The organism is Aquimarina latercula DSM 2041 (assembly GCF_000430645.1).
Classification (GTDB): domain Bacteria; phylum Bacteroidota; class Bacteroidia; order Flavobacteriales; family Flavobacteriaceae; genus Aquimarina; species Aquimarina latercula.
This window is the reverse complement of sequence record NZ_AUMK01000011.1, coordinates 230,685-288,355: the sequence shown is the minus strand read 5'-3', so window position 1 is coordinate 288,355 and position 57,671 is coordinate 230,685. Positions and strand designations below refer to the sequence as shown.

Sequence of the window (57,671 nt, the reverse complement as noted above, 5' to 3'; positions counted from 1 at the left end):
CGGAGCAGAAAGTATTACAATTACTGATAAAAATAGTAATGTAATTAATATTGATACTGCAAATAATAATATAACTGTGACGGCATTAGAAGAAATGACCCTCAATGCTAAAAATTTAAAAATTAACGTTCAGGAGAACTTTGATGTTTCTGTTGGTGAAAATAAAAATGAAAGTATAGGGAATAAGCAGACACTAACAGCTAAACAAAGCACCATATTGATCGATGAAAAAGCGCAATTTCAATCTAAGGAGTTAGAGAAAAATGCTGAAAAAATAACTATAAATAGCACCAAAGATAATTTGGATTTATCAAGTGCTAAACAAGTTGTAAGTAATAGTTCTGAAAAAAATATTCTAATCTAAAATGAGAGATTTTGGATTAGACATATTAGACGAAGAAAAGAATACATCTCTTTCAAGTCAGAATAATATATTAACTCTTAACCCTAAAAAAGAGATAAATCAATATAATGTTTGCCTTAAACACTTTAGCGGTACTGATTTATCGGAGACTAAAAGGTTAGATTTTACCGTTTCTGTGGAGTTTACAGGTGAAAGTGAAAATTCTTATGAGTGGAGAATAAATAAGAGTAATTTTTTCTTCAATCAAAAAGAAGCTACGTTGCTAGTTGAAGAAGTTTCTATTTTTTTCGTCAATACCTTGTACCCATTAGATATAGCAACAAATGTTAGTGGAGAAATAATAGGTATTAGAAATCACTCAGAAATTATTGAGCGATGGTCAGTAATAAAGGAAAAATTAATTCAAGAATATCGCGGTGAATTGATTTTAAAACTGATTAAAAAATTCGAAAAACTAATTAAAAATCCACTTAAATTAGAAATATCACTTTCGAAGGAAATTTTTTGGAGTGTATTTTTTACCAAAAGATACCAGAACTACGGAGAGACTTTTAAAAAATCAAGTTTGATAAACTTACCTTTAGAAGCTTATCAACCCCCATTGAGCTATAATGGATTTTTGAAATTAATTCCTGATAATTCTGCTAAGAATCCTCTGAAGTTGATTTTTCAAGGAAGTACCTCCATTCCTTCGTCAAGTAAATGGCACCTTAATATGAAAACTGATAAACTTACCTCAGGGCTTGATATAGAATATATTCTGGATAAGAATTCAAAAATTCCTGTAAACATAAAGGTGTTTTGTGATGTTTTTAATGAAACCAAGAAAGAAGATATTATTCAAATGGAAACATTAATTATTAGAGATGAATCCGCAAAGTTAACACCTAAAACCAAAGTTATTATAGAAAAAGAAGAAGTTACAAATGAGAATAAAAGCCCTAAAAAAAAGAAAAAATGGTTTTCTTTTGGAACTAAATAGATAAAAGAATGAGTCAAAAAAAAGTTGTTTGCCATGGAGCTTTGTGTAAATGTCAATTCGGAGATGTTCCAGATACTCTTACCGTTTTAAGTCAGCAAAAAAACTATATAAATGATAATGCAGGGAGTCAGAAACTAATCGCAACAGATAAAGAATTGGGCATGCCATTTCAGGCAAAAACCTTCGGGCAGTGTAAATTACAACCTACTGGGAGTAGTTTTAAGCCTTGCATGCCAAATATTACCAAATGGGATGGGGGTTTTCAAAAAACACAGTTAAAGGCTAATCAAGGATTCCCGTTATTAGAAGATAGTAAAGCTACCTGTGCCATTGCGGGTTCTCCTTGTATTGAAATAACATTTCACGGTCAAACCGCTGGTGCTTCTTCTCAAAATGCAGAAAATGCTGATGAAGACTTAATGAGTCAAGTATTGCCAATAAATGTCAAGGAAATAGATAAAATTTCTCCTTACGATATTATAACCGTGTCTAATGAAGATTCAGATACTGAAGAAGGTGAATGTAATGCCGGAGAGCCAGTTGCTGCTTCAAAGAAAATTATAGGCTCTTGTTATTATTATAAGTGGAGATTTGAAAATTTCATGGAACGTCATAGTAATGAATACTGCGAACATGACCCTCCTGATTATTATTATGGAATCATGAGAGAAATAGTCGGGGGATATGGTATTATTGATGGCTTTAAAGAGTGGTGGACACCATCACTGGAAGAAGAAATGGGAAAGGAAAAATTAACTGAATATAAGCGTAAGAATGGAACATTTAGACCCGTACCTTCTAAAAGTTATGGATACAAATACTGTATGCGGTTTACCAATATACTAATGCCCAAATTAAGCCCAGAAGGGAAAAAATGGCTCAAAAAAGCTAAAATATTGCTGCAAAACTATTTGGAGCAAGGTGTTATAGACAAGAATTACACATCTGTTTATAATATATCATTTAACAAAAGGTACGGATTAAAAAAGGAAGAAAAAATGGTTTCATTTTATACAGATGTTGAGCTTCGCAATGAAGAGTTCAGGGATTTTGCCTTTGCTACACATCCAGATGCGTACCTTAAAGCTGGTCTTGCTTCTATTCCTATTAAAGATAAGATAAAAGTTAGTATGACTCCTGATTTCAAAGAATGGGGATCTGGAGCTACATGGGAGCAAGCAATGATCGTATTAGAAGAGCAAATAGATCATTGGTACGAACAAGCCAAAGAGGGGGGTAAAGAAGCACAGGAAGTGATTGAGAATGCGATTGAAGAAGCAGAAGAATACCTAAAAGTCTTTAACGATGCTCGTAATCTTTGGAATAGAGCCAATCAATTCTTAGATAAATATAGAGGAATGCCATGGTTAGAATAACGTATATACGTACAATTGCGATAAGTCTACTATTCTTATCTCTAACAAGCTGTAATTCACAGCCCAAAAATATAACTTTAAAGAGTGACCCTATGAGTTGGCATACAACGACCCTAGAAAGTGAAACAGGAGAACCTAGTTTTGACTATGATTTTGAGCAATACCTAATAATCGATAATCTTACAGGGTTTATGATAGGAAACAATATGGGAGCGGAAGTAAGTAATTCTGTTAATCAAAATCGCTCTTCAGAAAAAAGTAACTATGAAACTGTTTTATTTAAAACCTTAGATGGGGGGTTGTCGTTTCAAAAATCAACGCTCGGTAAAGGTAGTTTGGAGCAAATTGGAAAGGATTCTCAACAAAACCTTTATGTCATTAAGGTTAGTTATATGAATGATGATGTTAATACAAAAAAATACAGCATCCAAAAATCAACTGACTTGGGGATATCCTGGAAAATGATTAGTGACTTCAAAACTAGCCTAATTAAGAATATTCAGTTTTTCGATAATAATAATGGGATCGTTTGTGTGAAAAAAAATAAGAATAAATATGAATTACTAAAAACTGCAGATGGAGGAAAATCTTGGAATATTTTTCCAATTCATAAAAAAGAAATAAATATTCTTAATTTGAGGTTTATCAACCAAAATGAGTTGTACTCTACAGCGATTTCTGAAGACAAAATACAGACGGGAACTGTCAAATTTAATACAGGTGAAGTGCAACTTCACGATTGTGATTTACCTAAAGGATATGAACTCAGTTCCTTTTTTAATGATGGAGAAATCTTATATTCAGAAGTAAGCAAATATGCACCCGATGAATCCCATCAACTAATGCTTTACAACCATAATACCCATAAACTAATTGAATATGATTTTATAAGTAGTGGTAAGGAACTTATTTTAGGTGTTACTGTATCTGGAAATTATATTGGAGTATTAAGACAAGACAACGGAAAAACCTATTATTTTTATAGCAATGACACAGGAGAAAACTGGCTAAAGGAAGAACTCCCTGATTCTTTGACTTCCGGACACCCAGTTGCGGTGTATGGAAAAGGATTAGTATGGGTTCGTAATGCAGTACGAAACCTGTATGATATTCAAGTTAGACAACCAGAACAGTAATACTATAGAAAGTAGAATTTTACACTTAATTATTTTACAAGCATCATGGCCGATAAAACAGAAAACCCACCAATAATAGTAGATACCGATGGAGTCAATGAAATAAAAGTAGGGGCTGACTCTAAAGTGGCCGTAGTAAAAGTTGGTGACAAAAAAGAACTACACATTGATAAAACAGTCAAGCACCATAAGCCTGTAAAATGGGTTTGGATTGCCGCGGAGTATTTAGAAGAGGCCAAAAAGATGGCGTTGGGTCAGGTCTTTGACAAATGGGGAGAGTGGAAATCCAAAAATGCTACGGAATCTATTGATAAATTTGGTATCGGGAAGCAATATGTACTTGCCAATGCGGTAAACACTAAAACTTCTAAAAAGGATCTGACAGAAGGGACTATCTATTATTTCGAACCTTTTGTTGGTGAACCAACACTGGATAGAGGTACATATATAGCGACCGTTGATAAGCCTAAGATTTTATCTGCCTATTTTGCAAGATATAAAGACGAATTTAAGTATCCGGGAGAATCTGGTAGTAGTAATGTACATACCTATAAGAATACTATTAAACTCTATGTTTTAGGGCATATGTTACCTGATTATACTGTAGGGTATCATAATTTTGCATTGTTTGAAGTTATGATATTTGATAATGAGGGTAACAAAGTAACTATTGATAAAGAAAAAAATGAAGATAAGCCTTTACGATACTTCCAGAAATATCATCCTAATACATTTTCGGTGAATACCATGACCGAATTGGATTTTGTGATCGATGAAGAATGGCGAGAAGAAAGTAAACACGAAAAAGACACTATAAAAACATATCACGCAGTTATCAAAACGACAATCTACAGTAACGAAGATGCGTTTACAGGAGAAGAAGTTGATAAGATAAATGATCAATATATTGTTAATGCCAACGAAAACCCAAGAAACAACAATCCCCTTCTTAGGTCTACCAATAAATTTAAAAGCGTTGCCCCTAATCTAGATACCATTGGTGTAAAATATACAGATGAAGACGAAAAAGCAAGTAATTCTGTATATTTTAAAGTGCTTGGGATGAAGTTCAATTCTGGAAGAGATGTGGCATACGGAAAGAGACATGCAGCAAAATATAACACAAAAGATTTGGGAACGTATGACACCAGAAAAGGAACAGTTCTAGAGAATCAACAAGTATCTTTTGATGTAAAGTACGATACCATGGACGTTATACTGGATAAGTATGAAGCCAAGAAAAATAATATGTTTGTGGTGGTAGGAGATGTGGAATATAGTAATAAAAATATTGAACCTTGTAAGTTTTCTAGTATCGAGATTAGCCATAAAAGCAGAAAAGATCCTTTTGTCTTATTCGATGAAGACAAGAAGACTTCCAAAGTTATAGACCAAACCAATCTGGCATTTGGTATAGTAGCTGGCGATAAAAAAGAAAAAATTACTATTACAGCTAAAGGGTTAGCCATACAGAACTATCAAGATGAAGGACTTGAAAAACCAGAGTGTTATGGGATCACTACCTCTAATCGTAGCAGAAAAGGAAGATTAGAACGTAAAAAAGTAAAGCATAAAAAAGAAGTTGAGTTTAAGCACAATTCTTCTAAAGATGTTTTTTCTATGGAAAAAGCTTACGTTCTGTATCCAGAAGGAACACCAAGTGAAACCACAGGTGCAGAAACCTTGGATATTAGTGGACAACAAATCAACTATGAACATAAAGACAATAGTGTAGAACTAGAAGTTGGATATTTGTATAATAAAAATTATGATAACAGGGTACTTAACTTTTTAGGTCATAATAATAAATACCTTAAACAGCATGATATCGTAAAATCGCTTCAAAATTTGTGGGCATTTAGATATCTTTTACAAGTAATCAAAAAAGAGAAATTATACCAATCCTACTTTGTACCTGTAAGTACCTGTCGCTATCCCAATCAGGTTGTTCAATTAAGAATATATCCTGATATTAAATGGTCTATAAACCTTAATTATAATATAAAAACTCCTTTGTATTATGATAATTCTAAAGGGATGTTGAAGCATTATGATAAAGCACAGGCTAAAGGAGAAGAATTCCCTTTATTAAGTGATGATCCATCTAAAAGAATTCAGAAACAAAAAGAAGCCTCTTTAAAGAAAAAAGCTACTACGGATAAGGCAATAGAAGATAGAAAACATAAATCGAAGTTTTCATTGCATTTTGAATGTGAGGCAGCTGGGGGAAATCAAATAAAACTAGGATCTGATTTTGCTGAAAAAATACGCGTAATGCTAGGCCCAATCATTGAGATGTATGAGTTGGTAGACAAGGTTACTGGAGCTAGAAAAGCTAGGAAAGCGGAGAATGAATTAAAAACTAAACCTGCAAGGTCTTCTAAACTAAAAGGGATATTAAGTCGTCTTAATCGTGCTCCTATGACACTTACCTTACATCCTCCTGGAATCGGCACTGGATTAGCTATTGGTTACATGCCGGGAGAAGATAGTCACATTGTAGGGCATCAGTTAGATGGTTTTGTAAAGTTAGACCCTATCATTGGAGGTGATATACGAATTGATTTACTAGCTCTTGCCGGAAAAATACCAGTATATGGTAAACTAGTAGATGCATTAGATTTAGCTAGTTGGTTACTGGATTGGCTTAGTAATGGCGCCGTAGAACTATCCTATAAGATAGATTTAACTTTTTATGCGAATCTAAAGTTGCCTAAAGCCGCAATTTCTTATAATTTTGGAACAAATGAGTTTGACTGGAGTGGTAGCGTAGAAGGTACATTTGGGGGTAAATTAGAAATGAATGTTGAATTGAGTGTAAAAATTGAGAAATATAAAAAAATACCTCAAGTAAATTTTGAAGCAGGTGTTGAAGCCGATTGCTATTTTAAAATCACTGTAGACCCAACTAAAAAAGAGACTTTGGAGGTCAAATTTTCTGGTTTGCTTGTTAAAGTATATTACAAATTGAGTATCAGTAGTAACAGAGATAAAAAGAAGCCTAAAAAGAAAATTGATCCAATAAAACTTATACCGAGCATAACTAGAAGTATGCCTATTAAGTTTGATTAAATTTTAATCTATAAGGAATACTCTTAATTATATATGAAAAATGTTTTAATAATCTTGTTTTCTGTTTTGTCCTTAACATCTTGTAAAAATAGAAATGTGGATGATGCAAAAAAAACGAAAAGTGAAACTCCGATGAATTTTAACCAAGAACAAACCTATTATAAAATAAAACTTTCTAGTTCTTTACCTTATAAACTTTTATTAAATGATTTAATAATTGACGAAGATAACGGTGAAGAAGGTGGTGCTGTAGAGACAAATTTATTTGCAAATAATCTTATTTTGAATTCTGGTATTCAGCATTTGAAAATTGTTCTATTTCCTAAAAAAGATGAAGACAGTATTACCCAGAGAAGTCTCGACTATATAAAAATTGCATTGGTCAAATTGAATTTAATAGATTCTAAAGATTCGGAATTGATTAAAGAATTTAATATAAAAAATGCTAACTCTGGGTCAGGAAATAGCTACCAATGGGAGTTCATTTCTGTTATTCCATACAAAATAAATGGTTGGTCTAATTCTGTTAATTTAATTAAACAAGATCAAAAAGAATTATTAAAGGAGGTAATAGAATTCTATAAAAAAACTTATGATGTACTGAATTCGGGAGATTCATCTAAGTTTCTGGATATGGTGTCTAAACGAAATGAAGAAACTGCTATTGCATTTTATAATAACCCAGGAGTATTACAAGAGAAAGAAGAACTTGCTCAAAGGGTTAAAGAAGCTAAAGGAAAAATGAATCCATTACAAGATTTTACAATAAAATTCTATGGTAATGGTCGGATAGTAACTCTTGAGAATAAAAATGGAGATTCACCTCTATATTATTCTACAGAAGACTATGATGATTTCTTTAGTATTCAATTACACCGACCAAAAGATGGAGAACCTTTAGAAATAATTAGATAGCTAGTTTCTTGAAAAAATGTGATTTTTGAATTCAATTTCCAAAAATAATAACGGTGCTTGTCTATTTCTAATAATTATCATGGCTACTTTTTTATTTGGTGGCTATATGAGTTATGTCGGCGGGAAAAGATTAATTAAAGGTATTTATTACAAAGTTAATGGAGTAAAGACCAAAGGCGAAATTATTCGCTACAATGAAAGATGGGATAATGATGATGAGCAAACATATTATACACCAGTGATTGAATATTATGATCATCTAAAAAATAGATATACTATTATCTCATCAAGCTCTAGTAATTCCAAATCTTTTTTTGATAAAAGGACAATATTATACCTAAAAAACAGCCCTAAAAAAGCAATAGAAGGAGGGTTTTTAATTTTGTGGTTTTATCCGATTTTAATTTCTTTTATGGGCTTTATCGTATTAAGTAGTGGCATCATTATGGTTAAGAATAATAATGATCAGATAGAATGGTAAATTATAAAGAAAAAAATGGAATCAAATATTGACATACAAGAATTAGTCAATGAAATAACACAGCCTAATGTGGTATGCGCAATTGACAATAAAGTCCCTAAAAATCCAGAAGAACGTTCTTTACACATTTTGTTTAGCTTAATGAACATTGTAAAGGGCTGTATTCAAAAAGATATGTACCATCCATATATTCATATTAAAGATGTAGATGGTAATTTATTATTTAATAATCGTATAGAAATAAATAAGGAAAGTATTAATCAAACGGCAATTAATAATCCCGGATATTGTGATATCAATCTAATAAAAGAAAAAGACTCCATGAACATTTATTATTGTGCTACAACTCCAGATACTTTGGTAGATAACAATCGTTTTTATATGAGCTATATTAATTTTACCAACGGGAAGTTAGACAAAGTTGCTTATGAAAAAGCAGCCACAACAATATTAAATATGGTTAAAGAGGGTGAAGGAATTGATAAAAACACTCCTATAGATACTAGTGTTACAGTTCATAATTATCACCCGAACTCTAATTTCTGGACCATAGAATATTTTGCCAGAGACGTATCCGGTTCGAAGTTTTAGAAAAAAGGATATAGTCTCAAATAGATCATTAGTAATTCTTTCTCACTATGGATAACATTGATTTTTAAAAGTTAAATGGATAATCAATAATCATCAAAAAAGCATATAAAAACACTTATGTAGGATTAACATTTCCATCATACTTTCACATCTAAATATAGCAGATTATGAATCTTTATCTAATTTCAAAACGTGATTAATATACATGGGTAATCGTGATTATAAACTCAACATAGCTAAAAATAGAATAGCAAGCATTAAAGAATCGATAAAAAGTAATCGCCCAATTGATAGTTCTGATAAAAAATGGTTACGAAGTCAAAAAAAATTATATCAAAATAACCCCAAAGGTTTCGATAAAGAAAGAATAATCATGTTGAATTCATTGATCCCTCTATTAGGTTATGACTGGAGGAAAGGCAGAAATTATTTTCACAATCTTAGAAAAGAAAATATAAAGGAAATTCAAGAATTACTAAACCACGAAAAACCTTTGACTCCTCATCTTCTATCTTGGTTGCGACGAAATCGAAAACAATATGAAGAAAAACCAGAAAGGTTTAGTAACGAGTATATTGCTTTGCTAGATAGTTTTATACCTATGGGCTATAACTGGCGAGAAAATAAAAACGATATAAAGAATAAAAAAATACAAGAAAGAAATGTAGAGGAAATTCAAAAATTATTAAAACAAGGAAAACCTTTACCAGCTCAACTTCTGTCGTGGTTGAACCGTCAGCAAATACAATATAAAGAAAACCTGGAGAATTATGGTAGTGAACGTATTGCGCTGTTGGATAGTCTGACCCCTCTTTTAGGATATTCCTGGAAACAACGCTACCGCAAACGGGAAGAGAAAAGTGCGAAGATGATTAATAAAATATCTTCTGCCTTAAAAAGCAAGCGGAAACTACCTAAAGATGCCAGAGAATGGCTTAATAGACAACGGCAATTATATAATGCCCACCCTGAAACCTATTCTCAATCTAACAAAAACAAACTAGATGCATTGAATTCCCTATTAGGGTACGATTGGAAAATTTTTCAAAAACCAAGTGTCTTTTTACCGTTCTCTGAACGTATTGCCCTTATAAAAAAAGAGCTAGAGTCTGGTAATGAGCTACAATCAGCGGACAAAAGTTGGATTGCTTCACGCAAGAAGATGTACCTAAAAAAACCTTCAGACATTACAATAGAACAATTGGCTTTACTCAATGAACTCAACCCTTTTTTAGAAAAACCGTGGAATACACCCCCCGAACGCCCAAAACCAAAATCAAAAACATTTCTTGACTATATCAAAGATATCAAAGAGCAAAACATTCCATACGAAACACTTACTACAAGACAAAAAGGATGGCTTCAGAAACAGCGCAAAGAATACCATAGCAATAGAGAAGGGTTTAGTAAAGAAAAAGTAAAAATATTGAACACATTGATACCTATACTTGGACGAGACTGGAAAAAATATGTGTTAAAGAATAGAGCATTAAGAAGAACCTTTGATCAGATTATCAAGGAAATCATAAACAAAACGGAGGTGAAAATGCCGTTACATCAAAAAGAAAAAAGTTGGTTGATAGAAAAACGAAACGCTTATAAAAAAAATATGATTTCACAGGAACACATTGAAAAGTTAGATGAACTCATCCCTTTGTTAGGATATGACTGGAAGGTAAAACAGCGACACGATGCACCTCACAAAACATTTGAGCAATACATAATCGACATTAAAAAAGAACTTACTACCAGCGGAAAAATATCAAAGAAACAAAGAAATTTCCTAACAAAGCAACGAAAATACTATCAACGTAACCCAGAGCAATATCCTCTTTATAAAATCAAAGAGTTAGACAATTTATCAATATTACTACAAAAGGACTGGAAAATAAGTAAGATTTCATATCCGAAAACACTTAGTTTTGAAGAATCTCTTGCTAAAATAAGGAATCAGCTTATTGTAGGGAAAGCACTCAATAGGAAGCAACATGCGTGGCTTAGTAGACAAAGACTCCATTTCAAGAACCACGACCCGCAACTTAGTCAAGAAAGAATAGTTTCTTTAGATTCTTTAATTGTATTATTGGGATATGATTGGAAAACATACTTTAAAGAGCGGTAAATTTAATTAATTTGTAATAGTTAATTGTAATAGTTAATACTCAATCTTAAAGGCGGTAAGAAATAAATTCTCATTACTCCCTACCGTCCAGTATGGAAGTAATACTTCACTATCACTAGGCGAATCTAAAAACCATTGACGTAGAAAAAGTACATTCCTATCAAAATTTAAAGGATCTACTTCTGATATTGTCATTAATGTCCTAGTTGCGCTGAAATCATAATTCAGTTTATAAAATTTAGACACTTCAAACGAAGCTGTACCACCAATATCCTGACTCCATCGTCGATATCTTGATCCTCCGCCGTACATCTGATTTGCCGTACCGTTAATTAAAAACAGATGGGATTCTGCTTCAAATAAAGGATCAGTACCCAAATTGCTCACATTAATATCAAACCCACTTATTCCAAAAAGACTTATTCCTTCTGGTTCACTTAAAGTAAATACGATACTAAAAGAAAGATCATCACATCTTTTCCAAGGGAAAGCTCGGAATTTTACGACACCTTCAAATTCACTACCTCTGTTAATACCCCATAACCCTTTTTCCAAGTTACAGTTGACAATTACTCCTGGACTAATTTGTAATCCTAGATCAATAACAGAAGTGGTTCTCAAATCAACCCACACTGGATTGACTACTACAATAGCTTCATTTCCCGTATCACCTGAGTTTAGTTCACCGTTACGTACTACAAGATTAAATCTACCTTCAGTATCTCCTGCAAATACTACAGCTTCTAATAAGGTAGGGTTGATAAATTTTACTTGACTAACAACAACCTTTAAACCGTTATTCTTAAATTCTGTACTAGTATTATCTCCAGTATCTACAGTTGCATTTGGAGTAAAGTAATATCCTTTGATTTGTACCCTTCGTATTCCTTTTACTCGCATTCTAGCACCACATACTTCTGAGATAAAAGGAGCTAAACCATTTGTAGCATTCTCTTCAATATTTTTAGTCGACTGACTTCCTCTTACAAATCTTTGTGTTCTAATCGTTCTCATAGCATTTATTCAAATTGTGCTGTTTTGTAAAATTGAATACGAATCACTGGAGTCGCATTTTGTTGCACTCCAATCGCTCTAAAATTCTTAAGATTTGTAGCACCCACTAGCTCAAATATATCCCCGTTTCCTAGTCCAAAACCTGAATTAATACTCGGTTGTGATCCATTTTCTTTGAATCGTATGACTGCTGAGGAATTTGTGCATGATAGTTCATTTAAATTTAAAGCTAAGGAACGTTTACTTTTATCAACTTCCACCGTAGCTACTATTGACTCTGTTTCATCCGGATCAGGATCTGTTATGATGGTAACTATACCTTCTTCCACCATTAGTGTTGCAGAAACAGCTTCTTCTGGCACTTCTAAGGAAATAAGCTCTCCAAATGAAAGAAATAGATCCTGATAGCCGTTATTATTTTGATCTATTGGAACAAGTCCTACTTCTTTGGCATTAATAAGAACTAATTCCTCCAGATAATTTAAAATGGTCGCAGTATTCCTTCTTTGCGGGTATGTCTGTTTCTGTATTCGATCTCTAAGCATATTATTTCTGTTTTTAGACAAAAGGATTGATCGGTGGCTTTGTTCCTGAAGGATATCCCCACGCTACATACTGCTTTTTGGTTGTATCATTATCCAAATGCACAAAGGTTTTACCAACTCCGATACGTTTAAATCCAACTAATTTTGCAGCTACTACAATTTTATTTCTTATAGTGGTGGTAGGTGCTTTGATATCTGCTGCCTGACATTTGGGTATCTTATGTGATGAGTTCGAAACACCTCCAACTTTTGCATTCCAGTAAGATGATCTTGCGCCAGAGTTAATCATATCAAAAATGGGTAGTTTGGTAACTTTAGCCAACTTTTGTAGCATCTCAATAAATTCCTTATCCATACATCTGCCAGATCCTTTAATATCAGGGCTGTCAAATTTGGTAAGATCAACTTTTTGTTTTGGTTTTGATTTTAATCTAGTAATAGCAATAGCTCCTATAATGACTACGGAAGCTGTTCCTATCCCAAACCATATATACTTATTCTTTATCCCCACAATTACATCTTTCCTCGCGTTTACCTTCTTCTTTTATCCTTCGATTACGATCTTGAATATTCCCATATATTCTAATGATATTTACGACCAAAAAAACACCAAAAAGAACGTTCATTGTTATATTTCCTTTATCTGCTTTCATTTTTTTCTTCGTGCTTTTTTAATTTATGTTCTAGTTTTTCGGTGTATACTTCGAGGTCACTTATCCGTTTACGTTGTTTAACGATAATGGCCTTCATCTCCTTATTATTCTTCTCTAATTCGTCAATTCTAACTTCCATTTTTTCAGACCACTTTAGTAAATTGGAAATTACCACATCATTTGCCTGTACATTTAGGTTGTTAATTTCAGCTTTTTTAAACTTTTTTTGTGTTCTGTGCTGCAATAGGGTTTCTGCGAGCTTCCACAAACCATGCGCTCCTAAAACGACACTTGCTAATTTTAAATACTCCATACTATTATTGTTTCGAATTACTTTTAAACACAGCAATAATGATCACAATGACACTCATCCCCATAATTGCCATTGGAAGCACAATGCTTACTTCTTTTTTATCTAATTTCTTCAGAACAACAATCTGCTCGATCTCTTTCATAATTCTTTTGACCTTACTGGCATAGTTCGGATCTGTAGCGTATCCAGCTTTGGCTACTTCATCTGCAAATCGATACGGGTCTTTCCTATATTGCATCGCAAGGCTATATCTTCTGTTCTTAAATAACAACCCTGCCCAATCGATAAATGAGAAAAATGGATTGGGGTAGGCTCTAAAAACATCTTTTATTCTATACTTCCATTTTCCATTGGATTGCTGAATAGGATACCCAGGATAAATAAAAGGAAAGTGCCGTGTCGGCACGGACGAATACTCCGTGGTTGTAATTAATTGGCTGTGACCCTGCCACCCTCCGTAATTTCTTCCTGATCCTTTTTTTATTCCAAACATCATATTTCCCTTCGCCGATTTCCCCCAACCAGATTCTAAGGCACTTTGCGCTAATGCAAAGATCACTGGGATTCCCGTTTTTTCTGAAGCCTTTTTAGCATACGGATAATATCGAAGTACAAAAGTTTCTTTAGCAGATGACATAGCGATATGTTTTATGGTACTGGTGGAACGTTAAACACTGGAGTAGCAGGAAATTCCAAAGGGGTTTTGGCAACATAGACCGGAAAGTTAATTGCTACTTCATCCAAATCTGAAGTAAACTCTCCAGTAATACTTAGCGCTCCAAATCCACTTAACTGACAAAAAAAGAAATTACCTTCACTTGAATGTGTAGTCCAAGCTATTGTTCCCGCAACATCTAAAGCTACTGGCATTTTTAAAACAATCCCTCCACTTGCAGTACCACCTAATTGTCCAGCTCCGCCAACCCTTCTTAATCGAAGGTTTTGAGGTACAATCAAATTCCCATTAACTACTGCATATTTGTTCTTATTGTTTACATAAAAAACATCATCAGAATTAATATTCTGATCAATCACTTCTAATACTTCCAAGCTGTTTTCACTAATTCCAGTTGATAAAAAAATCCCCGTTAATACCTGAAAACAATCCCCATCAAAAACTAACTTATAAATCAAGTCTGTTTTTAAATCCCCATTTACAATAGGAATCAATGATTCCCCATCAAACTTTTTTAATGGTACGGCTCCTTGCTTGTCAATATTTAGTGTAGCTTCATCGGTATTTGCTTCGTGAAATTTTAGTTCCAATGGTAATCCTACTGCATATTCTTTAGTTAATGGTGGATCTAGTACCAATTCATATACATTATCATCCGTTCCTGTCGTAACTCCATATCCACCCAGACTATTTTCTAGAGGTACATTGTCTTCTCCTCTTATAGCTGATATTCTGAAATCTGATTGATATCCTTCCATTTCCTCACTTATTTGCTAATTAATAATGTTCCAAGTGTCACTATGCTTATTCCGAGTAGAATCTTGTGTAGCTTACTTCTTTTAATCTTTTTCTCTTTTCGTTTGATACTTTGTTCCAAAAGCATAATAGTTCGATCATTATTATCTACCATTACTGCATAATTCTCCAATTGGTCGGACTGGAAAGAGATAACACTATCCTTATTTTGGGTTACAAGTTCAAATCTTTTAATATTCTTTGATAGACTGTTTACAAGAGAATCATTGTATTTTCCAAGTTCCAGTAGCTTCGCTATCTCACGAGATTGAGCAATGGTAAAGCAATAGTGTTTTTCATTTTCTATCAGTTGTACCTTTGGTACTAAATCTTGAGAAATACTGATAAAGCTCATCATCAGTAAAGTCATTAATAACACTAACTTTTTCATCTTTTCTTTGCTTTAATTTTTCTATTACTTGGCTATCTACGTTAATCAAAACCGTTAGGCTATCTGCCATAGATTCTAATAGCTCAACCTTACTATCTAATAATTCATTAGTTTGTATAAGGGTCATATTTTCACGCTTCAATTCTTCAATCTCAATCTTTTGTATCTGATTAGTTACATCATCCTCTGCAGGAATGATAAAGAAGAGCGCTACAACGATCCCTATAATTGCTACTAGGGGTAGTATCCATTTATAATGTTTCATATATATCATTTAAAAAAGTTTTCAAATGCCTATTATGGGCTTTCTGTTTTCTTCTTTGGAAGAAACCTTTCAACTACAACTTGAAGCAGAAACTTGTAAAATGCCGTAGCAAAAAGGAAAGAGATAAAAAGGCAGAGTACGTTTGATAGTTCATATCCTCTAATACAAAAGACTACCACAGCATATATACATCCTATGATGAGTACCTGGTATCTGTTTCTCAATTTAATCCCTAATCCTCTACCTACAAACTCAGGTATTTTATAATAGTTTATGACATAGGTAAGAAGCATAAAAGAGAAGATGTACGCCCAATCAAGGGTATTTAAAAAATTTGTAAACTGATCCAATACGATTTCCATAATTCTAAGATTTAAGGGTTTGTTTAATTTTTAATACTTCATTTTCTATTGCTGCCAATTGCGAGCTTGGAAATAGGTTTTTAACCATATTAGCCACCACAACAATGGCTACACCAGCTAACAGCATTCCTAATATGATTTTTAGTAAGGTCTGATTGGTCAGCGTAATTGTTACCTCCGTTTTCAGTCCATCCTTGTCTACTAGTGCATCTAATAGGCTATTTAGGTTTCTCTTTCTTCCTTCCATGACTCTTAAGCTTTAATCAATTCGTGAATCGGAATCCCCATTTGATGTTTATCATAGGTGGCTCTGTCAACACCTTCGGTTTTAAAGCGCTTCTTAACCAGTCTATCGGTCTGCTCATCATAAATGCCTGTTACAGGCCCTTTCCAACCGTGATGTCTTAAGAGCCAAATCTGCAACCTTTCAACTTCTTTTCCTTTACTTCCTTTTGACAACATCCAAGTTTTCTTTGCTTCCTGTTTTGGAGTAACATAATTGGTTTCTGGCGTTACCTTTTTAATAGGTTCAGGTACTATCGTTTCTTCCACAATTTGTCTTTTCTGCAATACAGGTGCTACCTTTTCAGATTTCTTTTTTTGATCTTTTATCAGATACACCGCCAAAATGCTAACACCAATGCCAACTCCTGCAATAATCAAATCATTTGTACGTATCATCTCTTTATCATTTTAATTGCCGTTCTCATTCCATCGATATCTTGTTTATTAAAAGATGTTTTTTGTAAATGTTTTTTAGCTGCCTTATTAGTTTTATTTCCAAACATCCCATCTACTCCATCTTTATTGCTGCCGGAACTCCCTAAATCTGCTTTATGGATTTTACTTAAGTAGGATTGTAAAATCTTTACATCTTTGTAACAAGTACCATACGCTAAAGGATATCCGCTACTATTACACCTAAACCGTGTTGGTCTTCTTGTTATAGTGGATCTTCTTGTTGTATTATTTGCAATGGTACTTGCTATCTCACGATCAAGATCTTCCGCTCCACCAGGGAACATCGCTGATTTTTTTTTGCGTTTTCTGTAATACCAATAACCGACTCCACCCAAAACGAGTGTAGTAACACCGATAATGATCCATAGACTTTTGTCATCATTCTTGGGCTTCTTAACTACTGGTTTTTTATGCTGTATCTTCATATTATTTTTTATTAAAACTCTATTGATTACTATCTTGTCAGACGAGTCTGTAATTTGGCAGCCTTTGAACAGGATCTTTAACTAACTTTTTCATCTCACTATCACTTAAAAAACTTCGAAGATGCTGCCACATATCTTTTTTACCGTGATTAAAATAAAATGCTTTGGATAAACTGGCTACTTGGGTTTTGTCTTGTAAACTCCTAAATACACGTTCAACTGCTTTTTCATCATCATCAAATACACCTTTGGCATTCTTCAATTCCAGCGCATACTTTTGAGCAGTAGATGCAGACAATTCCTTGATGCGTTTTGTTCCCAACCATTTTTTAACATCTTCTATATAATTCATATTAAAAGGTGCATTCCAATTTGGTTCTGCCACAGCGGTGGCACTGCCACCTTGTATTACTTTCACAGGCTTTCCTTTATTTCCAATGCTTGAGAATGAAATCTTGGTATTACTTTTACCTTTCTTTACAAAAAAGTAGATACCAACACCCAACCCAGCTACTCCTGCACCTCCAATTACCCACCACATTGTTTTTGTCATTTTCATTATTTTACTTTTATACTGTTCTGTATTCTGGTAATCTCCCGATAATTCCTAATACCTTTTTGATTTCATCTTTGTCAAAGCGATCCTTTAATTGGTCTCTTAGGGATACCTGATAATCTCTTTGATATGCTTTAGCCACCTGAGATACTTGTACTTTATCCTTTAAGTTTCTAAAAACACTATATATCAATTCTTCATCATCTCCTCCTATATACCATGGTTTAAAACCTTGGTGAATCTCATTCGCATATCGTGTTGCTGTAGACTTCTTTAATACTACTATTTTTCCAGACTGAGAATTAAAAACCCTATCCACATATTTAACATCTAAAGCCACTGCACGCTCTAATCCTTCCCCATCAGGGTGTAAACTTTTATTTAATTCGCCCAATAGACTACTGGCAAGTTTATTTCGCTTTTTAGTACGCCAAGCGATATACGTAGTACCAACTAATATGAGTCCTACCGCGGATGCGGTGATCTGTAATCCAACTACCTTTCTCATTTGTTCAAAAATTTGATTCCAGCTCCGACCGATCTACCCATTGGTGTAATTGCTGCAAGGTCAGTTACATCTGCTTTCTTTGCTGTATTCCAAAGAATCAAGGCAATGATTGCCAGTAAAAAAGTTAATGTTACAGGTACCGCAACGGATGCTATTTTCGATAGGTTCTTTCCTAAACCCATAAAATTGCTTCCTATCTCTGATGCATCCGCAATAGCTCTTGTTGCTGCACTCGACACATCTATTTTGTTTTTCTTTAGCCACCGATTAAAATCTCCATTTGTGGTACAACTAGACGATCCGTTGGTCTTCCAAGTCACTAGCCAGATTGTCCTTGCGTTATTTGTGCCCAAGGCAGCCTTTAGGCTGTTAAAATAACCTACCCACAATTCACAAGGATCACTTGGCTCTGGCACTAATAGTGCTTTGTTTTGTATGTTGATTTCGATTGGCATAGTATTTATTATCTTCTTAAAATGTGATTGGATTGTGATTTGACTTCTCGCTTTGAGAGCCCAAGCTCCTCTAAAGTATCCATCAATCTTTTCCTAACTTGTGCTTCTTTGAGGCTGGCTTCTTTCTTATCATACTTTTTATAAATATGCCTACCAATAAGAAAACCTACACCCAATGCTAAAATGGTGTTCTTCATCACTACTGCTTTTTGATTTTCTTAAAAATGTTGATTTCTGGAATGCCAATTTCTTCTAACCAAATGGACACATCAAAGGCAGGGTTTTCCTCTCCTTTTTTTGCAGGAGCTTCGCTTAACCCGAGCACTTGAATTTTTGGGAATTTAAGGACGTAAAACTTGACAATAGCCTCTAAGCTTTGTTGCTGCGCCTTAGTACGGCTATCTTTTGACTTCACCTCTTTTTCTGTTCGCCCACCTGCATATGCAATATGTTTACAGATCCCTATTATCCCTTGCTTTCCTTCAGAAATCCCCCATAGGTCAACAGTGGTTGGATTGTCTTCTGAAACTAAGGTTTCCATTGTTCCATCTGGCTGGATCAGGTAATCAATACCTGGACGATTAAATCCATATCCTCCTTGTCTTTCAGCCGTAGTATGCAAATCAATAATATCCGCTTTACTTACTGGAATCCCTTCGCCTGATTCTGTACTTTGAATAATTAAATAATCTACGTTTTTCATCTCCTATCTTTTTAAATGTTCATTTTTATTTTGTGCCACTATGCAGCATCCAGTATGGGTTTGAATGTATTTTTAATACATCTGAATCCCAGTAGTCTATAAGTAGGATATGGCTTAATACAAACCTTATTATTTTGGTTTCCACCTAATACGTAGATGTACTTTTTATCTTCACTATAACCGATAAAAAAACCAACGTGACCTTTCCAACTAGATTTACTTTCTCTCCAAAAGACCACTACACAGCCAAGGGCAGGGCTAGCTATTTTTTTCCCAACCGTTAACCAAGATCGTGCGGTAAGCTTACCACTACGGGCGCAGCCCGCTTTTAAAGCTACCCAATTGACGTACGCGCTGCACCAAGCTGTTTCGTCCGTTGTAACCCACCTGTGACCGATCTCTTTGAAATATGTTAGAATACGAGAGTTATGATGGTCACCGACCACTTCTGTAACTCCGTATTCTGCCAAGGCTATATTTAATACATTATTCATCTTTCTTAGTTTTAGATTATTTGGTTTAAGATGCCTCTATCTCGCTGTTTGTAATAGGTGAGTATAGTGATGGTTTGCTTTCCAGCTATTTTAAATACCCATCCGTTTTTACCGTCAATGATAGCTCCGTTCATCTCAAATACTTCTGCTACATTTCCGAAGTTTTGAGGGCTATTATAGCTTGAAAAAGAGAGAGGTTTTATACTTGTTTTTCCCGTAACTGTTTCTTCTTCGAGTTTTAATACCCTAAAGCGCTCAGTACCCGATAACACAAACTTGACGTGCTTTACAATGGCGGGGCTAAACGTAAAATCCTCTCGTTTTCCATAGTACCCATCATTAATAAGTACCTTATTACTTTCCCTGCTATAGCTAATAAGGTTTATAGCACCGTTAGTGCTATCACTACTATAGATCCTATCACTAGTAGGATCTATGGCTAAACCTGTACCTACAGCCCCTAAAAAAAGCGTATCAATGACTGTATCGTTGATATCTATTATAGAATAGGAATCATCCGCTCTGTTCCCTACATAGAGTAGTTCATTAGTAGGATTGTATACAATACGATACGGATCAGCTCCAACTGCTATTTTATCTCTAAGGGTCTCTGACCCCAGATCGATGGGGATTACTGTATTGTCTCCAGAGGAAACCACATATAGGCTATTGTTTACTGGATGGTATGCTGCTGTTGTAAGTTCACTTCCCATAGTATCAATGGTACTGCTTACCTGATTATTAGTGTCAATTACTGATATACTATCATCACCAGAATTGACCACATAGACCGATCCGGTACTTGCCACAATAGCTATATTCCTTGGCGCTTTTCCAACTCCTATCGTTTCTATTACCGTTTCTGTAACAGTATCAATGACACTAACCGTATCATCAGCAATATTAGCTACATATACATTTGAATTAAAAGGATTGAAACTTATACCAATAGGTCTTTTACCGACTTGTATCGTATTTTCTACCTCCAATTGTGTATTAATCACCGTTATGGTATCTCCAACTACGTTTGCCACGTAGACCTTACCAAAGTTTGGGGAACTAAGCTGGCTATTCACGGTAAGGTCTACAGGCCCCCAGCCATAGGCTGGATTTGGCAAACTACTGCCATTAGCAGTGATGGGTACAAGGGAAATTAAAACCCCTTCAGTATTGAGTACACTAATATTTTGGGATAACTGATTTGCTATATAAGTAAATCCATTAAACGGGTTGACAATAATTCCTTGCGGATAGATACCTGTTCCTAAACTTGAACTGACGTTTACCGTCCTAAAAATATGATCTGCTACATCTCCTGGTAATGTTGGACTTAAGGGAGGCTTTTTATTACCTGCCCATAACCGAACTTCACGTTCTACATCAGAGGTGTTTGTAATAGTTAATTGTGTAGTTTCATAGCTATCTTGAAGCGTTTTATAAAAAGCTTCATTGTTTAATTTTATAGTACTTCTATCTAAACCTTTAAATATTCTTTTTGATGTTTTTTTAGCAAACGGACGATTTACTTTCACAAAAGAATCGTTCTGATTTGAATGTATCACTTCTGCAACCATAACATCTTCTTTTTCTTCAGAGGATACATCATCATTCTTCTTCGTAGTATCATTCCCATCCTTATCATCACGATCAAATAAAACCCACCAAAGCGCTGCAAGGGTAATCCCTGTTGTTATTAATACTATTTCGGTGTTTCTTTTCATTGCGCTAGTGTGTATGTATCTATAAACTGAACAATTTCTTTGGTTCTATTAACTTGTGTTGCACCCACCAATTCAGGATACTGACTAAAAATTTTTGTAGCTGCATACACCGCTTCTATCTTAGGGAAACCATAGTCTAAATAATGCCGAATCCCGCATAAATCTGCTGTTGTCTCACTACGGGTATTTAAAAACCAATGGCATCCCTCGTGAGCTAATATGGCTACCCTAACAGGGATCGTATAGGTTTTAAATAAGCGTTGTGATATCTGAACTCTTGGCATTTTACGATGTATCCGTGCCGGAGTAATCAGTTCCTTTCCAAAAGCATCAACAATGCTAGGTAAATATTGAAACAAAAACTCACCTTGTGAGCTATCATAAAAACCTGTTGGAACATACCCCGCCTTCTGGGCAAACTGAATAGCAAACTCCATAAACCGCTGTTGTTCCGGAGTCGTCCAAATCTTAGGTTCGTCCATCATCACTACTTTAAAATCGAGTATATCAATACCCTTATCATCGCCTGTCTTTTTATCATATACCTCCAATTCCAATTCATCCGGAGAAACAGGTAAAGGAATTTTAATACTTCTTTTTTGCCCTTTCTCCAAATAGGCTTTCCGACGGAAATAGTGCGTGTTTGGGGATAAAGGATCATATACTTTAAATCCAACGTGCATTGCTCTTTTTACCTTTATAGTAATAGCAATAGTAAATCGTTTTCTAAGCGAAGGAATGGGAATGATCATGATCGTTAACTTTGATTTCTGTGCTGGCCTCTATTTCTTCTGAGTTTTGTAGGCTAATACTCCAATTCCTCCTACCACAACGACTCCTATAGCAACATACAGTATTATTGTAGTGGTATCTTTTTTAGGAGTCTGGTTAGTGGCTTCATTTCTTAACCCTACTCTGAAATCAGAAGAAGTATCTCCTTTCTGATCTGCATATAATTCTGGCAGTGGTATCGGTGTAGGTTTACTGACAATAGTATCTATTGCCCCACCAATAGCTGCACCACCTCCTAAGTCCCTATAAGCCTGTCCTAATTGCGAGAAGAAGTTTTTTCTCTTTTGTCTTCTAGCAATTCGTTTAGGATTAGATCGTCTTTTGGCTCTCCTTGCTTTTCTGGCAGCACGTCTTTTAGCCCTTTTCTCTTTACTTCCAAATATGAACTCATCATAGGCTTCATCGTCTAAGTGATCTGCCATTAACATTTCTGTTTCTCCTGCTATCATAATAGTATTCGTTTAGTAATTCTTATTAAATAATATACATCACCTGTAAGGTGGAATCCAATGGATCGAACGATTTGGCATTATGTGGCTTTCCAACAAAGGGATATGATTTTGCATCTCCCGGTGCCAATGGCACATTATTTATGATTACTTCGGAATTCCCAATGTTTTTCACCGATGCAAATAGAAACCCTAATGGGATTTCTCCTGCTTCTGTAAAAGCCTGTTCTATAGTATCAGCTAGTACGTCCATTTGTTGCTGTTTTCATTTTCATTTTATATAGTACAAATCCGGTTACTACAAGTCCTAAAGCAACAACTCCGATGATGTTTTGCATCTTTCTTTTGTTATTAGGCTTCTCTGGTTTTTGTTCTTTTTCATCTATTACTTCCATATTTGATGCTATCATATCTTGTGCTACTATCGGCAATTCTTCCTCTAGCGTTGATATCGCTTCTTTCGAACTTCTTCTGGGTGTAACAGGTGCTACGCTACCCTTACGACTACCATATCTTCTTTTGTATGGAATGACGATATCTTTTGATACTTTTGGTCTTCCCTTCTTGTTGGGGACAGATATAGGTGGTTTTCTTCGGTTCGAAGGATCGCCAGGCATTATAGGCGTTCCCTTATAAAGTGGCTTTCTTATCCCTATTTTTGAAATCCTTCTATTTTGTTCTAAATCCCGATGTATCGGGTTTCCAAACTTGATAGGTGGCATTCGAAATGGTTTTTTAATAGTACCCTGTCTTGATAGCTGTCTATTTCTATCGGGGCGACCAATTGGTCTGCGATATCGCTTGTCTAGTGTTCTTATGGGGCGTCCCACTGGACGGGTTCTACGCCTTTTTCTACCAATCCCTATGGAACGTAATATTCTTGTTTTAGGATGTTTACGAAAAAGCTTTTTTAACCGTCTTCGATTCTTCTTTTTACGAAGCTTATGACGAATCACATGATGTAAAAACGGATCATACTCGCTAGTGTCATTTTCGTCTATAGCTATTGGGTATTCAATCATATCTTCTTTGATTTACATCATTAAATTATCTATTGGAAATAGGCTGCGGGGCTACATAAGGAGCTGTCTGTCTGGGGGAATTCGATTTAGCCATTACAAAACCTACAATCGCTAAAAGTACAATTCCACCTCCTGCCATCAGCATCGTATTAGTTTGCCTTTTCTTTGCTGCTGCTTCTCTTTCTCTTTTGGCTTCTTCCTCTCTTCGTCTCCGTGCTTCTTCTTCTCGGCGTCTGCGTTCAGCTTCTTCTCTCCGTCTACGCGCTTCTTCTTCTCGGCGTCTACGTGATTCTCGCATTCTTTGCGCCTGTAATTGCATATCACGTTTTGCTTGTGCTGCTTGTGCAGCAGCAGCATTTCCTCCACCACGGCTTCTTCTCCTTCTTTTCTTTTTTCCTAATAAACCTCCAACAATACCTATTGCACCTTTTGCGAGCGCCCCCCAAAACTCATCTTCGTCTTGGTCTCCATCATCGTAGGAACTGAAATCACTTTGCTCTAAAGAGAGCATTTCCTTACCTTGATACTGAATATGAACCGTTAACAGATTTCCTAAATCATCTTCAAATTTTCCATTATCTGATTTTAGTAGTTCCACCACTTCATCGATAATTTGATTTCTACTGGGTGTTCCTTTAAAAACTATTCCATGTGTAGCCAACAAACCAATAACAGGCTTGGGTTTGGTTAGTATCAAGTGACTGATTAGATTGATCGAATCATTATATTTTTTTTGAAAACTCTGTTTCATCTCTTTCTTTTTTTAATTATGAAGTACCCATACGGGTAGCACCAACTAAATATCCTGCGATAAAAACCACACTTAAAAGCACTAGTTCATCTTTTCCTAATACAGATGCTTTTTGAGTTTCTGAAACAACAGGAGTAGCATCTTTATCTTTTTCAGTCAATTTTCTCTGGCGCAATTCATTCCAGACCATTTGTACTTCCGATGCCAACTTCTGATCTTCTGGATTGGCATTAGATTTCTTTACAATACGGTCATAATAGCTTTTAACCTCTTTGTCACTTGCATCTGAAAATTGATCTAAGAAGCTATCTTCATCTCCTGATCCATTGTAGTTGGAATGCCCACACTCACCACAAAAATTATTTTCACCATTGTAATTATGATTGTTGCAAGAATTACAGGGTTTTTTCTTTTCCTTCTTGTTAAGAGCTAGTATCGCTTTCTTATCTGGATGATGCTGTAGTACTTCTGAAATTACCGTAGTGCCATTTTTTTGTATCAGCTCTTTAGTTGCTTTTACAAGAGTGTGCAAATCTTTTGGAACTTCATATCCGCATTCAAAAATGATCTTACGTATGGGTTCAGGATTACTCAGAACGATATAGTCAATGCTATTTTGCGCTAAGCCTTTGTGTCTATGTCTCTTCGATATTTTCATAAGCTTCTTTAATTAAGGTCTCAATGAGACCAGCCAAAGCCTTGGAATATTCCTAATCGCTTTGGCTGGATCTTGGTTATTAAAAACAGGTGTTACCTGTGCTTATAGGGAACTATCGAAGTCTACGTCTACGTAAACTGGATATCGGATATCTGTTTACGCGTCTTGGTCTACCATATCTGCGTACAGGTCTTCTTCGAACGCGTCTTCGTCTACGTGGACGGATTCCAAAGGCTGTAGATCGTTTTCTTCTACGGATCAAATCAATCTGTGGTAACCCTGTAGTTCTTGGAACTCTGGACAACTCTGCTACATTATTACCTTTTAACAGGTTACCCATGTTTGCTCTTGCCTTGATGGTAAAAGTGAATACTGCCGTAGTATCTGGATTTACAGTTACACGTAAAGAATCCTGACCCGTAACATTAAGTTCGAAGTTATCATCATCAATAAGTTGTTGTGTAAAGTTCTGTGGTGATGTGGCGTTACGTGGTTGATAGACACGAATGGTATTCGATCCAGTAGCTGTTCGTTTGGTAAGCTTAAGTACATTATCGAATTGTAAAGGATTAGATACGGAGTATTTCATCCCCGATATCTTGAAAGGATTCGCTTTACTTTCTTCCTTTACCTCATTGTGGCTGGATTCCTCAACATTAACAGTAACTCCAGCAGGTTGTGCTGCATTTTCGTTCCCACCAAAAACAATGGCTTCAGCAGCCTCCGCAGATGTATTTCTAACAACTACGGTTAGCGTTCTATCATTGGGATCAATTTTACCTATAGAAGTACGGGTGTAATCGTCATAATCGTCCTCTTCGTAGTCATCTACATATTCATCTTCGTATTCTTCATCATAGTCATCGTACCCATCTTCATTTCCTTCAAAACCTGAATCGAAGTCATCTTCCTCATCCTCATAGTCGTCATACCCGTCATGCATTTCCATATCTCCGTCATAGTCATCATAACGATCTTCCGCATCGTCCTGATATCTCATTAATTCATCATTGTAACTCATTTTCTTTAATTTTTGCTGTCATAGACAGCGTTTGACTTTTCCTCCCTCAAATCCTATCCAAATTCTAATAACTAATGGCATCCGTGATGCCCCTCTCTAAAGGGTTACACTTTCTTGTTTGGGACTTGTGGGGCTTTAGCAGCTGCTGCTGCAAGTTTTTTAGCTTTTCTTTTTTCTAGTTTCGGAGCTACATAGAATGCGCCGACTGCCATTCCAACTAATAAACCAAAGACCGCTGTGGCATATGCTGCTTTGTAGTCTAAATCTTTTGTATGTGCCATTTTTCTTACTGTTTTTACGTGAATATTTGGCTTGGTATCTAAACCTTTGACAGCTAAATTCTGAAGGAAATATGGAATATCCTCGTACGAAATTCGTACCCCTAGACATAGAAAAAATGAGTTGTAGTGATATCAAAAGCTATCGAAAGAGGAAGGGGTACGAAATTTTTTAAGCCATGTTTTTAAATATTCTATGCATTAGCTGTTTTGTTAGATCACCAGTACTTTTCTAAGTTCAAAAACTTATCATATAAAACAGAACTTTTTAAAATCTTAACTTATTTTATTTTTATTCAAAGATTAAATGAGGAAGGTTGAAAAAGGGTGTTTTATCTTATTCAATTCTTACATACACCATTGTTTCTTTTTATCGATAAAAAAATAGTACTATTTTTATCCCTAAAGAATACTATATGCCAACACTTAACTGGATAGGAAAAGAAAAAGTAATTAACCACCATCAAGATGTACCCTATAAAATTTTAGAACCTCAATATACCTTTACTAATGGTAAAGAAAGTAAAGATGCTGCTTCTGAAAACAAAATTATACATGGAGATAATCTAGAAGCTTTAAAAAGCCTATTACCAGAATATGAAGGAAAAATAAAATGCATCTATATTGACCCTCCTTATAATACAGGTAATGAAGCTTGGGTATATAATGATAATGTAAGTCATCCTAAGCTAAAAAAATGGTTAGGGCAAGCAGTAGGTAAAGAGAGTGAAGATTTATCTCGACATGATAAGTGGTTATGCATGATGTATCCTAGATTAAAACTTCTTCATAAGCTATTAACTGATGATGGTGTAATTTTTATTTCTATAGATGATAATGAATATCAACATTTGAAATTAATTAGCGATGAGATTTTTGGTAGGAAAAACTTTATTACAACATTCACATGGAGAACAGATGGAAATTTTGATAATCAAGCCAAAATCAAAATTAATCATGAATACATCTTATGCTTTAGTAAAAAAATAGAAGCTTTTGAATTTCCAGAGCTTATTGATTTAAATGTTGAAGAAACAAGTAAACTTTTTAAAGATAAAATAGTTAATACTATTGTTAAAAATGGATCAAAAAATCCAGTAAGTAAAATTGAGCTACCTATTGGTTTTAAAGCCTCTTTTAAAGAAGGAGTTATACCAAAAAGAAGTAATTCATTTCCACATTTTCTTAGTGATGCCATTATAAAGAATTATGAACTTCAAAATAATGTTATTGTTGAGAGTGGCTGGAGTTCAAAAAGAATTTTTGAACTGTTCTTAGAAAATAATTTAACTCCTGTTATTGATACCAAAGAGCAATTAACAAGTTTTTATTTAACAGAAAATGGAGCTATTGAAAGTGAGAAAATAAGAGGAAAACAGAGTCACGTTATAAGCTCTTTAATGAATATGGGGAGTACTCAGAATATGAGTAATGAACTAAAAAATATGGGATTTTCATTTTCATTCCCAAAACCAACCACATTAATTAAATATTTAATTTCTATCTTCAATACTAAGGATTTTTATGTGCTTGATTCCTTTGCAGGATCGGGTACTTCTGCTCACGCAGTATTAAATCTAAATAAACAAGATGGAGGTAACAGAAAATTCATTTTGATTGAAATGGAAGATTATGCAAAAGATGTAACAGCAGAAAGAGTAAAAAGAGTTATTAGTGGCTATGGAGAAGACTCTAAAGCAGTTGAAGGTACTGGTGGAGATTTCACCTACTATGAACTAGGGGATCCATTGTTTTTAGACAATGAACTATTAAATGAGGTAGTTGGTAAAGATAAAATAGAAGAATATGTCTGGTATTCTGAAACCAGAAGTCCTTACCAAGCACAAAATGAAACCTATTTACTAGGTACAAAAAATGATACGGCCTATTATTTTTATTATGAAAAAGACAGTCTAACCACATTAGATGAAAGTTATTTAAGAAGTCTAAAAACAAAAGCACAACAATATATTGTATATGCAGATTTGTGTTTGTTAAATAAAGCTATTATGGATAAATACCACATAGTTTTTAAAAAAATACCTAGAGATATTACCAGATTTTAAGCAATAAAAAAGAAAATGGAGTTAAAACCATATCAACATAAAGTAATACAAGATTTAGAACAGTTTCTTGCCTATACTCAAAAAGAGGAAACACCTAAAAAAGCATTTGACCAATATTGGGAGGATAAATTAGGTATGCCCTACACACCGCAGTTAGATGGTTCATTTTCTGGTATGACACCTTATAAAGATAATATCCCTAATGCAGTACACATAGCTATAAAAGTACCAACTGCTGGAGGTAAAACATTTATAGCTTGTAATGCTTTGCATACTATAAACAAACATTTTAATCAAGGTAATGTAAAAGCAGTGGTTTGGTTAGTACCTTGGTCTAACTTGCTACAGCAAACCGTGAAAAATCTATCTAATCCTAATCACCCGTACAGAGAGAAATTAAATAGCCTATTTGGTAATAGGGTTGAAGTGTATGAAAAAGACCAACTATTACAAGGGGCTAATTTTAACCCTACTTCTGTAACTGAACAACTCAACATTTTTGTATTTAACTTTAGTAGTTTAAGAATAAATAGCAGAAAAAAGGATGACAGAAAAGTGTTTCAAGAAAATGGTGCATTAGAATCTTTTAGAAACACTATTGTTGATCAAGATTTGGTATTACCAGACACAGATGAAACTGCATTAATCAATGTAATAAGAAGTTTAAATCCTATTGTAGTAGTAGATGAAAGCCATAATGCAGAAAGTGATTTAAGTGTAGAAATGTTGAATAATTTAAACCCTTCTTTGGTTTTAGATTTAACGGCTACTCCAAAAGCAAATAGTAATATTATTTCCTATGTAAATGCTTTAGCACTTAAAAAGGAAAATATGGTAAAGCTACCTGTGGTAGTATATAATCATCATAAAAAAGAAGAAGTTATTACTTCTGCTCTGCATTTACAAAGACAGTTAGAACTTATAGCTAAGGAAGAAGAAAAGGAAACAGGTAAATATATAAGACCTATTATTTTATTTCAAGCGCAGTCTAATATTAAAGGAAAAGACAATACCACATTCCAAAAAATAAAAGAACAGTTGGTAAAATTACAAATACCTGAAGAACAAATAAAAATAAAAACCAGTGGTATCGATGAATTAAAGGGGATTGATCTAATGTCTAAAAATTGCCCTGTAAGGTACATTATTACCGTTAATGCTTTAAAGGAGGGTTGGGATTGTCCTAATGCGTACATTTTAGCTTCTTTGGCAGATAAATCTTCAGCTGTAGAAGTAGAACAAATTTTAGGGAGAGTATTAAGACAACCATATGTAGTTAAGCACGAAAATGCCTTACTAAATATGTCTTTTGTACTTACAGCATCTTCAAAATTTAATGATACTTTAGATAATATAGTTAAAGGTTTACAGGAATCTGGTTTTAGTAAAGATGACTATTACGCAGAAGAACAACCAGAAGAAGAATTAACACCTAATGAAATACTTCAAGGAAATATTTTTGAGGATGATAAATCCACAGAAAATGAAGTACAGTCTGATGAAGATTTTAATGTAGAAGCTATTACCTTTAATCCTAATGAGGAAGTAACCCTTGAAACCATCAAACAAAGTAATCCGTTACTAACGCAAATCACAGAAAAAGCGGAACAACAAGGTACAGAATTTGAGCAAAAAGTAAATGAGTTAGAAATTGATGATAACACTTCCATATTTACAGAAGTTATGAAAACACAACCGCCTATCTATAAAATGGACACCCAATTTACTGCCATTGCAAGCCAACTAAAATTACCTCAATTTCATATAGAAAAGAAAGATGATTTACAAAGTGATTTATTTCCAGAACTCAATGCGGAATGGGAACTATTGCACAAAAATAGTTTATTAGATGGGTTTAAATTATCAAATTATAATACAGAGGTAACTTTTGATGAGATTTCAAAAGATATCATTGCTGTAGATTTTGATGAAAGCAAGGGTACTGCAACTGCCAGAAAAGTAAATGCAAGGACAAAAACAGTATTGGTAGACACTATACTTTCAAAACCTAAAGAATCTCAAATAAACCAAGTAAGTAGTATTGTTGTTAGTAAATTAGGAGATATGACACCTATCTCGCACCAAGAACTTAAAAAGTATATAGGTAGAGTTTTTGAAAACCTAAACCCTGAACAAATTAGAGATATCGTAGAAAATGATTTTATCTATGTAAAGAAAATCAAGGATAAGATTAAAAAATTATCAGATACTTATGCCAAAGAAAGGTTTAAGGTTTTGATAGACAGCAATAAAATAATAGTACGAAACAGTTTTGAATTTCTAGAAAAGATTACTCCATTAAGTTTAAGTACTAACATCAATAAATCCTTATATGAACGAGAGGGTAAAATGAATAACTATGAACAATCTATGATTTTAGAGGTTGCTTCATTAGAGAATATTGTATTTTGGCATAGAAATTTTGAAACCAATAAAGGTTTTCCGTTAAATGGCTTTAGTTCTAACCATTACCCTGACTTTATCCTTTATACCGAAAAAGGGAATACTATTTTATTAGAAACTAAAGGAGATCATCTTGTAAATGAAGATAGTCGAAACAAAAATATATTAGGTAAAACATGGGAAAAGTTAGCAGGAGAAAAATTTAAGTATTTTATGGTTTTTCAAAGTGAAAAAGTAGAAAATACGTATACAGCACATAGCGTAATTGAGGTTTTAAAGGGATTATAAAAAAACACTGCTAGTGGTGAATTAGTGATTTATATCAAGCATCCAATAAATTGTACTACTTGATTTTTCTATAAGCATCTGCTCATAGAATTTAATATGCGTACCACGAATACTTACAGATCTGATATCAGATACTCCTACAGGAATGTCACTAGTCGATTTTATAGTATACTTCCAAGTAGGATCCAAGGCAAAAGCATTTAACTTTTGAAAAGTTCTAGGATTCGTTTAAATTAGCAGTATGCATACGGCATTTTTCTCCAATAGGGGAATTAAAAAAAATGTCAACTACGTCAAATTCAAAATTTAACAGGAATTTTCTTCATTTTTATTTTTCCACTTTGCAAGACCCTCGTCGTACTAATAAAGGAAATTTGAGACATTGTATGTCTGATATTCTATTACTTACCGTTAGTGCTGTGTTGTGTGGCTGCCAAGAATGGGATCGTATATTGATGTTTGGGGAACACGAAATAGATTGGTTAAAAAAATATGGTTCCTTTTCTAATGGACTTCCATCAAAAGATACTATGCGTAGGTTCTTTATGGCCTTAGACCCATCAAGCTTTCAAAATTGTTTTAGGAACTGGATTGATTCACTTCGTAACCCAAATAGTTTAGAGGTTATAGCCTTGGATGGAAAAACTGTTCGGGGCGCAAAAAACTTATCAGCCCCACAAAGTATAACTCCACATATTGTAAGTGCTATGGCTACAGATCAAGGTTTATGCCTAGGTCAATTTAAAGTCACTGATAAGAGTAACGAAATTAGTGCCATTACAGAGTTACTAGATGTATTATTCATTGAAAACAGTATTGTTACCATTGATGCGATGGGTTGTCAAAAAACAATTGTAGAGCAGATAAGATCCAAAAATGCCAATTATATTATAGCGGCTAAAGCAAACCAAGGAACACTTCATTTAGCTATAAAAGACACATTGCAATTAGAAAAACCTATCGAAATAACTCAACAAGATGATTGTGGTCATGGAAGAGTGGAAAAGCGAATTTGTAAAATTTACACGAATTTAAGTCATCTAGAAAATTCTGAGAAGTGGAAGGATTTGAGGTCCTTTATAGTGGTCGAAAAAGAAGTCTATCATAAATCATCACAAAAAACAACTAATGAAACTCGTTTCTATATTTCAAATCTATCGAACGATGCTACAGCTATAAACAATGCTATTAGAAAGCATTGGTCAATAGAAAATCAATTACATTGGGTCCTTGACGTGGTATTTAGTGAAGACTCTGCTAGAAAAAGATGCAAAAACTCCGCAGAAAACTTCAATATCATCTTAAAAACAGCATTAACTCTTATCAATAAAGAAAATACACTTAAAAAAAGTAAAAACAACAAGAGATTCAAAGCGCTGATTAATAAAGACTATCGAGAAAAAGTTCTAGGGTTTTAAATGCTTTTGCCCTGAAGTAGGATCTGTAGTCTTAAAATATTCCAATAATATTTTTTCGAGTCCGATGATATCCATAATTTTTCCAGCAAAGAAATAAGAATTCGTAAAATATGCCAAAATTTTGGCATATTAATTGATTGCTTTGAAAACATAATTTTAGGGAATATTCAAACCATCAATTATATTTCCAAAACTCATTAAAATAATAAACCGATCCTCACACGATCATTGAACTAACTAATTATGATTAAAACCACAGCACTATTGTGTATTTTCTTGGTACTAATCTCCTGTGATAAAGGAGAGTTGAGCAAAAACAAAGCAAAAAAACTTATTGAAAAGTGTGAATCCAATCCTTATCTGAATGATTACAGTCTTTTGGATCTAGGCAGGGTGAACTTTAGATATGACAAAAAAAAGAAAGAAAAATATGATAAGCTCGTAGCAGAAGGTTTACTTTCTATGACCGGAACAGGTAAAAAATTAGAAGTATCTCTCTCCGAAAAAGGCAAAACATACGTTACAACTAAAGATGTTGCCAATGATTCTGATAAATTTATGGGTGCTTTATTTGGGAAGTCTAAAGGGGCTTATGTACGACTAGCAACGTATACCATAGATGAAATATTAGAAATTCAGGAAATCCCACAATTCAACGCTGCCAATGTGCGTGTAAAATTTAAAGTGGAAGAGAAAACACCTTTTTTTATACTGGGGCCAGATAAAGATCGAAATACTTTTATTAAAAATCTAGAATTTAGGAAAACTACTGATGGCTGGAAATATTGCAAAAACGACCAGTAGCTTTTGATATATTAATTTCACACAATTTTAAACTTATTAATACTTATTCCCTATGAAAAAAATTATAGTAACATTAGCAATAAGCCTTATTTTGATACCGATACAAGCACAAGAGGAGTGTAAAGAAATCATAGCACAGAGCGAGCTATTAAAAAAAGAGATTATAGCGTTAAAGAACATTTTACTGCTTACTAAACCCAAAGCTGAAATTAAGTCAAAAGACATTCAAGTTAAATTACTGAGTGTTACTGGAGAGACTCGTGAGCAAAGCGTAAAAATTGAAGTTTTATTTACCAATTCAGGGGTCAATATAGATAGAATGTCAACAAGTGTAAAGTCTATTATTGAAGCTGGAGGTAATGAAGTGTTACTTCATAAAGCATTTTTGGGAGCAACTGAAGTAAAAGGATTTTTTGGCGCAAGTACCGCCCTTTATCGTGATACCCCACTGAAATGCACCTACATTTTTAAAGGAGTTGTTCCTGAGACAACAATTATTAAAGGATTTCCATTACCTTTTAAATACCATAAAGAAGGAACACGTAGCTCCGATATGATAGAAGACAGGGTGATTTTCAACGATATAAAAATTGAGTGGAGTAAGTAAAACACTTTTTTATACTGTAATGATGAATAGTGTTTTAAGATACTATTCATCATTTTTAGCAGTATCAAAAATTCCATCTCCAATAGCAATTTTGCCTTTAGTCTTGTACTTCAATTCATATTTTCTAACAGATTTTTCTAGTACATTTCCTTTTTTAGTAGCTAATACCACCTGAAAACTGGCATTCTGATCTTCTAGCAATGAAATTGATATTTCTTGGTAACCTGTAAATGATACAACCAGTGTTTTAGGATGAAGCTTTTTACGGGCTAATATTTCTGCTTTTCCGTCTTTCCCAGTAGTTACCATATTTGTTGTCAATCCAAGGCTATCACGAATTCCAATGTTTACAAAAGGCATTACTTTGTGATCTTCAGAACGAACAGTTATTTTATAAACTGCTGCATCTGTTTTAGTTTTAGATGTATTTGAACTACTAATTTTTGAACTAGTGGTATCCAGAGATACTCCATCAAAATAAAAATAAATGCTGTCTTTTATCTTTTTATAAATTCCTTTACCATATGCATTTGAGGATGCCATATCACTAGAAAAATGATAGATAAATCGATTGTTTTCTAAAAATGTGTACTGTTCACTCTCAAAACTAGCAATATCCGGTGGGAACTCCTCAGAATATGTTCCTACTAGTGGTTTAGTAGATACACAACCCAAGCATATTACGGATATTAGCAACAAACCTATTTGACTACCCCTCAGTATTACTTTTAATTTCATTGCTATTGGTTATTCTATCCATCATTTGATGTATTCTTGTTTCAGCTTCTTCTTTGGAGATTCCATTATAGTAATCTCGTATAAAGGGATGATGAAAATCATCGTGAGGAATTATTTCCGGTCTAGTATTTCCTTTTTTTGTATGCACAGTCATAGGGATACTTTCAAAAAAATCATACTGAGGGATATCATTAGATAACCATCCGAAATATTCAGTTTGATGTTCTTCATTATTGAAATTCTCCTTGTAATCATTAAAACTTTTTTCACTTAAAGACACCCATACTCCATATTCTAAATCCTGTGAATAATCAATCACTTTTTGCGACAATACTACTCTGATAAATCGATCAGTCTGTTCTTGGTTTTCTATAACACAAAAATCAGTATTTAGTTTTCCAATGGTCTTTTTTTCGTGATCTGTTAACTGGTGATAAGGCGTTGGAGATTCATAGGTCAATGCAGGCCACATATCGTGAATTACCCCACATTGGGAACATTCGAATACATTATTTTTTTTCTTTTTCTTCCAAAACATCTATTTGACATTAAAAAAATTGTATCTTAGGTTGAGTTCAATACTACTGAATTAAATTGAATTTCACATTTTAATTAATTTTTTTTTTTGTCCCTAATTAGCTAAAGAAATGAGCATCTATTCTTATTGGAATTATGTTCATTTTTTGTACAACAACATCTATTTCATTAATCCGTAGCTACTTCTAATTCGAAATTATGCTGACCGAGACTTAGTTTTGCTATGTTTTTATTCTCTCCAAGGGTAATTCTTCCTTCTCCGTGAGCGATGACTTCATCGAATTCTTCTCGGCTGACATACCATTTAAACGCAAAATTATCTGATACTTCATATACCCAGAATTGTCTTTCGCTAAATTCTCTTGTCCCATCTTCGTTTTCTGTATCCTTATTATCCCAGAAATCAAAAAACTCAAAAAGTCTATCCATTATTTTTTTCTCTTCCATAATGTAAAATGTTATATATAGTAGTGTCGTATTCTTTTAAAATGTTACCTCTATAATTGTCATAATTTTGATAATATAGACCAAATCCTACTATTTTTATGGTCTAAATACCACAAACTCCGCTGCATTCTTCCAATAATTCAGGGAACATATTGAGTTGTTGTGATGCTAATTCCTTTCCTTTCAAGAGATCAATAATTACTTCTTTAAGCGGTCTGCAAGAGCGGTGCAAAAAACAAGCATCCCCAATTCCTGGATAGTGTCTTATTTTTTCATCCAATGCTATTGCTGCCTCAAAACTCTCTTTGTCATTTTCGTAAATCCATATCCAATACCGATCTGAATGATAGGGGCATACCACACAACTAGAGCGGACAGGTACAGGAATCCTATGCGCTTTAAAATTTCGGATGCAGTCAATACGCTTAATCTTGTGTTCTATTAACGGAAATCGGTGGGTGAGCCATTTCACATTAGCGGGTTTCATTCGTTCCATTTCTTCATAACTGATCCCAAGCCAAAGGGAGACTTTATCTCCTTTCGAGGTGATCTCTCTTATCCGTCTTCGAACGGGTCTAATTTTATAGTATCCCGTGCATTGTCTTTTGAGGATTGCTTTTTTACCAGTCTTTAAGTTTTTGGTGTAATAAGGGATGCCTTCTGAACTGTTTCGATCTCCTTGTAAGTAGGTTAGTGCATCATCGTATATATTTCCTGCAGATGTCACTTCAATAGTAAAGTTATATGCTCTATCTACGTATTTAATAAGCCACTCCAAGTAAGTATACACTCCTTTGGGTTCATTTCCAGTATCAGAAAAAATTGCATGAGAAGGTACTTCACTAAATTCGCCCCTGAGTCCTCTAAGAAGTAAATCAGTGGATTGCATTCCTGCTCCTAATGATAGTATCTGCTGTTTCACAAACTAAGTTTGATTAAAAATTATATATACAATTACTTTGGTCCTTGAGTTCTCGGGTCGTGGTACAGCGTATAATCACAGATCATCTTAATAATGGCAGCATTACGATCTTTATATTTGTGTTTTCCTTTAAAATCGCGCTCCTGCAATAACATCCGCACTTTTTTGCCTTCTTCTTGATCAATATATCGCTTACAAGCCCTTATAAAAGCAGAACGACTACATCCCATAATCTTACGTTGTCGCATATTGACATACACAAAAAAGCTTTTTAATACTTTGTATTTGTCTTCAGATATTCGTCCTTCCGCGAACGCGCGTGAAGCTAGATCGTACTGTTCATCTACGATGTGCTGTGCTATACGTACCATTTGATATTTAGGGATACGATCCCGATATCGGGTCACATCATCAACCTGATGATGCAACCGAAGCCATGTGCAGTTTTGCCATTCTGAAGTGGTAATTTTAGCGACTGATTGATGCGTAAGCAGCACATCAATCCCTTTATGACGTACTGTACACAAAGCACCAATCATGGATTGTCCTTTAGCTCCCGCCATATAATGATCGATATCATCCAGTACAATCATGCCGTTTTTAAAATGCTTCAAAATCTTGTCCACTACACCTTTTTTATCAGTATCATCCATAGCCGATCCATCGGGATTAAAGGGACGTATTCTTCTACTGGATACTGCGGTCAATGCATGTAAATAATTTGGGTTTACCGTTCTAAATTCCTGATAATCGTCATCATTAGTATCGAAGGCAAGTACTTTACGACCTTTCTTTCCTGTTGCAGGATTATCAGTCATATATTTTTGAATCTCCATCTTATTGCGATAGGTTTTTCCAACGCCTGTTTCTCCGCATACCAGCATTATCATAGGTTGACGTTCCAAGTCTTCCTGTTTATAGACAATTGGTTTTCTTCCTTTGGAAGGTTTATTTTTTTTCGTTCCCATAGCTATTTTTTTATGATTCCTCTTCTGCTATCTCTACAATGCTATCCATAACAGTTGGAGTTTCATCGTAAGTCTCTTCGTGTTCTAAAGTAGATTCCGTTGACTTGCCTGATGGCTTTTCTATAGGATCTGGTTTTCCATTGATCTCTTCATAATAAGTATCTAGCGTATCCTTGTCATCTTCCAAATCTTGTTCAGAGTAGCCTTTTTCTTCTCTAACGATATCCAAAATGCGATCAATCAGCATGTCATTTTCTGCTCGCACCTCCATCACTAGCTGTGCTTTTTTCATCAGTATAGAAATAATAGCACCTGTTAATTGTTGCTCCGGAGTTAGTTTTTTAGCTTTCTTTTTTAAAATGGCAACAATAAGAGGTTTGAGTAGCACCTTATCTTCCTTGTCGAGTTTAATACGCTCGATATTCTTGGAATTCTGCTGATCAATCAGCTCCACAATCTCATCAAATTCGTAGAATTCCTTATGCTTTCGAATTTTAACGAAATATCCACCACCGATTCCTAGAAAATTATTGGTCATCCCCAGAATAGTATCCGCAGCTTGCTTTGCAGTAGCCGTTGGCAATTCAAAGGTGTTATCATTATCATTAGCAGCAGTATCACTACTGCCCGAAGCATCTCCCGTTTCAAAATTAGTCCCTTCGGTAGTATCGCTACCGATATCCTGTTCTGGGGCATCATCTTTTTGTATTGCTTCATTTTCACCTTCAATAGCTGCGCCTAAAGACTTTTTTTGTGCTTCCAACTGCTTTTCTAAAGAAGGACTTGTATTTGGATTGCCACCTTTCCAGACATTCCAGTCTTTTTCGGAGGTACTGGTGTCATCCTTTTCAACAACTGCTTGGTTTAAAGGGCTAAATTCCTCGGATTGCGGAGTCTCAAAATCAATCGCTTCCGAGTCTTGTGTTAATACGTCTACCACTTGTTTTTCTATATCTTTCATCTCGTACTAGTTTATTGGGTAATGAATTCGATCACATTTTCTTCCACGCTTTTATAAATTGCTATAAAAACTTTATGGAACTGGGGAACCGATAGCATCTCTTCACAATTTTTATAATGATAAATCACTGCTCTTTTTGACTGTCCAAAGGGTTTTCCCATTTGCCGATAACTAAGTCCTGTATATTTTTTAGTTAGGTGATAGGCAGTCATTCGTGCATCGCTAAATTCTTTGCTAACCAGGGCAGAAGGAGTCTGCATTTCACTATCAAAAAGGCGATGACTCTCGGAAATAATAAAAGCCATCACTACTTCTGCTCTTTGCCCTTGTTGTTGTTCACTGGTTTTTTGCCCTGTCAATTGCCTTATAATCCCTAAGGTTTTAGACATCCCGAATTTGCTGATCAACCTATCGATACCCGTTTGTAAATCAGCATAGCTGATCGTTTCTTTTTTTTGATCCATAGGTGTTTATTTTTCAAATGCTACCACTGGTTTTTTAGATAGGCGAATGGAATTTAGAAGCTCTTTTATCTTTAACCGCCTTGCAATTGGTACGATGTAATAGCGAGTACCTAAATCGTGAATCCTAACCAATTTGAGTTTTCCAAAAATGGTCGTATTCCAAAACAGCGGTGACTCCAAGCCCATAGCTCTTAGCTCACTTTCTTTGATATCTGTAGTCCATTTTATCTTTTTTAATACCTTTAAAATCTCCAGATCATTGTTAGCACTTTTAACTACTCTTTTTATTAAATGCTCTTTTATAGACCTAAGGATCTCTATATCCTCTTGTATTAATTTTTGCTCATAGCCCTGATACACACTTTTGATATTTTTTTTGGATACCTGTGGATGCATTTGATTTTCGTAAGTAGTGATCTTATTTTTTATGGATCGGTGTAAAAAGTATGTACTGATGCCATTGTTGATTAAAAAATCCCTAAACTTTGACTTTTTGTATTTCATATGTAACTGTTCGATTAATGATTGATGATGATTTAATAAAAAAGACCTGATCAGTCTACGACCTCAATATTATAGCGGTAGTACCAAATAGAATTTCGCTTTAGAAGAAACTTCCCAATCTTGGTTTTCCATCCCAATACTGTCTTGATCCCCAATTCGTGTAATTCTGATTTCCCTATATTGGAGGTTCTTCCTATAGCTACCAGTTCTTGTAAAATGGTTTGATCAGTTCGTAATTTTTCTACTACTTTCTTCTTTATCGATTTTTTAACTGTAGGAGATTTTAGTAATTCTTCCAATCGGTCATTATTCTCCAATTGATCTTCATACTCTTCTTCTATGTCTCCTAAAATTTCATAATCGAGCTGTTCCAATTGTTCTAGTAATTCCGATCTATCGGTATCCTGAATGTTTTCCAGAATAGCATGTAGCTTCCAGAACAATCCAATTTTTTCCGTCAGTGGTTCAGGTAATTCCGTTTTCTTGATCTGATTGACCTGTAAAAACACCTTAAATTTTACTTCTTTCATTAGTTGTATGTTTTAAAATGAATATTCCCTTTTTTTTAGGCTACTACTAAGTTTTCAGCAGCTTTGGCTTCTAATGATTTTTCTATTTTATAGGACAGTAGTGCTGTTAATGCCGAGGTGGCGAGTACGACTGCCATGTTCTTGGCAAGTTCTTTTCCCTTGGGAACACCAAATTTGAATTTTTTGCTTTTGGCATTTGTACCAAGATTGTAGTATACTAGTGCCTCTGCAAAGCCAATGGCTAATCCTACACCTGTTACAATGACTACGGTTTTGTCTACTTTCATATCTTTTCTTTTTTTACAATTGTTATGCTTCTAATTTCTCTTCTATTTTCTCAAATTTCTCCTTGATTTCTTTTTGATCCCTGTCGATGTTCCGAAGCGAGGTCATATTAAAAGTGTTCAGGAGTTCTCTGTGCGCTTTGATAAGCACTCGTTTGGTTTTCTTTTGAGTGTCCAAATCATCTTTAAGCCCGGGAGGAATGAGTCTTCCAAGAGCAAGGATGTGATTCCTAATCTTGATATATCGGGAGACAGGTTTTTTTTCAGGCTGGTTTTTGCGCCTTTCTTCATTGTACTTTTTAATTTTAATTCGACATTGTTGGATTTCCTTATCCAATCCTTTCACATCCTGTAAGGTCATCTTCGTGGCACTGGCAGTGTCATTGCCTCTTTTATTATTTTTGGTGGCATCGCCACTTTTATTTTTCCTGGTTGTAGTACTACCTTTATTTTTTTTAGTGGCATTGCCACTTTTCTTTTTCTTGGTTGCAGTGCTACTTTTTACCTTTTTGACTGGATTTTGATCAGTGATCTCTTCACACGGGTTTTCCTTTGTTTCTTTCTGAATTGCATCAGGAGCAAATTTCTCAACCAGTGTGTATGCCTGATCGATGGTAGGCTGATATACACCTATAAAATCCTCTTTGTCTTTTGCCTCTTTGTGATCACTTATAATTTGTTGTACTTGCTCTTGGAGCTTTTCGTTACCAATCTTGGATATATCAAGTTGTAACAAATCTTTAATTGTTGCCATAAGTATATGATTTAATGGGTTATGCACTCTTTGGTTTTTCTTCTTCCAGTTCCAATTCTAAAGCTAGTAATGCTAGTTTACTGGCTTGTTGTTTTTGACGGATACGTACTTGCTCTTTCGATAATGGATTGGATGCTGTTTTGTTTTTCATCTCTTTTTTTCCTTCTTCTAAAGGAGCAGGAATACCAAATACATCCCATAACTCCGTATCTTTCTCCGAAGTGATGACGCGCTCTGTTTCTTCCTCAGTATTAATTGCAAATACTTCCTTGTTTTGCCTAAAGCGTTGTAAGGCCTCTTCTTTGGATAGCAATTCCCATACGGTGCCGTCGCTCATCGTATAGCGCCCCTTTCTGATATCTACTGCCTTTGGTTTTCCACTCACAAGGGCATATAGCAAAGCATCCGCACGCTGTGCTTCTACATCAGCAGTCGTAAATCCATTACTGCGCTCTTTGATGATTTCAAAGGCTTCCTTCAGATCTAGTTTACTTCCGATTTCCTGTTCGATTTCCTCTTGATTCGTGATCTCAACCTTTTCAAGGTCTTTGGGCTGTAAGTTTTTTGTTTTGTACATACGTTTTATAGTTTATGATCCATAGCACACTGTTGAGTGTATAGAAATTCTAGGTTCTCAAAAAAATCATTAGATTCTTGTTGATTTGCGTAATGAATAGAACAATGCTGTGGTGTTCCATCCATCTCAAAACACTCATAGCGATAGTGTTGTACAGGACGATCTTCATCGCTGATATCGATGGTTGTCCATCGAAGGATCAGCGTGTTTTGATGGTGTTTTGAGACTAGGATTTTAAAATCCCTGCAATGTTCCGTGCAATTTTGATCAATCTGCATAGCCCTATCCATAATGCGTTTAATAACGATTTTGGAAGGAGACTTTTGTAGCTGTTTCGATTTTTTCATCTTTTAAAATTTTTCGTGTATCGGGTAAGTATTTCAGTAACTTCTTTAACAGCATCATCCATCGCATAGCTTTGCTCAAAAACCGCGTGTCTTTTTGGATTAATGGCCGCTATAAATTCTTTACCTATTCCTTTATGAAGCCGACCCAAGCCCGGAGGCACATCCCTTTCTAAATAGTTGTTAATCGCCATAAGCGCTTTAAAACCTCGGTATCGATAGTATCTTGGATCACTACTAAGCAGCAACAGTTGGTTGGTATCTATGGGGTCTTCAAAACCTTTCATCCTAACAATAGCAAGCGATGTTGCAGTGTCAAAATGAGTTCCTATAAGCAGATTTACTTCTGTGGCTACGCCACGCAACTCCATAAAGGCTACGAGCTCCGCCAAAGCAAGACCGATGTATAACAACTGTTTTCCCTGAACTTTAGCGTTTGCACCTGCCACCACATATAATTGTAATACGGGAGATGTAGAAGACCGATTTTCGAAATGAGTAAATACATTTTTAATCGTGGTTGCTTTGTTGTCTACATCCAATTCAATTTTTAACTGACTGGTGATTTTTTCAATAGGGGTATCTTTTGCTGTAGGTTGGACCCTATACATTCCCATTATGGCTCTGTCAAAAGAGAATATCCCCAGTCCCTTGTCATTATGAGCTAGTTTAGGTTTGGGCAGTGTCTGGCTTTGGGTAAGTTTTAGATACTCCGCTAAACGCTCTTTAATTTTAGGCGCTATTTCACGCGTGAGATGCATTCCCAAAAAGTAGTTGTGCGTATCTAGTTCTTCCAGTGTTCTGGGTATAGGAAATCCATACCACTCACTTTTTAACTGTAAACGGTCTTCTGCTCTTGCCATAACACCTTGCCACTGTTTTGCATTGTGCGGATTTAAACGCCCCATCTGATCCTTCACAAAGCTGTGGAAATCGGTGATACTACCAAACCTGATGTAGGAAACAGCAGTAGTACTTCCTTTTAAATCGATATGTTCTTTTGTAGGATGTATCATGTCTTTTCCAGCGTATTTCTGCGCTTATATTCTTTTATAAAATCAGGTTTGCTTGCTGCTCCTTTATATGAGTTTAGAAAGCTTTCCAGATCCACCTCGGTTTTCACATGGTGGGCTTTTTCTTTTCCCATCACATTAAAAAAACTTTCCAGACAATCCCGCAAGGTCTTTCCATTTTTCACAGGACGTCTGGTACTCCCAAAAACATCTTTAATACCCGTATCTCGAAGTAATTCCTGTACGTAGATTCGCTGGAAATTAAGCATGGTTCTAAGGGTCATAATATCTTCCATATCCCCGTCATTGCCCTTGCCAGCTTCATAATCCAGAATGGAATTTCGAATGCTAATACAGATATCAGCCAATTTTGGGTAGATCAGACTACGCTCCAACGTTTGGTTAAAACCAATCTCATAGATACTACCGCTAAAGCGGTCAAGTAGGGAGCTATCCTGTCTATTGTTCCCGACATAGGTACTACTGATCCCTTTACCCAATACATTTCCTGAAGCAATGCACCCAAAGTCCGGATGCTTTATAACAGGCTCATTTAATCCATTGAAAATGATGGCTTCTGATTTTGCACTTTTTGCCAAGGCATCATTTAAGAGCCCTGCGGTGTTTGGATCAAGTTTTGGTATTTCGTCCAGAATCAGAATTTTACCATCTCTCCAAGCCTCTATAAGCCCGCCTTCTTTATAGCCTGTAATGGTTTGTCCGCCCTTGATATCAATAGGAGAGGTATATTGATTACAATTAATAATCACAAAGGGTAGTGCCTTTTTATCATTTTCACCGCGTCCAAAATAGGCATAGGCTGCTTTTTCAGCTAAAGTGGTTTTCCCTGTCCCTGCAATGCCTTTTAAAAACACATTGTTGCCTACACTCAAATCATCGAGTATTTTCATAAAATTGGGAATCTGATCAAATTCAGGGATATTTAAGGTATGTGTGTATCTATTCATCTTGTATCGAGTTATGATGCGAGTAATTCAAAATATAAGTTCAGTTTATCAATCACGATGGTCAAAGGATCGATGATCCCAATCATATCTTCATAGCAGATTTTTCCTAACTCCTGTGGGGTATAGTCCCCAAAAACAAATTCGATGTTTCCATCTTCATGGGGATGATTGGTAATAAAATAACCAAGGATATCGATGGCTTTATAAACCGGAGCTGTTGTTGCCTCTTGGATGCGCTTTTTAAAATCATCCGCTAGTGCGGTGTTTTTAATACTGTTTTTCCACTCCAGATACGGGACTTCTATATTTTTAAAAATGGGAATTAGGGAATAGTTGTATTTTTCCTTATCGCTTAGTTTTCTGTTATAGGTAACCTTTCCGTAAGGATGACTACTATCTGCCTCTGTATAATTGAGAAACCCTGCTCCGGGATTACTTCCCTGTCCGTAAGGTCTACCGAGCTTATAGCTGAACTGTAAGGTACTTTTGAGCGTTCGAGAATTCCAGTCTTCCTTATTTTCCAGTTCCCAGTCTTCCAGTTCTTTGGCTTCCCCTTCAATCTGGATACCATAGGCATCCAAAACATTTAAAAAGGCTGCTGCATTTCTTAGCGGTAATGCCCCTGTCATATCCCCTGCATTTTGAATAAAATCAGCCAGTTCTTCCTCCGGTTGTCCTTCCTGTTTCCGGATAAGTCTGCGAAGTTTAGGGTCTAATGCAAGTTTGTAGTGTTGCTTTTTTTCCAGGTATACCTGAAGGTATTGCTGTCCGATTCTTTTAAAGGTAATCCCTAATTGATGGTCTTTTAAAAGGGCTTCCGGTTCTAAAGACTCCAATCTTTCCAGCCCCTCTGAAATAGGCATAAGGGCTTTATGGTCTCCTTCTTTTCCATAACTTCTGGACATCAGAATCCCGTTTTTGATGGTTCCCTTTTTGGTATTGTACTTGATCAGTTTGCTGGTGGTACCAATCTGATCAGAAACCGCTAGAATATTCTCTGTTAAAATCTGTCTGTTTTCACGCTTTGCGGAAGCCTTTTTTATAATGTCGTTCCAATCCCTACGAACCATTGTTTTTTGTTCCTGAGTAATATCAGCGCTTTCTGCATAGATGCTGCTTATAAAATCTTTCTCGGAAGGGGTCAAATTAAAGGTGAGGGTTTTTCTGGAATCTGCTACAGCAAAAGTGAAAGTAATGTTACTGGGGGTATAGCGGTTCTGGGCATTTTTTCCAATCCGAACTGCTAGAAAAATCCCCCAGGAAGACTCACTGAGCGAACCAAAAAGAGGCACTTTAACCACATCACCAATCCTCCAATAACCAAGGAATCGAAGGATCATTACTTTAATAGCTTCTAATTCCTGCAGATAGGTGTCCAAGGCGTTTTTTTTCTGAACTAGTGCTGCTGATATCGCGCTGTGATCTTTTTCTATTTTCTGATTGACTACGGGATCTTTTGCGGATCCTTTTTTTGGTAAACCTTCGAGTTCTTGGTTTAATTGATCAATAGTCACCATTCGCTTTTGCGCTCTGGATTCGATCAACTTTGGGTATTCTTTTTCAATCTGTAAGCGCATAGATTCCTGCAAAAAGGCTGCATCCTTGCCTTCTAGTATGTCCAGTAGTCGCTTTTCAATTTCGTTTTGGGTAAATGGGCGCTTTAGATTATTGACAATGGTCACCTCTCTCACGGTATCTTTCCCAAAAGGAGTGGTCCCCCCAGTTCCTTTTCGCAACAAAAATCGTTTTTTTACTTCTGCATCCAGTGGCAAAAACTCTGTTTCCAGATCATAAGTACCTTGCTGCTTTTCGATAATGATTTGATGCTCATAGCGCTCCAGAAGTTCGTTGTACAAACGCTCCTGATCGGCTACTTGCAAAAGCCCTGCGCGTCCTGTGAGTTGTCGGATCGCTCCTTCCTTAGTTGGGTTACGCTCATAGACCATTTGCCCTGTTTCTTTATCCAGCGTTTTATAATAGGTAGGATATCCTAGTTGCTCCATCATGTCTTTATTTTCACTCACCCATTCAAAGGCTACCACATCCCCATATTTATTTAGAAAATCTGCGCTCTGAAAGGTATCATCACTGGTTTTTTGTGATCCTGTGGAATTTGCATCTAAGGATTTTAGCTTTGCTTTGAGCATAGTGAGCAGCCGTACTTCCATAGGGATATCGGTGATCATAAAAATGTATCCGGGAAGGTTTACCTGTCCGGTACGATTGACACGCCCTAGAATCTGCATCACAATATTGATATCCAGATCAAACTGATGGATGATCATTATCCGCTGACGCCTATCTTTAAAATCTTTAGAGGAATGCGCCGAAGCTCCCGTACTTCCGCTTTGATTGATCAGCAGCACATCATAATCCCCACTATTGAATTCTCGAAACGATTTCTCAGCATCACTACGAAAAGAGCTTACAATGGCTTCCTCTTCTTCAAAATATACTTTTTGATTCCTACCCGTAATCTCAGCCACCTTAAAATGTGCATCGGTATGCCCACCTAATGCGAGTGGTTTTTTCTCTTTTTGAATTAAATGAATGAGTTGATCAATAGGAGTAATACTAAGTCCTGATCGTTCACTTAGCATCGCTTCCTTAATACGGTTATATTCATCAATCCCGCTTTGCGGAAGTTCTTCCAGTAGCACGCGCCTGCGGGTTTTTTCTCCGTAGATATCCGTATGGCTATAGTTGAATACACTATCCAATCCTTTAAGAAGGGTACGCACAAAATCCAGCTCGCTAGCCTCAATAATATCACCACTCGCCAGATTTAGGTCTTTTAGAAATGCACCCATAGTGGATTTAAAACCTATCACCACCTTTTTATCCTCTTTTAAAAACTCGATGGTTTTTCTGGCTACATCTTCTACTTTAAGCGCGAAAAGCATTTGATCAATGATGGTAAATACTCTGGAGAAGTAGGGTGCTTGTTTCACTCCTAATCCCTTAGGTTTTTGTTTAACGCTCTCATCGGCTCTTTTGGCATCCGCATGAATACCACTTAAAATGGGATCGAGGTATTGCTTTTCAAAGCGCACTACGGCATTCATAAGGGTAATAATCCGATCCACCCGCTGCCTGTGCAAACTGCGTTGGGGTTCCTGATCTAAGGTTAGGTATTGGATCTCTATGCCCTTATTAGAGCGCTGTCTTCGAATAAGTTGTCCGCTTTCTGCCAGATTGGAAGCCACAATTTCTTGAAGGGCAAGCCCTCCTTGAGTCATTGCAGACACCAAATTCTCATCGGATTTGTTTGCCTCCAAAATCGCGGTTTTCTTGCCATAGAATGGCATCACCTCAGGATACTTGGCAAAGGTGGCACTTAAAAAACAACAGGCTCTGGTATGGGGTAATACCGCTCGCATCCAAGTTCCAATAATGGATTCAAAACCTCCTGCCAGATGGGATTCATCCAAAATAAACACTACCTCTTTGAATTTCTTCCTTCCTTCCATACCTGCTTTACATACTTGTGCTAACCAGTCTCTTTTGTAAGGGTGTGCAGCTTGTACTTGGGAGTAGGTGGTAAAGATCATATCGTAGGGAGCAGGTAAGTGATCGATACCATAGGTAATCGTAACAGTAGGCGTGGTCTCAGGATCAGGGAGACTTCGCTTATTTTTCTTATGCCAGTCTAAGGATTCTGCACTCTCGGTAGCATAGGTCTCAGTATAGGTTAATAGCTCCATTTGGTCGGCAGAAGAGAGGGGAGTAAAAATTACATTTCCGTCTGCATCTTTTATTTTTGCCTTGGTATCGTTATTGACAATACAAGGCTTGATATCAGTAAGACCAATGGCGGTTAAGTCCCTATACATATCGCTAAACAAATTTGGGGATTTGGTGAAAAAAACGGGGAGGTATCCGTTTTTAACTGCATGACGTATCACCCCAGCTGCCTGTCTGCCTTTTCCAATTCCTGTTTGATCAGCAATAATAATCCCTTGACCCCTTTCGAATTGCTTTAGGTATAACCCTAGTCCATCTACTTGTTCTGCTGCCAGAGATTTCCACAGGGTTGCGGTAGAGATATATTTAAGACCATCGCGCACATAATGATCGATATTGCCTTTTTCTTTTACAATACGGTTCAGCGCTTTTTGTACCTCAAATGCCATATTTCTTGGGATCAAGGTCTCCATTTTATAAGGCGCTTCGGATTTCGGCACATAAGAAACAATAGCTGTTTGATCGGCAGCCAACGCTGCCATTTCTTTAGCATCTGCGCTAAATTCTTCCGGGTTGTCTTGTATGATCTTTTCTTCCATAGTTGTCCACGTTTAATGCGGTATATTTCATTTAAAAAAGGCTTAGCCTTCTTTATGCGTTGATGGTTCCTAGTGTTTCCAGATAGCTGCGTAGTGTTACTTCTGAATAGAGATGTAAGGCTTCTTTTTTATTCATACCACCAACTTCTATAGATTCCGCTTCAAGATTGGTGTCCAGATGTCTCCAATGCTGTTGAAGGGTAGTGAGCGAGGCTACCATGGCATCCTGTTCCATTAGAAAAGTTGCCAGTTCTTCAGGGGATCTTCCACCAGTATAGATCGTATCCAAATACGCTTCTACCAGCAGTATAGGATCTTCTCCTTCTTGCATAGCGCGCTCTATAAGCTCGTGTAACTGTATGTAAATCCCTGCCTGATGATCCTCAAAAGAGATAAAGGCAATTGGGTTATTGACCATATAAAGGATGGCACTTTCTCTGTCCGGCATTAATTGTGCATTAAAAAATATCATATCTATTTGCTATTTTAAGTTGTTGAATAAGTATTTGTATAGGGGTTCGTATCGATTGACTAATGCGCTCCCAAAGCATTTCAAAAGAATCTACCACTTCTTCCAGATGGGGAGCTTCCTGTTTTTTTGGAGCAGTCCCTTTGGGTTTGGGTTTACGTCCGTTAATCAGCACCAGCATCGTTCTTGCCGTTGCTCCTTGTTTATTATAGAGTTTAAAGCTGTTCATATTGATAATATCATCCACTCGATAATGACGGTAGAGCCAGTTGAAAAAAGGGCGGTATTTAGCGATGTAGCCTTCCGCATCAAAAAACACATGTCCGATAATAATAAGTGCTGCTTTACCGCTATCTTTCAGAGTGTGCAATGCCAGTCCACTCATAAGATGCTCCAATCGCATATAACTGGCAATCCTTCGGTGGTTATGAAAATATTTTGCAACCATACGCTCCTTATCAAAAGGATCGGCATCCCAACTGGCAAAAGGAGGATTGGTTACCATCACATCAAAACTTTTATGTAAGTGTTCTGGGAACGGCTCGGCTGCATTCAAACTGGTGATGGTAGCGAACTTTTGAAATTCCAGAGATCCTAAACGACTTTTATCAATTTCATTGACATGGGTCTTTAAAGGGTCAGCCCCCAATACTAATAATCCATTACCCGCACTCGGCTCAAAGACGGATTCCGCCTTTGGCATAAAAGTATATTCGGAAATCATCGCTGCAATAGGACAGGGAGTGGAATATTGTTTGTATTGCTCTTTACTGCTATCAGAGTAAGCATAGGTGGGTTGTACGTTATCCCAAAAACGGATCATCGCACCTAAACGGTTCTCAAAAGGAACTGGCTCGCTATAATACATCTTGTACCACAATAGCCAGCTGAGTTCTACTGCTTCCCATAACATTCCCAGATTAGGAGTTCCCGTGCTATCTTTTAATAATTCTATTTTTTTACGACTCAGATGCGTGGCTTCGATATAGTGATTGTGCATAGTCGCTACGACCTTATCTATATAGGAGTCACTACCTTTATTTGGTATTTTTGATAACTTATTTCGTTTCCTTTCAATGAGCATATCATCAATTAGAAAAGCTGTTTTCTCACGCACAGGAGTGGTATCGCGTTCTTGAATTACGACATCTCCCAATAAGGTGCGCAGAAGTACTTCCTGAAATTCAGAGATTTCCTTGTCATTAGGGGTAAGCCGTTTTTCTTCCACTTTTTGCATAGCAGCTAAAAAAAGTTCATCCTGAAATACCTGATGCTCCTTGGCTAACTGTATGCGAATAGCAGCCAACTCATCATCATTACTCTCATTGAGAGTTTTAATTATTTTTTCATCAAATACCCGTTGTAAAACCTGCTTGCGAGTAGCTAGTTTGGTAAGGGTAAGGTTGCGGGCAAAGGCTTCTGTTCCTGTAAAAGGAATATCAAATCCGTTGCTTTTAAAATCCTTCCGGAGCTGCTTGGCTTTAGAAAGAGGGATTCTTAAAAACCCATCGTATTTTGATTTTTCTGTAGGTGGTTCTGATGGCTGTTTTTTCTGAGTGGATTGATACTGCTCAATAACGGTTTTAGACTTTTCGAAAGATTGTATCTCCCAGAGATGATCCCTTTGGATTTCTTTATAAGCACCTTTTACTTTTCCGGTTTTTGGATTCAGGAATTCTTCATTGACAACCTTCAAGGGTTGAATCAACCTATCAATTATACCCAGTGCTTTTGACAGGTCCGCAATAGGTCTGTAATGCTCGACCACACTCCACCATTGATTACGATTATCTCCTAATATTTGCTCAAGAGCATCGACACTTTTATATCCTATATGTCTATTAACATAGGGGTACTGTAAGTCCGTAGGATACCCCAATTCCTCAAAGATTGTTTTTCCTCTTTTCTCCCACTGTTTCAGTAGTTTTGCCCGGTGTACAGGGATTCCATAATCTGTTGGATGTGATAGCTGGGATAACTCAAATAATTCTTTAGCCGAGGCTGTATCCAAGGTGTCATCACTAATATCGTATAAGTACCCAAAAGTATTTTGTAAGTCTTGCTTATCAGAGATACCAATACTTCCTGAATCAAAAGGAGATGTAATGACCGTTGGGATCAGTACATTCTGAACCAAAGTATCACCACTTATTATATCCTTTGTCATTACTAATTCAAAAGAAGTAGGTTTTTTAGGAATTTCAATCTTTGGTACTGTGGTTACTACATCATTTTTCTCGGTAGGAAAATCTTCCGACACCAGAGAATCTTGATACTGTTTTACTACATTTCTGGAGGCTTCAATGTCTTTTAAGATGCTAGCTGTATCTTCAATGTCAGCGACCAGTTTTTTTATTGCAGTTTTGGTAATTGCCTTTTTTGACTCCAATTCTTGTAATTGCTGCTGATATTCTTGCGCTTTAGTATCCAATTGTTGTAGCGCCACTTTCATATCGGCTATTGGACGATATCCTCTTGCGATAGTAAGCCACGAGCTGTGCTTTTCTATAAGATCTTTGAGCGTTGTTATATGAATATTTCCTTTGTACAGGCTTACATATGGATAAGTAGTTGCTGTTGGGAATCCTAATCCGTACCATAGATCTTCTCCACGTTTTTCAAATTCAGCACTAAACACATCTTTTTGAATTTTTAATCCCATTGTATCTGGACTGGGCAATTGGGCAATTTGGAATAATTCTAATGCGGTAGCCTTTTGAAGATTGATGCTATGTATCTTAAACAAATGAGGATACTCCTTTCTGATGGCATCCATAGCTGAAACAGGAATCCCTCCAGCATCAAAGGGAGGATAAATTCCAGCAGGAATCAGAACATTAGGGATTTCAATTCCAAACGAATGAATCGTTTTACCAACTTCGATCTGAGGATGCTCGTCATTATGTGCTATTCCTTTTTGGGTAACATTGGTAGCGATAGTATGTTTAGCATCTCTCTTTTTATAAGGGCTACTCTTAGATACTCCTACTAGTTCTTGTAAAGGGGTCAATAGCTTATTGTATTTTTTCTGGATATATGTGTCCTTAATTTTCGAAATCCAATAGGACTGCTCTTGGACTACTTTTTTTAATGCTATTAAAAACTGATCTTTACTTTTTATAGCCAATACATCCTCAAAGGCAATTCGTTCTGTTTCGAGCAGTGCGATGGTAGCACGATCTTCTAATCCATCACTGAGCGATCTGGATTTTTTAATAAAGGAACGTATTGTCTTTCGATAGGTTTGTGCTGTATTGTTTTTAGTTTTTTTCTTTTTATTGATTGGTTTTTTAGCATCCGTTGTGGGTGTAGTAACCGAAATTTTAGGAAGCACTACCTGATGTTGTGTTCCAAAATCAGCAATAGCTTTCATAGCTTTTAAGAGCAACTTATGTTTGCGCTGTTCATTTCCAAGGATGGTATCTTTTGTGGTTATATGCTTTTCAAGCCCTGCCCAGATTTCTAAAAGCGCCTTGGAAATAGCCGTCTTTTTATCCTTCACTACGGGGCTATCTGAGCTTACAGGAGAACTACTACCACTAAAATCTCCAAAAGTTTTTCGATAGCTGCTAGCAAATCGAAAATGATCCTTTGGGTCTTCGACAATATCAATAGCAGCTTCATACTTAGCTGAGACAGGAATAGGAACCTCTATAGTCTGATACTGATCTTTAGCAGTTTCTTTAGTATAAACACCTTGCGAATTGGTAAGAGTTATTGGTTTTTCTGGTTTGGGAGGTGAAGTAGGTGCATTTTGTGACGTGTTTTGTGTAACAGATTCTTCGCCAGATACTATGGGAGGTATCACCTTATTAAAATCCAAGAGCTTTCTGGAGGCTCTTTTTTGTCCTCTAGGTTGTACTTCTACCGATTTTACTTTTTTTCCTTCTTGTGCCTCGCCATACTGTAACGCAATAGCTTCTGCAATTTTGGCGTGTTGATCGAAAATCACATAATGCTCCTTTTGCTCTGATTTTTCGGTGAGATAGGTGATCGTTACATAACTGAACTTATTATGGGTAATATTAGAATCATAAGCGGTGTGAGAAGGCTTTATCATAATATCCTTATAATTCCCTCCATCGGTTAATACCTTTTTAAGATCTTCTGCCAAATATTTATAAGCATCTTGATTCGGTCCGTGGAATAACCTTGGCTTTGTATTATGAAACCGAAATCCTAATCCCGTTAAATACAACTCCAACGCCTTATCAGGTATTTCTGAAAAAAGCAGTTCCCAACGATTAAGTGCTTTATGTAATGTTATTGAAATCTGCATTGCTTATTTTCTTTACTATCTATTTTTTTTAAATTATTCAGATGGTTCCGTACTGTTTATAATCCTTACTTCTATGCTGTCTATACCCCCAACTACGCATCACCGTGGTGATGTGTGTACTGCGCGAACACTACTGCTGTGTATGTTGTAGACAAGACCGCACAGACAGCATCAAAAAAAGTAAGATGCCTTTACCACAAAGGGCTAATCGGTCGTGTCTATAAAACAACAGTGCTGTCTATAATGGGATATACGCAAGCACATGGTGGTGCGCGTACCATAGACAACGGTGCTGTTTACTTTATAGACAGCACCGCTGTCTGTAACTGAAACTACGTACCCCTTTTACTTACATCAGCTTTCCACGATATTCTCATATCCTAACCCGCAATGTGCCCACGCACGGGTTTATTAGTATGCATAGTGAATTGCATATGCACTGAAAAATAATGGGTTGTATATGAGGTAGTAACAGGACGTATTTATGCTCTGTCTGGTTAACACTAATAGCTATAAGGATCAAGTATACTTGATCTCCATTGAAATTATGCAGTTCAAATAGGACTGGTACAAAGGTCTTTCGTACTGTTTATAACAACTAATTGTATGCTGTCTATACACCGCACAATGGCACTGTGTGTACTTTGCAAACAGTAGTGGTGTCTGCGTATTAGACACCATACACTAGCGCGTATCATAAAAGTTCGGATGTCTTTATTGACAAGGGATCAGTGGTCGTGTCTGTATTATAATGGTGCTGTCTGTATTGTAAAGTTCACAACACCGGGTGGTGTGTACTTTATCATAAGCACACTTGTTTGTACTATAGACAGCAGTGCTGTCTATACCATATTTTACGTACCGCTTAAAATTGTCAATATCAAAGTGCTTCTGCATCGGAAGTCACCAGTGTAGAACGTAACTCGCCCCATATCGCGGGAACTATATAATTTGCAATACAAACTATATTCAGAGTTTTACTAGTACCCACATTGTGAGTGTTGGTTTATAGACACCCTTAAAAAAGCTTAAAACATAATGAGCTTTCTTGTTATTAGGTATCTATACATACTGGAAATGGCTGTTTTCATTGGCAGTACATCTGCCAGTACGTTGTATTTTCTAATCAAATATAAGAAGTCTTTTTTACTTTTTTTGGATAAGAAACCCTCCAGAGGTACGAAGGCTTTTATAAAAGCACTTATAATAAAAGAGTGATCCTATTAAAAACAATACTTTCCAATTTATACCCCTACATAATTAAGCTACACCAAGGGGTACGAAATTAATTATGTAGGGGTATAAATTAAAAAGTATAAAGGTCATAGGTTTACGTTATAAATAAGGGAGTTATGATCAGGCTTCTGTTATTATAAAAAATAACCTGCATCACTGACGTGAATATGATAGATCATATCCTTTCCCTTACGCTCGAATTCTACTTTTTCTACGATCCATTCGTGTTCATTTTGAACCCACTCAAAAACGTTATGCTCCTTTCCGTGATAGATAAACGTATCCTGTGGATCGCAACATTTTTCAATAAAAGTAAATAATCGAATGACACTCCCTACAATAGGAAGGCTTTGGTAATTCCATTCTAATGTAAATAGACGCTGCCCTGCGTCATACAATGATGTTGTTCCCCATTGTGCTAATAGCTGCACTGTAACTGCCATAAAGTTGGTTTTTATGTTAATGATTTGTATTTCCGTTTTCCCCTAAAAATTATGTTAAAGCCTCAAAGAATATGCCATTAAAAGACGGCAATTCTTATAAAGTATTACTAAAGATTCTGGTATCTTTTGTGGTTTTCTAATTGCCAGTCCCCATACTGATCTTCGTTCCATTGTTTTTGTTTTTTATGTGATGAAATATGTCCGTTTAATTTCTTTTTATCTGCAAAGCTTTCCCCACACTCAGGACATATAAAAGGTTGTGCCTCAAAGTGTACTCCTGCTTCCATAGCGTTGTAGAGCTGCCATACCTGATCAGGAATCGGTGTAGCAGCAATATCACTTGTAGATACGACGGGTTTGTTTTGTAAAAATAAATGTGTCAATGCGTATATGGTAGCAGAAAGATTCACTCCAATAAGAAGTCCACTCCAAATGCTTTCTGGATAGTAGAGATATACAATATTATGCGCTAGTGTTGCAAAGAAATATGCCAGAGCCGTGCGAAGCCATCCTTTTCTTGTAAAAATTAAAATAGCCGTATCGATCCCTATAGCATAGCAATATGCAAACCAGGGATGATCGTACCGACTATTGACCTCAAATACATACAGGGTATGCGCCATTTGAGGGATCAGCAGCAGCAGTATGACAATTGTTCCGGCTATGTTATCCTTGGATATTTCTTTCATATGTAAGTGTTTTTTACAGAGGTTTTGTTACCACCTCCCTGTATTGATTTAACATTTATTTAGCATTAGTGAAAGAAAAACAGCTCAGAAAAAGAGTCCTTTTGCTCTTCGGTAAAACTATGGTTTAACCAAGCTTGCTTTTTGGCAATTCCAGCGATCTTCTTACGGAAATTGGAATCCGTGATCATCCGATCTAGTGCAGCCTCCCATTCAGCATCATACCCAGCTAGCAGCCCAGTTTTTCCGTGCATGATTACCTTGTCATAGACCACTCCGCTAGAGGCGATGACCGGAATCCCTGCTGCTGCAAATTCAAGATATTTAGTGTCCGAGCTAAAGCGAGTGTACGCTCCATCACGCAACGGAAGTAGTCCTATATCAATGCATAGGGATTCAAGCTTTTCGAAATACTCTAAAAAGTTGACCCCATCACGGAAATCGACGTCTAATCCCTGCCAAGGCTCGCTGCCATCCGCTAAAAAACCATCCCAACCAATCACCACAAAAGTGACTTTTTCTTTATATTTTTCCTTTATCTTCCTGATCACTGGAGTGAGCAGTAATAGGTCTTTTACAGATCTAAGGTTTCCCACCATACCAATACGTAAAAATTCTCCATCATTTTCTCTTTTAACTGGTATCCCTTGATATCCTATTTTGGAAATCAGGTTTGGGATCAAATAAAACAGCGGTGTTAACCCTTTGTCCAATTTACGCAGTAAATCGTCGTGGAGTTCCAGTAATTCTTGGTTATGGGAAGTGATAATATCAATATTGCATAGGTTCGCTAAAAATTGATGTTTCATTTGTGTGGTTATCTTTTTTTCCAATGGATCGTCGGTATCCATGTAAAATAAAGAGCTTTCTAAATCCATAATAAGTTGCAATTCCGGATTGATGACTTTACAGGCTTTAAAAAAATAACTGAAATCAGCCGTTATAATGGGAAATACTATATAATCTGCCCATACAATCCACTCATCTAACAAGGGAACTTCAGCGATCTCAAATGGTTTATTAAAATCTTGTTTGGTAAGACCTATAAAATGTCCTCTGAACCAAGAGGTCTTAGATAATTCCAAATGCGGTAATAGCATCCGGTAATACCCACTAGAGCTGACTTTAGGAGCTATGTAGAGTACGCGAACAGTATTGGTGTTTTTGGTCTCTAACAGTTCAGGAGTATTAGGAGGTGTGGTATGTTCAATAGTTTTTAATAATGCTTTTATTTTTTCCATTTTTTACTTTTTATGTGTGAATTCATTGTGTTTTGCATTTTGTACTTTACCTTTTTTAAGGATCATCATCAAGATCTATTTCATCCCCCTCATAATACTTTGCTACTATGGTATCGGATGCTCTGTTATAAATCACGATTTTTTTTGCATCCTTCCCCCATTTTCGCATCAATTTTCGATAATTTTCAAATCCAATATTAGGGTCTCTGTTTTTAGAATACGCATGTCGCCAGTCAACAGAGTAGCGCGTTATCTGCGTACCATCATCGAAAGTGACTAGCATTTTATGAAACGAATCCCTTATCAGTTTCCACCCTTTACGTTTTCCTTTTTTGTTTGTTTTCATTGGGTAAAATGTTTAATCAATACTCCCAATGGAATATCTGCGATAGTACGGGTCCTGTATGCTCCTTTTACCCACACCTTGTGATCAGAAGACAGAATACAGATATGTAATTGTTCCGAAGAAATATGATGCTCCTTAGAAAAATCAGTGATAAAAGTGCGGATACCCCGGATTACTTTCTGCTCTAATTGTGGTAGCCCTGTGGCATCAGTGCTGGTAAATAAACAAATAAGCTCGGTAATAGATATCTCTTTGGCAAGCCTGCCATTACGATAAACCCGCGATCGTACAGTATCACCGTCCATAAAAATGCGAACAATAATTCCAGAAGGTTCTATTCCGGTTTCTTTGCTTAAGCGATTAAAATAGGCGATGATATTTCGTGTCACATTTTTTTCATATCCAAAGATATCTACCTCAATCCCCTGAAGTGCAGCCTTTAATTTATGCCCTAAATTGAGGCG

Annotated in this window: 66 protein-coding genes (2 of these 66 cut by a window edge); 14 read left to right on the top strand and 52 right to left on the bottom strand. The window is 35.9% G+C overall.

Annotation, left to right across the window (positions count from 1 at the left end; translation table 11 throughout):
* From H526_RS0111765 to H526_RS0111725, 9 genes are all read left to right on the top strand, one after another.
* A protein-coding gene (locus H526_RS0111765) for a type VI secretion system Vgr family protein (RefSeq protein ID WP_027393185.1) crosses the window boundary here: on the top strand, positions 1-364 show its 3' end. Its footprint begins 1,409 nt before the window's first position; 364 of the gene's 1,773 nt are visible here — the last part of the coding sequence; the start codon falls outside the window, past its left edge; its stop codon occupies positions 362-364.
* 1 nt (position 365) lies between these two features.
* Positions 366-1,346: a hypothetical protein gene (locus tag H526_RS0111760; protein ID WP_027393184.1), complete on the top strand. Its 981-nt coding sequence runs from the start codon at positions 366-368 to the stop codon at positions 1,344-1,346.
* 8 nt (positions 1,347-1,354) lie between these two features.
* Positions 1,355-2,722, top strand: a complete 1,368-nt coding sequence (locus tag H526_RS31490; RefSeq protein WP_081415608.1) for a DUF4280 domain-containing protein — start codon at positions 1,355-1,357, stop codon at positions 2,720-2,722.
* Between the two features lie 92 nt (positions 2,723-2,814).
* Positions 2,815-3,858 (top strand): WD40/YVTN/BNR-like repeat-containing protein, encoded by a 1,044-nt coding sequence (locus H526_RS0111750; protein WP_027393183.1) that lies wholly within the window; start codon positions 2,815-2,817, stop codon positions 3,856-3,858.
* 45 nt (positions 3,859-3,903) lie between these two features.
* Positions 3,904-6,930 (top strand): hypothetical protein, encoded by a 3,027-nt coding sequence (locus H526_RS0111745; protein WP_027393182.1) that lies wholly within the window; start codon positions 3,904-3,906, stop codon positions 6,928-6,930.
* A gap of 33 nt (positions 6,931-6,963) precedes the next feature.
* Positions 6,964-7,845 (top strand): hypothetical protein, encoded by an 882-nt coding sequence (locus H526_RS0111740; RefSeq protein WP_027393181.1) that lies wholly within the window; start codon positions 6,964-6,966, stop codon positions 7,843-7,845.
* Positions 7,846-7,870: 25 nt separating this feature from the next.
* Complete coding sequence (locus H526_RS0111735) at positions 7,871-8,326, top strand: DUF3592 domain-containing protein (RefSeq protein ID WP_162144492.1); 456 nt, start codon at positions 7,871-7,873, stop codon at positions 8,324-8,326.
* 15 nt (positions 8,327-8,341) lie between these two features.
* Positions 8,342-8,917: a hypothetical protein gene (locus tag H526_RS0111730; protein WP_027393179.1), complete on the top strand. Its 576-nt coding sequence runs from the start codon at positions 8,342-8,344 to the stop codon at positions 8,915-8,917.
* Between the two features lie 205 nt (positions 8,918-9,122).
* Positions 9,123-11,039, top strand: a complete 1,917-nt coding sequence (locus H526_RS0111725; protein ID WP_027393178.1) for a hypothetical protein — start codon at positions 9,123-9,125, stop codon at positions 11,037-11,039.
* Between the two features lie 33 nt (positions 11,040-11,072).
* On the opposite strand, the gene H526_RS0111720 is transcribed toward H526_RS0111725, so the two are convergent.
* The 28 genes from H526_RS0111720 to H526_RS32165 all read right to left on the bottom strand — a co-directional run bounded on the left by H526_RS0111720 (position 11,073) and on the right by H526_RS32165 (position 26,630).
* The gene (locus H526_RS0111720) at positions 11,073-12,053 is read right to left on the bottom strand and encodes a hypothetical protein (protein ID WP_027393177.1); all 981 of its coding nucleotides are present in this window, start codon (positions 12,051-12,053) and stop codon (positions 11,073-11,075) included.
* Between the two features lie 5 nt (positions 12,054-12,058).
* On the bottom strand, positions 12,059-12,598 hold the full coding sequence (locus H526_RS0111715; RefSeq protein WP_035085306.1) for a hypothetical protein: 540 nt from the start codon (positions 12,596-12,598) through the stop codon (positions 12,059-12,061).
* Positions 12,599-12,611: 13 nt separating this feature from the next.
* Positions 12,612-13,109 (bottom strand): D-Ala-D-Ala carboxypeptidase family metallohydrolase, encoded by a 498-nt coding sequence (locus H526_RS0111710; protein WP_245591206.1) that lies wholly within the window; start codon positions 13,107-13,109, stop codon positions 12,612-12,614.
* On the bottom strand, positions 13,093-13,251 hold the full coding sequence (locus H526_RS31770; protein ID WP_155839673.1) for a hypothetical protein: 159 nt from the start codon (positions 13,249-13,251) through the stop codon (positions 13,093-13,095). The genes H526_RS0111710 and H526_RS31770 overlap by 17 nt, the downstream gene beginning before the upstream one ends.
* Positions 13,238-13,564, bottom strand: a complete 327-nt coding sequence (locus H526_RS0111700) for a hypothetical protein (RefSeq protein ID WP_027393174.1) — start codon at positions 13,562-13,564, stop codon at positions 13,238-13,240. The genes H526_RS31770 and H526_RS0111700 overlap by 14 nt, the downstream gene beginning before the upstream one ends.
* Before the next feature lie 4 nt (positions 13,565-13,568).
* Positions 13,569-14,201, bottom strand: coding sequence for a glycoside hydrolase family 73 protein (locus tag H526_RS29005; protein WP_051336121.1), 633 nt, complete (start codon positions 14,199-14,201; stop codon positions 13,569-13,571).
* An 11-nt stretch (positions 14,202-14,212) separates the two neighbouring features.
* Complete coding sequence (locus H526_RS0111690; protein ID WP_027393173.1) at positions 14,213-14,998, bottom strand: hypothetical protein; 786 nt, start codon at positions 14,996-14,998, stop codon at positions 14,213-14,215.
* A gap of 8 nt (positions 14,999-15,006) precedes the next feature.
* The gene (locus tag H526_RS0111685; protein WP_155839672.1) at positions 15,007-15,393 is read right to left on the bottom strand and encodes a hypothetical protein; all 387 of its coding nucleotides are present in this window, start codon (positions 15,391-15,393) and stop codon (positions 15,007-15,009) included.
* Positions 15,332-15,700 carry a hypothetical protein gene (locus tag H526_RS0111680; protein ID WP_035085304.1) on the bottom strand — a complete coding sequence of 123 codons (369 nt, stop codon included), beginning with the start codon at positions 15,698-15,700 and terminating at the stop codon, positions 15,332-15,334. Before H526_RS0111680 ends, H526_RS0111685 begins: the two co-directional genes overlap by 62 nt.
* A gap of 23 nt (positions 15,701-15,723) precedes the next feature.
* On the bottom strand, positions 15,724-16,053 hold the full coding sequence (locus H526_RS29000) for a hypothetical protein (RefSeq protein WP_035085302.1): 330 nt from the start codon (positions 16,051-16,053) through the stop codon (positions 15,724-15,726).
* Between the two features lie 4 nt (positions 16,054-16,057).
* Positions 16,058-16,300 carry a hypothetical protein gene (locus tag H526_RS0111670; protein ID WP_027393169.1) on the bottom strand — a complete coding sequence of 81 codons (243 nt, stop codon included), beginning with the start codon at positions 16,298-16,300 and terminating at the stop codon, positions 16,058-16,060.
* Between the two features lie 5 nt (positions 16,301-16,305).
* A complete protein-coding gene (locus tag H526_RS0111665) occupies positions 16,306-16,734 on the bottom strand; it encodes a peptidoglycan-binding domain-containing protein (protein ID WP_027393168.1) in 429 nt (142 codons plus the stop codon).
* Positions 16,731-17,219 carry an LPXTG cell wall anchor domain-containing protein gene (locus H526_RS0111660; protein WP_027393167.1) on the bottom strand — a complete coding sequence of 163 codons (489 nt, stop codon included), beginning with the start codon at positions 17,217-17,219 and terminating at the stop codon, positions 16,731-16,733. Before H526_RS0111660 ends, H526_RS0111665 begins: the two co-directional genes overlap by 4 nt.
* 37 nt (positions 17,220-17,256) lie before the next feature.
* Positions 17,257-17,772: a hypothetical protein gene (locus tag H526_RS0111655; protein WP_245591205.1), complete on the bottom strand. Its 516-nt coding sequence runs from the start codon at positions 17,770-17,772 to the stop codon at positions 17,257-17,259.
* Positions 17,773-17,788: 16 nt separating this feature from the next.
* Positions 17,789-18,283, bottom strand: coding sequence for a hypothetical protein (locus H526_RS0111650; protein ID WP_027393165.1), 495 nt, complete (start codon positions 18,281-18,283; stop codon positions 17,789-17,791).
* The gene (locus tag H526_RS0111645; protein WP_027393164.1) at positions 18,280-18,738 is read right to left on the bottom strand and encodes a hypothetical protein; all 459 of its coding nucleotides are present in this window, start codon (positions 18,736-18,738) and stop codon (positions 18,280-18,282) included. The genes H526_RS0111650 and H526_RS0111645 overlap by 4 nt, the downstream gene beginning before the upstream one ends.
* 8 nt (positions 18,739-18,746) lie before the next feature.
* Complete coding sequence (locus H526_RS0111640; protein ID WP_035085298.1) at positions 18,747-18,935, bottom strand: hypothetical protein; 189 nt, start codon at positions 18,933-18,935, stop codon at positions 18,747-18,749.
* A 2-nt stretch (positions 18,936-18,937) separates the two neighbouring features.
* A complete protein-coding gene (locus tag H526_RS0111635) occupies positions 18,938-19,441 on the bottom strand; it encodes a peptidoglycan recognition protein family protein (RefSeq protein ID WP_027393162.1) in 504 nt (167 codons plus the stop codon).
* A gap of 38 nt (positions 19,442-19,479) precedes the next feature.
* Entirely contained in the window at positions 19,480-19,935 is a 456-nt protein-coding gene (locus tag H526_RS0111630) for a TIGR02594 family protein (protein ID WP_027393161.1), read from the bottom strand.
* Positions 19,936-19,946: 11 nt separating this feature from the next.
* On the bottom strand, positions 19,947-21,656 hold the full coding sequence (locus H526_RS0111625; protein ID WP_027393160.1) for a YncE family protein: 1,710 nt from the start codon (positions 21,654-21,656) through the stop codon (positions 19,947-19,949).
* Positions 21,653-22,408, bottom strand: a complete 756-nt coding sequence (locus H526_RS0111620) for a hypothetical protein (protein ID WP_027393159.1) — start codon at positions 22,406-22,408, stop codon at positions 21,653-21,655. Before H526_RS0111620 ends, H526_RS0111625 begins: the two co-directional genes overlap by 4 nt.
* A gap of 30 nt (positions 22,409-22,438) precedes the next feature.
* A complete protein-coding gene (locus tag H526_RS0111615) occupies positions 22,439-22,897 on the bottom strand; it encodes a hypothetical protein (protein ID WP_027393158.1) in 459 nt (152 codons plus the stop codon).
* A gap of 25 nt (positions 22,898-22,922) precedes the next feature.
* Positions 22,923-23,150: a hypothetical protein gene (locus H526_RS0111610; protein ID WP_027393157.1), complete on the bottom strand. Its 228-nt coding sequence runs from the start codon at positions 23,148-23,150 to the stop codon at positions 22,923-22,925.
* A complete protein-coding gene (locus tag H526_RS0111605; protein WP_027393156.1) occupies positions 23,134-23,919 on the bottom strand; it encodes a hypothetical protein in 786 nt (261 codons plus the stop codon). The genes H526_RS0111610 and H526_RS0111605 overlap by 17 nt, the downstream gene beginning before the upstream one ends.
* A gap of 25 nt (positions 23,920-23,944) precedes the next feature.
* Positions 23,945-24,670, bottom strand: a complete 726-nt coding sequence (locus H526_RS28995) for a hypothetical protein (protein ID WP_051336120.1) — start codon at positions 24,668-24,670, stop codon at positions 23,945-23,947.
* Between the two features lie 16 nt (positions 24,671-24,686).
* Positions 24,687-25,328, bottom strand: a complete 642-nt coding sequence (locus tag H526_RS0111595) for a hypothetical protein (RefSeq protein ID WP_027393155.1) — start codon at positions 25,326-25,328, stop codon at positions 24,687-24,689.
* 112 nt (positions 25,329-25,440) lie between these two features.
* Positions 25,441-26,349, bottom strand: coding sequence for a hypothetical protein (locus tag H526_RS0111590; protein ID WP_027393154.1), 909 nt, complete (start codon positions 26,347-26,349; stop codon positions 25,441-25,443).
* Positions 26,350-26,453: 104 nt separating this feature from the next.
* Positions 26,454-26,630 carry a hypothetical protein gene (locus H526_RS32165; RefSeq protein ID WP_169728184.1) on the bottom strand — a complete coding sequence of 59 codons (177 nt, stop codon included), beginning with the start codon at positions 26,628-26,630 and terminating at the stop codon, positions 26,454-26,456.
* A 413-nt stretch (positions 26,631-27,043) separates the two neighbouring features.
* On the opposite strand from H526_RS32165, the gene H526_RS0111580 reads away from it, so the two are divergent.
* A complete protein-coding gene (locus tag H526_RS0111580; RefSeq protein WP_027393153.1) occupies positions 27,044-28,693 on the top strand; it encodes a site-specific DNA-methyltransferase in 1,650 nt (549 codons plus the stop codon).
* A 15-nt stretch (positions 28,694-28,708) separates the two neighbouring features.
* Positions 28,709-31,384, top strand: a complete 2,676-nt coding sequence (locus H526_RS0111575) for a DEAD/DEAH box helicase (RefSeq protein WP_027393152.1) — start codon at positions 28,709-28,711, stop codon at positions 31,382-31,384.
* 21 nt (positions 31,385-31,405) lie between these two features.
* Here the strand turns inward: H526_RS0111575 and H526_RS31765 are convergent, their stop codons facing one another.
* Complete coding sequence (locus H526_RS31765) at positions 31,406-31,573, bottom strand: hypothetical protein (RefSeq protein ID WP_155839671.1); 168 nt, start codon at positions 31,571-31,573, stop codon at positions 31,406-31,408.
* Positions 31,574-31,665: 92 nt separating this feature from the next.
* Here H526_RS31765 and H526_RS28990 point away from each other — a divergent pair, with 92 nt between their 5' ends.
* The 3 genes from H526_RS28990 to H526_RS0111555 all read left to right on the top strand — a co-directional run bounded on the left by H526_RS28990 (position 31,666) and on the right by H526_RS0111555 (position 34,213).
* Positions 31,666-32,802, top strand: coding sequence for an ISAs1 family transposase (locus H526_RS28990; RefSeq protein ID WP_051336119.1), 1,137 nt, complete (start codon positions 31,666-31,668; stop codon positions 32,800-32,802).
* A gap of 243 nt (positions 32,803-33,045) precedes the next feature.
* Positions 33,046-33,606, top strand: coding sequence for a hypothetical protein (locus tag H526_RS30850; RefSeq protein ID WP_051336118.1), 561 nt, complete (start codon positions 33,046-33,048; stop codon positions 33,604-33,606).
* A gap of 52 nt (positions 33,607-33,658) precedes the next feature.
* The gene (locus H526_RS0111555; RefSeq protein WP_027393151.1) at positions 33,659-34,213 is read left to right on the top strand and encodes a hypothetical protein; all 555 of its coding nucleotides are present in this window, start codon (positions 33,659-33,661) and stop codon (positions 34,211-34,213) included.
* Positions 34,214-34,255: 42 nt separating this feature from the next.
* Here the strand turns inward: H526_RS0111555 and H526_RS0111550 are convergent, their stop codons facing one another.
* From H526_RS0111550 to H526_RS0111440, 23 genes are all read right to left on the bottom strand, one after another.
* Entirely contained in the window at positions 34,256-34,951 is a 696-nt protein-coding gene (locus tag H526_RS0111550) for a hypothetical protein (protein WP_155839670.1), read from the bottom strand.
* The gene (locus H526_RS28980; RefSeq protein ID WP_035085296.1) at positions 34,923-35,489 is read right to left on the bottom strand and encodes a DUF2199 domain-containing protein; all 567 of its coding nucleotides are present in this window, start codon (positions 35,487-35,489) and stop codon (positions 34,923-34,925) included. The genes H526_RS0111550 and H526_RS28980 overlap by 29 nt, the downstream gene beginning before the upstream one ends.
* Before the next feature lie 167 nt (positions 35,490-35,656).
* Positions 35,657-35,935, bottom strand: a complete 279-nt coding sequence (locus H526_RS0111540) for a hypothetical protein (protein ID WP_027393149.1) — start codon at positions 35,933-35,935, stop codon at positions 35,657-35,659.
* Positions 35,936-36,038: 103 nt separating this feature from the next.
* Positions 36,039-36,857: an adenine nucleotide alpha hydrolase family protein gene (locus tag H526_RS0111535; RefSeq protein ID WP_027393148.1), complete on the bottom strand. Its 819-nt coding sequence runs from the start codon at positions 36,855-36,857 to the stop codon at positions 36,039-36,041.
* 32 nt (positions 36,858-36,889) lie between these two features.
* Positions 36,890-37,741, bottom strand: a complete 852-nt coding sequence (locus H526_RS0111530; RefSeq protein ID WP_035085391.1) for a zonular occludens toxin domain-containing protein — start codon at positions 37,739-37,741, stop codon at positions 36,890-36,892.
* A 94-nt stretch (positions 37,742-37,835) separates the two neighbouring features.
* Entirely contained in the window at positions 37,836-38,786 is a 951-nt protein-coding gene (locus tag H526_RS0111525) for a hypothetical protein (RefSeq protein WP_027393146.1), read from the bottom strand.
* 11 nt (positions 38,787-38,797) lie between these two features.
* The gene (locus tag H526_RS0111520) at positions 38,798-39,250 is read right to left on the bottom strand and encodes a hypothetical protein (protein ID WP_027393145.1); all 453 of its coding nucleotides are present in this window, start codon (positions 39,248-39,250) and stop codon (positions 38,798-38,800) included.
* 6 nt (positions 39,251-39,256) lie between these two features.
* Positions 39,257-39,754 (bottom strand): hypothetical protein, encoded by a 498-nt coding sequence (locus tag H526_RS28975; protein WP_027393144.1) that lies wholly within the window; start codon positions 39,752-39,754, stop codon positions 39,257-39,259.
* Positions 39,755-39,804: 50 nt separating this feature from the next.
* A complete protein-coding gene (locus H526_RS0111510) occupies positions 39,805-40,284 on the bottom strand; it encodes a hypothetical protein (protein ID WP_027393143.1) in 480 nt (159 codons plus the stop codon).
* 35 nt (positions 40,285-40,319) lie between these two features.
* The gene (locus H526_RS0111505) at positions 40,320-40,571 is read right to left on the bottom strand and encodes a hypothetical protein (protein ID WP_027393142.1); all 252 of its coding nucleotides are present in this window, start codon (positions 40,569-40,571) and stop codon (positions 40,320-40,322) included.
* A gap of 22 nt (positions 40,572-40,593) precedes the next feature.
* On the bottom strand, positions 40,594-41,322 hold the full coding sequence (locus tag H526_RS0111500; RefSeq protein ID WP_035085288.1) for a hypothetical protein: 729 nt from the start codon (positions 41,320-41,322) through the stop codon (positions 40,594-40,596).
* Between the two features lie 19 nt (positions 41,323-41,341).
* The gene (locus H526_RS30845) at positions 41,342-41,899 is read right to left on the bottom strand and encodes a hypothetical protein (RefSeq protein ID WP_051336117.1); all 558 of its coding nucleotides are present in this window, start codon (positions 41,897-41,899) and stop codon (positions 41,342-41,344) included.
* A gap of 5 nt (positions 41,900-41,904) precedes the next feature.
* Positions 41,905-42,189 carry a hypothetical protein gene (locus tag H526_RS0111490; RefSeq protein ID WP_245591204.1) on the bottom strand — a complete coding sequence of 95 codons (285 nt, stop codon included), beginning with the start codon at positions 42,187-42,189 and terminating at the stop codon, positions 41,905-41,907.
* A 53-nt stretch (positions 42,190-42,242) separates the two neighbouring features.
* Positions 42,243-43,259 carry a hypothetical protein gene (locus tag H526_RS0111485; protein ID WP_035085285.1) on the bottom strand — a complete coding sequence of 339 codons (1,017 nt, stop codon included), beginning with the start codon at positions 43,257-43,259 and terminating at the stop codon, positions 42,243-42,245.
* Positions 43,256-44,224: an AAA family ATPase gene (locus H526_RS0111480; protein WP_027393138.1), complete on the bottom strand. Its 969-nt coding sequence runs from the start codon at positions 44,222-44,224 to the stop codon at positions 43,256-43,258. The genes H526_RS0111485 and H526_RS0111480 overlap by 4 nt, the downstream gene beginning before the upstream one ends.
* An 11-nt stretch (positions 44,225-44,235) precedes the next feature.
* A complete protein-coding gene (locus H526_RS0111475; RefSeq protein WP_027393137.1) occupies positions 44,236-48,507 on the bottom strand; it encodes a strawberry notch C-terminal domain-containing protein in 4,272 nt (1,423 codons plus the stop codon).
* 52 nt (positions 48,508-48,559) lie between these two features.
* Entirely contained in the window at positions 48,560-48,979 is a 420-nt protein-coding gene (locus H526_RS0111470) for a hypothetical protein (RefSeq protein WP_027393136.1), read from the bottom strand.
* Positions 48,966-53,255 (bottom strand): Eco57I restriction-modification methylase domain-containing protein, encoded by a 4,290-nt coding sequence (locus tag H526_RS0111465; protein WP_027393135.1) that lies wholly within the window; start codon positions 53,253-53,255, stop codon positions 48,966-48,968. The genes H526_RS0111470 and H526_RS0111465 overlap by 14 nt, the downstream gene beginning before the upstream one ends.
* A gap of 1,370 nt (positions 53,256-54,625) precedes the next feature.
* Entirely contained in the window at positions 54,626-54,934 is a 309-nt protein-coding gene (locus tag H526_RS0111460; protein WP_027393134.1) for a hypothetical protein, read from the bottom strand.
* A gap of 107 nt (positions 54,935-55,041) precedes the next feature.
* On the bottom strand, positions 55,042-55,557 hold the full coding sequence (locus tag H526_RS0111455) for a C2H2-type zinc finger protein (protein ID WP_245591203.1): 516 nt from the start codon (positions 55,555-55,557) through the stop codon (positions 55,042-55,044).
* 131 nt (positions 55,558-55,688) lie between these two features.
* Positions 55,689-56,861, bottom strand: a complete 1,173-nt coding sequence (locus tag H526_RS0111450) for a glycosyltransferase (protein ID WP_027393132.1) — start codon at positions 56,859-56,861, stop codon at positions 55,689-55,691.
* A 55-nt stretch (positions 56,862-56,916) separates the two neighbouring features.
* A complete protein-coding gene (locus tag H526_RS0111445) occupies positions 56,917-57,207 on the bottom strand; it encodes a hypothetical protein (protein ID WP_027393131.1) in 291 nt (96 codons plus the stop codon).
* Positions 57,204-57,671, bottom strand: partial view of a hypothetical protein gene (locus tag H526_RS0111440; protein WP_027393130.1) — the 3' portion only. 24 nt of this gene lie beyond the right edge of the window; the window shows 468 of its 492 coding nt (coding positions 25-492); its start codon lies off the right edge, out of view — the gene reads right to left on this strand; its stop codon occupies positions 57,204-57,206. Before H526_RS0111440 ends, H526_RS0111445 begins: the two co-directional genes overlap by 4 nt.

Bases quoted from the DNA above. Each gene is read 5' to 3' on its own strand.
- H526_RS0111670 (WP_027393169.1), bottom strand. From the start codon at position 16,300: ATGGAAGGAAGAAAGAGAAACCTAAATAGCCTATTAGATGCACTAGTA.
- H526_RS0111610 (WP_027393157.1), bottom strand. From the start codon at position 23,150: ATGGACGTACTAGCTGATACTATAGAACAGGCTTTTACAGAAGCAGGA.
- H526_RS0111720 (WP_027393177.1), bottom strand. From the start codon at position 12,053: ATGAGAACGATTAGAACACAAAGATTTGTAAGAGGAAGTCAGTCGACT.
- H526_RS0111700 (WP_027393174.1), bottom strand. From the start codon at position 13,564: ATGGAGTATTTAAAATTAGCAAGTGTCGTTTTAGGAGCGCATGGTTTG.
- H526_RS0111525 (WP_027393146.1), bottom strand. From the start codon at position 38,786: ATGAAAGATATAGAAAAACAAGTGGTAGACGTATTAACACAAGACTCG.
- H526_RS0111550 (WP_155839670.1), bottom strand. From the start codon at position 34,951: ATGAAATTAAAAGTAATACTGAGGGGTAGTCAAATAGGTTTGTTGCTA.
- H526_RS0111640 (WP_035085298.1), bottom strand. From the start codon at position 18,935: ATGAAGAACACCATTTTAGCATTGGGTGTAGGTTTTCTTATTGGTAGG.
- H526_RS0111490 (WP_245591204.1), bottom strand. From the start codon at position 42,189: ATGGATAGGGCTATGCAGATTGATCAAAATTGCACGGAACATTGCAGG.
- H526_RS0111500 (WP_035085288.1), bottom strand. From the start codon at position 41,322: ATGGCAACAATTAAAGATTTGTTACAACTTGATATATCCAAGATTGGT.
- H526_RS28980 (WP_035085296.1), bottom strand. From the start codon at position 35,489: ATGTTTTGGAAGAAAAAGAAAAAAAATAATGTATTCGAATGTTCCCAA.
- H526_RS31490 (WP_081415608.1), top strand. From the start codon at position 1,355: ATGAGTCAAAAAAAAGTTGTTTGCCATGGAGCTTTGTGTAAATGTCAA.
- H526_RS0111655 (WP_245591205.1), bottom strand. From the start codon at position 17,772: ATGACAAAAACAATGTGGTGGGTAATTGGAGGTGCAGGAGTAGCTGGG.
- H526_RS0111530 (WP_035085391.1), bottom strand. From the start codon at position 37,741: ATGCTGGTATGCGGAGAAACAGGCGTTGGAAAAACCTATCGCAATAAG.
- H526_RS0111725 (WP_027393178.1), top strand. From the start codon at position 9,123: ATGGGTAATCGTGATTATAAACTCAACATAGCTAAAAATAGAATAGCA.
- H526_RS0111465 (WP_027393135.1), bottom strand. From the start codon at position 53,255: ATGCAGATTTCAATAACATTACATAAAGCACTTAATCGTTGGGAACTG.
- H526_RS0111475 (WP_027393137.1), bottom strand. From the start codon at position 48,507: ATGGAAGAAAAGATCATACAAGACAACCCGGAAGAATTTAGCGCAGAT.
- H526_RS32165 (WP_169728184.1), bottom strand. From the start codon at position 26,630: ATGGCACATACAAAAGATTTAGACTACAAAGCAGCATATGCCACAGCG.
- H526_RS0111485 (WP_035085285.1), bottom strand. From the start codon at position 43,259: ATGATACATCCTACAAAAGAACATATCGATTTAAAAGGAAGTACTACT.
- H526_RS0111470 (WP_027393136.1), bottom strand. From the start codon at position 48,979: ATGATATTTTTTAATGCACAATTAATGCCGGACAGAGAAAGTGCCATC.
- H526_RS28995 (WP_051336120.1), bottom strand. From the start codon at position 24,670: ATGAAACAGAGTTTTCAAAAAAAATATAATGATTCGATCAATCTAATC.
- H526_RS30845 (WP_051336117.1), bottom strand. From the start codon at position 41,899: ATGTACAAAACAAAAAACTTACAGCCCAAAGACCTTGAAAAGGTTGAG.
- H526_RS0111625 (WP_027393160.1), bottom strand. From the start codon at position 21,656: ATGAAAAGAAACACCGAAATAGTATTAATAACAACAGGGATTACCCTT.
- H526_RS0111505 (WP_027393142.1), bottom strand. From the start codon at position 40,571: ATGAAAGTAGACAAAACCGTAGTCATTGTAACAGGTGTAGGATTAGCC.
- H526_RS30850 (WP_051336118.1), top strand. From the start codon at position 33,046: ATGATTAAAACCACAGCACTATTGTGTATTTTCTTGGTACTAATCTCC.
- H526_RS0111680 (WP_035085304.1), bottom strand. From the start codon at position 15,700: ATGATATATATGAAACATTATAAATGGATACTACCCCTAGTAGCAATT.
- H526_RS0111460 (WP_027393134.1), bottom strand. From the start codon at position 54,934: ATGGCAGTTACAGTGCAGCTATTAGCACAATGGGGAACAACATCATTG.
- H526_RS0111635 (WP_027393162.1), bottom strand. From the start codon at position 19,441: ATGAAAAACGTAGATTATTTAATTATTCAAAGTACAGAATCAGGCGAA.
- H526_RS0111750 (WP_027393183.1), top strand. From the start codon at position 2,815: ATGAGTTGGCATACAACGACCCTAGAAAGTGAAACAGGAGAACCTAGT.
- H526_RS0111745 (WP_027393182.1), top strand. From the start codon at position 3,904: ATGGCCGATAAAACAGAAAACCCACCAATAATAGTAGATACCGATGGA.
- H526_RS0111445 (WP_027393131.1), bottom strand. From the start codon at position 57,207: ATGAAAACAAACAAAAAAGGAAAACGTAAAGGGTGGAAACTGATAAGG.
- H526_RS0111555 (WP_027393151.1), top strand. From the start codon at position 33,659: ATGAAAAAAATTATAGTAACATTAGCAATAAGCCTTATTTTGATACCG.
- H526_RS0111685 (WP_155839672.1), bottom strand. From the start codon at position 15,393: ATGATGAGCTTTATCAGTATTTCTCAAGATTTAGTACCAAAGGTACAA.
- H526_RS0111645 (WP_027393164.1), bottom strand. From the start codon at position 18,738: ATGCCAATCGAAATCAACATACAAAACAAAGCACTATTAGTGCCAGAG.
- H526_RS31770 (WP_155839673.1), bottom strand. From the start codon at position 13,251: ATGAAAGCAGATAAAGGAAATATAACAATGAACGTTCTTTTTGGTGTT.
- H526_RS0111660 (WP_027393167.1), bottom strand. From the start codon at position 17,219: ATGAAGATACAGCATAAAAAACCAGTAGTTAAGAAGCCCAAGAATGAT.
- H526_RS0111580 (WP_027393153.1), top strand. From the start codon at position 27,044: ATGCCAACACTTAACTGGATAGGAAAAGAAAAAGTAATTAACCACCAT.
- H526_RS0111715 (WP_035085306.1), bottom strand. From the start codon at position 12,598: ATGCTTAGAGATCGAATACAGAAACAGACATACCCGCAAAGAAGGAAT.
- H526_RS0111605 (WP_027393156.1), bottom strand. From the start codon at position 23,919: ATGATTGAATACCCAATAGCTATAGACGAAAATGACACTAGCGAGTAT.
- H526_RS0111540 (WP_027393149.1), bottom strand. From the start codon at position 35,935: ATGGAAGAGAAAAAAATAATGGATAGACTTTTTGAGTTTTTTGATTTC.
- H526_RS0111510 (WP_027393143.1), bottom strand. From the start codon at position 40,284: ATGAAAGAAGTAAAATTTAAGGTGTTTTTACAGGTCAATCAGATCAAG.
- H526_RS0111520 (WP_027393145.1), bottom strand. From the start codon at position 39,250: ATGGATCAAAAAAAAGAAACGATCAGCTATGCTGATTTACAAACGGGT.
- H526_RS0111455 (WP_245591203.1), bottom strand. From the start codon at position 55,557: ATGGCGCATACCCTGTATGTATTTGAGGTCAATAGTCGGTACGATCAT.
- H526_RS0111690 (WP_027393173.1), bottom strand. From the start codon at position 14,998: ATGGAAGGATATCAATCAGATTTCAGAATATCAGCTATAAGAGGAGAA.
- H526_RS0111480 (WP_027393138.1), bottom strand. From the start codon at position 44,224: ATGAATAGATACACACATACCTTAAATATCCCTGAATTTGATCAGATT.
- H526_RS0111450 (WP_027393132.1), bottom strand. From the start codon at position 56,861: ATGGAAAAAATAAAAGCATTATTAAAAACTATTGAACATACCACACCT.
- H526_RS0111590 (WP_027393154.1), bottom strand. From the start codon at position 26,349: ATGAGTTACAATGATGAATTAATGAGATATCAGGACGATGCGGAAGAT.
- H526_RS0111630 (WP_027393161.1), bottom strand. From the start codon at position 19,935: ATGAATAATGTATTAAATATAGCCTTGGCAGAATACGGAGTTACAGAA.
- H526_RS0111740 (WP_027393181.1), top strand. From the start codon at position 6,964: ATGAAAAATGTTTTAATAATCTTGTTTTCTGTTTTGTCCTTAACATCT.
- H526_RS0111575 (WP_027393152.1), top strand. From the start codon at position 28,709: ATGGAGTTAAAACCATATCAACATAAAGTAATACAAGATTTAGAACAG.
- H526_RS0111760 (WP_027393184.1), top strand. From the start codon at position 366: ATGAGAGATTTTGGATTAGACATATTAGACGAAGAAAAGAATACATCT.
- H526_RS0111595 (WP_027393155.1), bottom strand. From the start codon at position 25,328: ATGAAAATATCGAAGAGACATAGACACAAAGGCTTAGCGCAAAATAGC.
- H526_RS29000 (WP_035085302.1), bottom strand. From the start codon at position 16,053: ATGGAAATCGTATTGGATCAGTTTACAAATTTTTTAAATACCCTTGAT.
- H526_RS28990 (WP_051336119.1), top strand. From the start codon at position 31,666: ATGTCAACTACGTCAAATTCAAAATTTAACAGGAATTTTCTTCATTTT.
- H526_RS0111665 (WP_027393168.1), bottom strand. From the start codon at position 16,734: ATGATACGTACAAATGATTTGATTATTGCAGGAGTTGGCATTGGTGTT.
- H526_RS0111615 (WP_027393158.1), bottom strand. From the start codon at position 22,897: ATGATAGCAGGAGAAACAGAAATGTTAATGGCAGATCACTTAGACGAT.
- H526_RS28975 (WP_027393144.1), bottom strand. From the start codon at position 39,754: ATGAAATACAAAAAGTCAAAGTTTAGGGATTTTTTAATCAACAATGGC.
- H526_RS0111650 (WP_027393165.1), bottom strand. From the start codon at position 18,283: ATGAGAAAGGTAGTTGGATTACAGATCACCGCATCCGCGGTAGGACTC.
- H526_RS0111730 (WP_027393179.1), top strand. From the start codon at position 8,342: ATGGAATCAAATATTGACATACAAGAATTAGTCAATGAAATAACACAG.
- H526_RS0111620 (WP_027393159.1), bottom strand. From the start codon at position 22,408: ATGATCATTCCCATTCCTTCGCTTAGAAAACGATTTACTATTGCTATT.
- H526_RS29005 (WP_051336121.1), bottom strand. From the start codon at position 14,201: ATGTCATCTGCTAAAGAAACTTTTGTACTTCGATATTATCCGTATGCT.